The sequence below is a fragment of the Amycolatopsis pithecellobii genome, from assembly GCF_009707865.1.
Taxonomy (GTDB): domain Bacteria; phylum Actinomycetota; class Actinomycetes; order Mycobacteriales; family Pseudonocardiaceae; genus Amycolatopsis_E; species Amycolatopsis_E pithecellobii.
Genome location: NZ_WMBA01000047.1, coordinates 1 through 56530 on the forward strand (window position 1 = coordinate 1; position 56530 = coordinate 56530).

Sequence of the window (56530 nt, forward strand, 5' to 3'; positions counted from 1 at the left end):
GCCTCCCAGCGCGTGCCGGCCCACGCGGTCCGGCGAACCACCTCAGCCGACCCCCCAACCGGCTCGGCCGGCTGGCCCCAAAACGGTGTTATAGTCGATCCCGGTTATGACAACTGTCTTAGGAGCGTGCATGGCGGACACCCGGCAGAAGACCATCACCTGGCACGACCCACTCGCGGCGGCGGCGCTCGGGCGGACGATGAGTGGCCTGGACTACCTGACCGCGCTCGCCGAGGAGCGGATCCCGCAGCCCCCGATCGCTGCGCATCTCGGTATGTCGCTGGTGCGGGTGGCCGAGGGCGAGGTCGAGTTCGCCGCCACCCCGGACGAGTCGCTGTACAACCCGATCGGCCTCATCCACGGCGGTGTCGCCGCGACGATGCTCGACTCCGCGATCGGCTGCGCGGTGCACACGCTCCTCCCGGCGGGCGTCGGCTACTCGTCGATCGAGCTGAAGGTCAGCTACCTCAAGGCGATCCACCCGTCCGCCGGCGAACTGCGCGCCCACGGCCGCGTGGTCAAGGCCGGTTCACGGGTCGCCTTCGGTGAAGCCGAACTCCGTGACATGGCAGGCGTCCTGCTCGCGACCGGCTCCAGCAGCTGCCTGCTCATGCGCCCCTGACCCGCTCGCGCGCGACTGCCGGCGCCCGACCTGCGCGCCCCAGACCGACGCGCCCCTGATCGGCTTGCCCCGGATCCGCTCGCGACTCACCCGCGCGTCAAGACCCACGCGCGCAGGCCCCCGACCGCACCCCCCAATGCCCGTCACGAATCGTCAATAAGCTTCTCCCGCAGCTGCTGCAGTGTCTGCGCCAGCAACCGCGACACGTGCATCTGCGAGATGCCCACTCGCTCCGCGATCTGTGTCTGCGTCATGTTGCCGAAGAACCGCAGCATCAGGATCCGCCGCTCGCGCTCGGGCAGCTCACGCAACAACGGCCGCAGCGCCTCGTGGTTCTCCACCGACTCGAGCCCCGTGTCGTCTTCGCCGAGGGTGTCGGCCAATGACGTCGACTCGCCCTCGTCCCCGGTCGGCCGGTCGACGGAAACCGCGTAGTACGCGTTGCCCGCCTGCAGGCCTTCGCTTACCTCGTCGATGGAAACGTCGAGTGCGCGGGCCAGCTCGGACGGCGTCGGCGCCCGGCCGAGTTTCTGGCCCAGCTCACCGCTGACCTGCCCGATCCGCAGATGCAGTTCCTTGAGCCGCCGCGGGACCCGGACCGACCAGCTCGCGTCCCGGAAATGCCGGCGGACCTCGCCCATGATCGTCGGTACCGCGAACGACAGGAAATCGCTTCCCCGGTCCGGCTCGAAGCGGTCGACCGCGTTGACCAGGCCCAGGCGCGCCACCTGAACCAGGTCGTCATGCGCCTCGCCGCGTCCGGCGAATCGCCGCGCGATGTGCTCGGCTACCGCCAGGTATTCGGTGACCAGTGCCGTCCGTAGCTGCGTGCGGCGCGGATCGTCGGGACCGGCCGCCGCCAGCTGTTCGAACAACGCTTTCTTCTCGTCGTCGCTGAGTGTGCGGGACGGCCTCATGGTCCGGGATACCCCGTTCCCCCGGTGGCCCAATCCTCGCGCCACCGGTAGTCCATTGTGGACTCTCAGGGTCTCGCGACGAGCTGGAGGGCTGCGGGCACACTGGGCTGCAATGGCAACCGGGGCGCGAGCCCCGTCACCTCCAACGGCCTTGCCACGGCTCGCGTTGTGCCCACCAGGGCCCAGCGCAGCCGCCTGCTCAGTACAGCGCGGTCCGTATCCAGCAACACCTGGAGTCCGGCCGAGCTGAGGAAAGTGACCTCGTCGAGGTCGAGGACGAAGTCGCGCGCCGCGGCCAGCTGGTCGCCGACGAACTCGCGCAGGCGGGGTGCGCTGAGTGCGTCGATCTCGCCGGCCGTACGGGCCAGCGTGATTCCTTGCCGCTGCTCCGTGTCGATCCGGACGTCGTTCGGTGTGTGCACGGCGGCTCCCGATTCGTCGAAGGTGCTGCCGAGCGCGGATCACATCCGGCGCTGAACCCCAAAACGCCGGTCCGTGCGTTGATTCGCGCACCCGGCGCGGCTGGCTGTCCAGCCGCTCGTCTCCCCGACCGTACGGAGCGCCAAGGCGCCATGCAAGGGAGGTCGTTCGTTCGTGAAATATCTCAGGCGGCGAGTCGTGCCCACACTGTTTTTCCACCGGAGGACGACGGTGTGCAGCCCCATGTCCGCGCCGCGTCCGCGATCATTTTCATGCCGTACCCGCCACGCCCGCCGTCGTCGCGCACATAGGCACGGCGAGGATTGTCGTCGGACACCGCGATGGTCAGTTCACCGCGGCGCAGTTCCAGGCTCAGCCTGGGGGTGGATTCCGTGTGCTGGAGCGTGTTTTCCACGAGTTCGCTCGCCACGAGCTCGGCCTCGCCGGTCAGTGTGGGGACGTGCCAGCCTTCGCATATCCCGTCCACGAACCGACGTGCCCTGCGCGGCGCTTCGGGAGTCCTCACCAGCGTGATCTCCGCATGGTTTCGCATCTGCCTTCAGCTCCTACCTCTCAGGACGGCGGAGTAATACCCTCCGTCACCATCGGCGAAACAAGCCGGAACCAGGGGGTTGCCTGGCTTTTGGCGCGGGAGGACAGTGGGTAAGCCAGGTCAGCACTGAGTGCGACGAAGGCGAGGATGCGATGACCGAAATGCGCGCCCGGCCCATCGTCCTGGGTAACCGCTACGACCTCCCGGCCCGGCACCGGCGAGGGCGTGCCATTCTGCGCCTGGCCAGGACGACCGATCACAAGCAGATCGGGCTGCTGTACTTGTTCACCTCGCTCGGGTTTTTCGTGGTGGGCGGTGCGATGGCGCTGCTGATGCGGGCCGAGCTGGCGCGTCCCGGCCTGCAGTTCCTGTCGAACGAGCAGTACAACCAGTTGTTCACGATGCACGGCACGATCATGTTGCTGTTGTACGCGACGCCGAACCTCTTCGCCTTCGCCAACCTGGTGCTGCCGCTGCAGATCGGCTCGCCCGATGTCGCCTTTCCGCGACTGAACGCCTTTTCGTACTGGCTGTTCCTGTTCGGCGGACTGATCGTGTTGTCGTCGTTCGCGACACCCGGCGGTGCCGCCGATTTCGGCTGGACCGCGTACAACCCGCTGGCGGATTTCACGCATTCACCGGGTATCGGCGGAAATCTCTGGGCGGCGGGGCTCATCGTGTCCGGGCTCGGGACCATTCTCGGCGCGGTCAATATGGTGACCACCATCGTGACCCTGCGCTGTCCGGGGATGACGATGTGGCGGATGCCGATCTTCACCTGGAACATCCTGTTCACGTCGATTCTGGTGCTCGCGGTGTTCCCGATCCTGACGGCCGCCCTGTTCGCGCTGCTGGCCGACCGGATCATCGGGGCACACGCGCTCGACCCCGCCAATGGTGGCGCGATCCTGTGGCAGCACCTGTTCTGGTTCTTCGGTCATCCCGAGGTGTACATCGTCGCGTTGCCGTATTTCGGGATCGTCACCGAAATCATTCCGGTGTTCAGCCGGAAACCATTGTTCGGCTACCGCTTGATGGTGTTCGCCACCATCGGCATCACCGCGCTTTCGTTCGCGGTGTGGGCGCACCACATGTTCGCCACCGGTGCGGTGCTGCTGCCGTTCTTCTCGTTCCTGACATTCCTGATCGCGGTGCCGACCGGGATCAAGTTCTTCAACTGGATCGGCACGATGTGGAAGGGGCGGATCTCGTTCGAAAGTCCGATGCTGTGGGCGGTCGGCTTCCTGGTGACGTTCCTGCTCGGCGGGCTGACCGGGGTCATCCTCGCCGCACCGCCGCTGGACTTCCAAATCCACGACTCATATTTCGTGGTGGCGCATTTCCACTACGTGCTGTTCGGAACCATTGTGTTCGCCACCTTCGCCGGGGTCTATTTCTGGTTCCCGAAGATGACCGGAAGAATGCTCGACGAGAGTCTCGCGAAGCTGCATTTCTGGACCACGTTCATCGGTTTTCACGCCACGTTCCTGGTGCAGCACTGGCTCGGTGCCATGGGTATGCCACGCCGTTATGCGGACTACCTGCCGACGGACGGATTCACGTTGCTGAACACCGTTTCCACGATCGGAGCGTTCATCCTGGGTGCGTCGATGCTGCCGTTCATCTACAACGTGGTGCGCAGTTACCGGTTCGGCGATCCGGTCGAAGTGGACGATCCGTGGGGTTTCGGCAACTCGCTGGAGTGGGCCACGAGCTGCCCGCCGCCGCGGCACAATTTCACCGAATTGCCGAGGATCCGCAGTGAACGGCCCGCGTTCGAGCTGCACTATCCGCATATGGTGGAACGCTTGCACGAGGAAGGTCACATCACGCTGACCGGCAAACCGGTCTCGCATTCGGACGCCACCGAGACACCGTCGCAGAAGGCCGCCGGGGCCAGCGCTCCGCACGAATAGCCGCGCTCTCTCTGGGTAGCCGGGAACAGGAGCTACTTGGAGGAGACGATGACCGCAGAATCGCGTTCGATCCCGCAGCTGGTCAAGGACATGTCCGAGCAGACACGTCGTCTTGTGCGCGACGAGATGCGTATCGCGGAGGCCGAACTCAAAGAGGGCGGCAAGCGCGCCGGTATCGGCGCCGGGCTGGGTGGCTTCGCGGCCGTCATCGCGTTTCTCGGTGGCGGGGCGCTGGTCGCAGCCGCTGTGCTGGCGCTGGCACTGGTGCTGCCGGGCTGGGCCGCCGCGGTGATCGTCGGCGCGGTGCTCTTCGCGGCGGCGGGTCTTTTCGCGCTGGCCGGTAAGAAGCAGGTCCAGTCGGCGGCGCCCACGGAGACCGCGGACGAGATGCGCAAGGACGTCGACCTGATGCGGGGGCACAGTCATGCCTGAGGACTTTCCCATTGACAGCGAACAGGCCCGCCTCGACGCCGAACTGACCCGGCAGGAACTGGCGGAAACGGCGCGGGAGCTGACCCACAAGGCGTCGAAGGCCGCGATCGCGGCGGGCGCTTTGCTGGGCTTGGGTCTGGTCCTGATCATCGTCGGGAGGCGTTATGCAGCGAGGTAATGATAAGCACAACCCGCGTGAGGACGACCAGCTGAAGCACGAGCTTCGCGGAACACTGCAAGGCAACCGGCCGACGCGCGCGGAGGAATGGCGCGACCCCGAACCTCCCGCCGACGACGACCCGGAAACCCGGGAGTGGCGACGGTAGGTCAGTACCGCGGTGCACCGCTTGCGGTGGCAAGACAGGCAGGTGCGCCCCGCTAGCGTGACGTTCGGTCGTGTCGGCGGTGGGGGCGGTCGAGTATCCTGCGTGGGCGAAGGAGGGGAACGAACATGACGGCCCTGTCGCACGACTGGTTCATCCCACCCCCCGGTGGTTGGACTCTGGCCGACGTTCGTTCGCTGCCCGAGGACAGCCGGGTCGAAGTCCTCGACGGAGCCCTCATCGTGAACCCGCGCCCACTGCCCCTGCACCAGCGCATCACCCGCCGGCTCGCGGCAGTGCTCGAACCGCAGTTACCGGGCGGCTGGCAGCTGGAGACCGATGTGGATGTCCTGCTGGCCGAAGAGCCGCTGGACTACGTCGCGCCGGACCTCGTGGTGTTCGCCGCCGAGCTGCCGCTGACCACCCGGCCTATCCCGGGCGACCAGGTCCTGCTCGTGGTCGAGGTGGTGTCACGGGGGAGTAGGCGCGAAGACCGAGGCGCGAAACCGCTGGCGTATGCCGAGGCCGGGATCCGGCATTTCTGGCGTGTCGAGAGCCCGGTCAGCGGTGCGCTCGCGCTGAGCGTCCACACCCATGTCCTCGCCGATGGTGCCTACCGCGCCACCGGCGAGCACACCGGTCTGCTCCGCACGACCGTCGAGTATCCACTTGAGATCGACTTGGCCGGGCTCACGCATTGAGCCTGGCACCGACCGCAGCCGGTTTCTGACTGTCCAAAGTGGATGTAACCGCGGCACGTCCGGCCGACGTCAAGGTTGACCGAACTTGCTGGGAATACGGAAAGATCCCCCCGTCCCATCGCCAAACTCACAGGAAATTGCCAGCAAAACCCGGGATGATGGACGTAGCGGTTCGAGCGGTCGAGGGGAGGGGACTCATGCGCTGGAAGCCCGTCGCGTACACGGCGCTGGGCCTCACTTCCGCGCTCCTGCTCGGCATAACCGGTTACGCGTATTCCCAGCTCAACCGCCTCAACAACGGACTCGCCACGGCCGACGTCATCGAGCCGGCCGCCCAGCTGCCGAGCGTCGCCCCGAACGTGCCGGTGCCCGAGCAGAACATCCTGCTCGTCGGGATCGACTCGCGCACCGACGCCCAGGGCAACCCGATCCCACAGAACCTGCTCGACCAGTTGCATGCCGGGGACACCAGTTCCGGTGGCGACACCACGGACACGATGATCGTCGTGCACATCCCCGAAGGCGGCGGGACGGCGACCGCGATCTCGATCCCGCGCGATTCCTACGTGCAGATCGCCGGCGGCTACGGCAAGCACAAGATCAACTCCGCGTACACCTACGGCAAGCAGGCGGCACTCGGTGAGCTGGCGGGGCGAGGCATCACGGGTACGCAGGGTCAGCGGCAGGCCGACCAGGCGGGCGCGCGCACCGCGATCCAGACCGTCGAGCAGTTCACCGGGCTGACCATCAACCACTACGCCGCGGTCAACCTGCTTGGTTTCTACACGCTGAGCCAGGCCGTCGGCGGCGTCCCGGTCTGCCTGAACCAGCCCGCGCACGACAGCTACTCGGGCGCCGACTTCCCGGCCGGCCCGCAGGTGCTCTCCGGCGCGCAGGCGCTGGCGTTCGTGCGGCAACGCCACGGGCTGGCCACCGGCGACCTCGACCGCATCGCGCGCCAGCAGGCGTTCCTCGCCAGCGCCGCAAAGGTGGTGCTGGACGCAGGCACCCTGGCCAACCCCGTCAAGCTGGACGGGCTGATCAAGGCCGTGCAGCAGTCCGTGCTCATCGACTCGGGCTGGGACATCCTGACGTTCGCCCAGCAGCTGCGCGGGCTGTCCGCCGACGGGATCAAGTTCGAAACGATCCCGGTGCAGTCACTCAACCTCTCGACCCCGTCGGACGGTGACGCGGTCAAGGTCGACCCGGCGCAGGTGCGTTCGTTCGTCGGCGCCCTGTTCGGGCAGAACGCGCGCACGTCGTCGTTGCTGCGGCCCCCGGCCGGCGAGGCACAGGCAGCCGAGAGCAGCTCGCCGCCGACCGCCGAAATCCCGGTCTCGCCCAGTGCGAACAGCGTGGAGCTGGCCGGCTGCGTCAACTGAGCGGCTGCTTCCCTTGTCTGGGGGAGCGGCGGAGCTAGGTGGTGGCCGGGACCCAAGCGCGTTCGCGCGCGGCGAGCACGGCACGGCGCCGCAGGCCGGCGAGGCTGTGCTTGGCCGGGACGAGCAGGGCGGTCAGCCACGTGCGGTGGTACTCCTCCAGGGCGAGCGCGACCGTGCGGTGCTCGAGACAATGCACCAGCCCCGGTGTGCCGAGCCGGTGCCGGCCGGCGTGCTTCCCTGACATCGTTCCTCCGTGTGGGTGCCTTTCCGCCGCGGAGCGTACCCGGGCAGTGGCGAGCAAGCGTAATACCTGGTCGGCGTGTCACCCATATCGGTTCGATCACCGATTAGCAATCCGGCCGAAAGTAGGCGGACACGGTCCGCGGCCGACCTGCTTGTAGACACCTGTTTCCGCCGTGGCTGCCGCCGGATTGGTCACGAACGGCGCAGCGCCTGGTTGAATGCGGTCATGCTGCGTGTGGGGCTCACCGGCGGGATCGGTGCGGGCAAATCGACGGTCGCGGCCCGGCTCGCGGAGCATGGGGCGGTGCTGATCGACGCCGACAAGCTCGCTCGTGAGGTGGTCGAGCCGGGAACCGAGGGGCTCGCCGCGCTCGTCGAGGAGTTCGGCGCAGGCATACTCACCGTCGAAGGGGCGCTCGATCGGCCGGCGCTCGCCGCGAAGGCGTTCGCCGACGAGGGCTCGCGCCAGCGGCTCAACGGCATCCTGCATCCGCTCATCGGTGCGCGCACGGCCGAGCTGATGGCGGCCGCGGCACCCGACGCGATCGTCGTGCACGACGTCCCGCTGCTGGTCGAAGGTGGCATGGCGGCCAACTACCACCTGGTGCTGGTGGTCGATGCGCCGGTCGAGGTGCGGGTTCGCCGGCTTGTGGATGCCCGCGGCATGGCCGAGGCCGACGCGCGGGCACGCATCGCGGCACAGGCGACCGGCGAGCAACGACGCGCGGCCGCGGATGTCTGGCTCGACAACGGGAGCACCCCGGACATCGTGGTGGCCGAAGTGGACCGGCTGTGGGCGGACCGGCTCGTCCCGTACGAGGCGAACCTCCGGCTGCGCCGTCGGCGCCCGCAGATGTCTCCGAAAATCGTGCCCTACAACGAAGAATGGCCCGCGCAGGCGGCCCGCGCGCTCGCGCGGGTCCGGCGTGCGGCGGGTGAGCGGGCGCTGCGGGTCGATCACATCGGTTCGACCTCGGTGCCAGGGTTGCCCGCCAAGGACATTGTGGACCTCCAGCTGGTCGTGTCCACTTTGGAGGATGCCGACGCGCTCGCGGAAGCGTTGCTGGACGCGGGTTTCCCGCGCACGGAGGGGGAGTGGACGGACACTCCACAGGACGGCTCGAGGCCATGGCCCAAACGCGTGCACACCGGTGGTGATCCGGGCCGCGCGGTGAACCTGCACGTGCGCTCGACCGAAACTCCGGCCTGGCGCCTCGCCCTGCTGTTCGCCGGCTGGCTTCGCGGCAATCCCGGTGAGCGTGAGGCTTACGCCGAGGTGAAACGACAGCTCGCCGAAGCCCACGCGGGCGATGGCAGCATCGGTGCTTACGCCGCCGAAAAACAGGGCTGGGTCAACGAAGCCTTCCGCCGCGCCGAGACCTGGGCCGCCACGACAGGCTGGACTCCCTGAATCAGTGTCGCTGCCAGGAAAGCTCGATGTCCATTGTGGACAGCCAATCGTGGATCTTGTAGCCGTGCGCGGCCAGCCCGCCGACGGTGGCGTAGGCGATCTCCAGTGCGCGCCGCGCGTCGGCAGGGCTGATCAGCCCGGCCGCGGACGCGGCGAGCAGCTCATCGGTGTCGAGCACCTGCAGGCCGCGTCCTTCGCGTAGCACGATGTCGAGGTACCAGTCGGTGGAGCGCCACACGTCGCCGTCACGATCGATGTGCACGACGTCGAGGTAGAAGTCCTGGTCCCGCTCATGCCCTGGACTGAACCAGAAGTCGGTCAGCCGCAACCCGAGTCCGGGCAGCAGCCATGACTCCAGATAGTGGAACTGTGCGCGCCCGGGGGTGGGACGTGCGAGGTAGAGGCCGAACGGCTCCACCCGGTATTGCTCGACTTTCCGGAGGTGGCCCTTCGGATCCGTGTTCGTGCCCGCGGCGACGTCGAAGGTTTCGATCTTCGGCGGGTGGATCGTCCCCGCGTGCTCTGTCATGCGGACATCTTTGCCGGTTTACACGCCGAAAACGAGTGTCACGACGGTAGGGTGATCGCGTGGTGGACGAAGCGACGGTGACCGGCTGGGTTTCGCGCATCGCGGGAGATCTCAGTGGCCAGGCCAATCAGCTCACCGCCGACATGGTGCAGCTGTATGCGCGCGAGTTGCCGCATCTTGTCAATGACGACGAGAGCGTGGTCAGTCTCCTGTCGGCGAGCCTGTTCCAGAACATCGACACCGCACTGCGGATCTTCCAGCACGGGATCGACCCGACGCGTGTCGAGGCGCCCGCCGCGGCGATGGAATACGCGCGGCGCCTTGCCCAGCGCGGGACCCCGGTCGTCGACCTGATCCGCGCCTACTATCTGGGCCAGACCGCGATTCTCAACTACGCGCTCACCGAAGCCGCCGAGCAGATCCACGATTCGCAGGTGCTCGGCGCCATGATGAGCAAGGCGCTGACCGGCACGTTCGCCTTCATCGACCGGGTCACGCAACAGGTCGTGTCGGCGTACCAAGAGGAACGTGACCGCTGGCTGCTCAACCGCAACGCGGTGCGGGCGGCACGGGTGCGGGAATTGCTCGACGGCGACATGTTCGACATCGACACGCTCGAGACGGCGCTGGGCTACCGGTTACGTGGCACGCATCTGGCGATGATCGTGTGGCATGCGGTGGAACCCAAACAGGGCAACGCTCTCGCGTCGCTTCAGTCAGTCACCGCGGCGATCGCCGAGTGCCTGCAGACGGCCGGGGCGGCGCTGCTGGTGCCGGCGGACGAGCGGTGCGCGTGGGTGTGGTTCCCGCTGGAGAAGGTCGCACTGCCGGACGAGGATCATGTGCAGCGCGTGCTCGCGAAGGCGGAGCCGACGGTGCGGCTCGTGTTCGGCGACCCTGCTGACGGGATCGAAGGGTTCCGGCGCAGTCACCGGCAGGCCGAGCGGGTGCATGCGCTGTCCACCGCGGCGGGCGAACAGTGCGAGCGAGCGTTGACCTTCAGAGATGTCGGGGCGATCGCGCTGATGACCGCGGACCTTTCAGCGGCGCGCAGCTGGGTCGCCGACACCCTGGGCGCACTGGCCACCGACGATGAGCAGCACGAACGGTTGCGGGAGACGCTGCTGGTGTTCCTGGCGACGGGCAGCAGTTACACCGCGGCGGCGGCGAGGCTGACCATGCACAAGAACTCGGTGCAGTACCGAGTGCGCAAAGCTGAGGAGACGATCGGGAAGCCGGTCATCGATAATCGGCTTGACGTCGAACTCGCGCTCCGGCTGTGCCGGAGGCTGGGCACTGCGGTGCTGGCAAAGGCCTGATCAACACGGCTGTTTTCCTGGCTGAACAATCGCATGGCCGATACTTTCGGTCTATGACACCAGTCACCCGAGTGATCGTTGGGCCGTTAGCACGAAGCGGTCCGCGATTATTCCGGTTTACGATCCCCACATGGGGAACGTCATCCACGCAGAGCCGACAGATCTCTTGGCGGTGATCCGCCTGCGGCGCGGCGTGGTCGGCGAGTGCAGACGCGTCAGCCACCTTGTGCCGCTCCCCGCGGAGGGCCCCATCCCGATGCAGCTGACCGCCCTTTGCGGCGAGATCATCCTGCCCAGCGACGCCGAGGTACTGAACCGCATCGGCGGCATGCCCTGCGAAGCCTGCCTGGCCCGCCAGGCCCGGCGCGAGTACCGCGCCCTCCGGTAGCGGTCCTCGCTGCTGCCGGCCCGCCGGCCGGGGTCGGTTCGCAAGGGCCCGTTGTCTGCGCGCCGAGTGCTTGGGTTGGGGCGCCGGGGTTCGCTGCGGGCGCTTGTGTTGGCGAGGCCGGGTGGCCTGGCCGGGTCGGTTGGTGAGGGCCCGTTGCCTGCTTGCGCCGGGTGTTGGCGCGGCGGGGTTCGCTGACTGCGGTCGCGTGAGTGGGGTGGTCTGGCGAAGGGGTGGCGAGGGCCCGTTGTCTGGTTGCGCCGCGTGGTGATGTTGGCCGGCTGGGGTTCGCCGCCCGTGCTTGCGCTGCCGACCGCCCTGCTGAGGCCGATTCGCCTGCCCGCGTTGGTTTTCCGCGCCGCCCGTGAGGCCTCGTGCTGCGGGCTCGCCACCAGGGCAGGACTCGGCCGGCCAGCCCGGCCAAGTCCAGCCCCGCTACTTCAGGCCCGCCGCGTCCATGCCGCGCAGTTCCTTTTTCAGGTCGGCGATCTCGTCGCGGAGGCGGGCCGCCAGTTCGAACTGCAAGTCCCGGGCGGCCTGCATCATCTGCTCGGTCATCGACTGGATCAGGTCCGCCAGCTCGGCGCGCGGCATGGACGACACGTCGCGCTCCACGAGGACGCCCGACGAGCGGCCGCCTTGTACGGGTTTCTTGCCGCGCGAGGCGTTCCGGCCCGAGCCGCCGACCTCGACTTCGCGCTCGGAGTCCTCGGCCTCCGTGTATACCCGGTCCAGGATGTCGTTGATCTTCTTCCGCAGCGGCTGCGGATCCAGCCCGCGCTCCTCGTTGTACGCGATCTGCTTCGCGCGGCGCCGGTTCGTTTCCTCGATCGCGTAGCTCATCGAGTCGGTCACCTTGTCCGCGTACATGTGGACCTCGCCGGACACGTTCCGCGCGGCGCGGCCGATCGTCTGGATCAGCGACGTCCCGCTGCGCAGGAAGCCTTCCTTGTCCGCGTCGAGGATCGCCACCAGCGACACCTCCGGCAGGTCGAGCCCCTCCCGCAGCAGGTTGATCCCCACCAGCACATCGAAATCGCCCGACCGTAGCTGCCGCAGCAACTCGACGCGGCGCAGCGTGTCCACCTCCGAATGCAGGTACCGCACCCGGATGCCCAGCTCCAGCAGATAATCCGTCAGATCCTCGGCCATCTTCTTGGTGAGCGTGGTGACCAGCACGCGTCCCTCCTTGCCCGCCTTCGGCGAGGAGGGTCCCTGTGCGGTGCCAGATCCGTAGTCCGCTCGGCTTCCATCGGCCCGCTCCCGGATCTCGTGCACCAGATCGTCGATCTGGCCCTCGGTCGGCTTGACGACCACCTTCGGGTCCACCAGACCCGTCGGCCGGATCACCTGCTCGACGAACTCGCCGCCGGTCTGCCCCATCTCGTACGGGCCCGGCGTCGCCGACAGGTACACCGTCTGGCCGATCCGGTCGGAGAACTCCTCCCACGTCAGCGGCCGGTTGTCCACCGCGCTCGGCAACCGGAAGCCGTACTCCACCAGGTTCCGCTTGCGGGACATGTCGCCCTCGAACATCCCGCCGATCTGCGGCACCGTCTGGTGCGACTCGTCGATCACCAGCAGGAAATCGTCCGGGAAATAGTCCAGCAGTGTCGCCGGCGCGGACCCGGCGGGACGCCCGTCGATATGCCGCGAGTAGTTCTCGATACCGGAGCAGAACCCGACCTGCCGCATCATCTCGACGTCGTAGCTGGTGCGCATGCGCAACCGTTGCGCCTCCAGGAGTTTGCCCTGTTTCTCCAGCTTCGCGAGCTGCTCCTCCAGTTCCTTTTCGATACCCTGGATGGCCTTTTCCATCCGCTCCGGACCCGCGACGTAGTGGGTGGCCGGGAAGATCCGGACCTCGTCCACCTCGCGCACGATGTCCCCGGTCAGTGGGTGCAGGTAGTACAGCTTGTCGATCTCGTCACCGAAGAACTCGACCCGGATGGCCAGCTCCTCGTACGCCGGGATGATCTCCACCGTGTCCCCGCGTACTCGGAACGTGCCGCGCGCGAACGCGACATCGTTGCGGGTGTACTGCACATCCACCAGCGCGCGCAGGAACACGTCCCGGTCGACCTCGCCGCCGACCCGCAGCTTGCTCGAACGGTCCAAATAGGACTGTGGGGTGCCCAGGCCGTAGATGCACGACACCGACGCGACCACGATGACATCCCGGCGGGACAACAGGTTCATCGTCGCGGAGTGCCGCAGCCGCTCGACATCGTCGTTGATCGACGAGTCCTTCTCGATGTAGGTGTCCGTCTGCGCGATGTACGCCTCGGGCTGGTAGTAGTCGTAGTAGCTGACGAAGTACTCGACCGCGTTGTGCGGGAACAGTTCGCGCAGCTCGTTCGCCAGCTGGGCGGCCAGCGTCTTGTTCGGCGCCATCACCAGCGTGGGCCGCTGGACCCGCTCGATCAGCCACGCCGTGGTGGCCGACTTGCCGGTCCCGGTGGCACCCAGCAGCACGACGTCCTTCTCGCCCGCCTTGATCCGGCGTTCGAGCTCGTCGATGGCCGCCGGCTGGTCACCGGCGGGCTGATACTCGCTGACCACCTCGAACCGCCCGCCGGTCCGGGGGATCTCGGAGACCGGGCGGAACTCGGACTGCGCCAGTACGGGGTGTTCGGTTGCGAAAGCCACGGAAACCAGGGTAGGCCCACCCACCGACAATTTCCGTTCCGCCGGCTCCAGGGCTCATTCCGCGGAGGTGTCGTTCTCCAGCAACCCGAAGATGTTGCCCTCGGTGTCCGTGCAGTACACCAGCCAGCCCATCCCGGTCAGCGCCGTCTTCGGCACCACGACCGAGCCGCCGGCCTGCCCCACCCGCCGGACCGCGGCATCCACATCCGGCACTTCCATCGTGTTCGGATACGCGTTCACCGGGGCCCCCTCCGCGGGCGCCGGCCCCTGCCGCGGCACCAGGCCGCCGTCGATCCCCGGCCCGCAGCCGGTGCTGATAAGCCAGTACGGCTTGGTACCCCAGCGCTCGAAGGACCATTCGAAAACGGTGGTGTAGAACGTGATCGCACGCTCCGGGTCCGAGGCGTGGATCTCGAAGTGGACCGGACGGGGCATGCGTCGCCTCCTCGCGTACTGAAAGGGGCAAACTCCGAGCTTACCCGGCGTCCCGCGGCTTGAGCCAGATGATCGACAGATGCTCCCGTTCGACGTCGCTGGTCAGCTCCTCGACGGTCGGCAGGTGTGGCACCGTGATCTTGATGCCCAGCAGCCGCTGTGCCTGCTTCGGCCCCAGCTCGTCGATGCGCTGCCGGTACATCTCGGCCACCGTCCGCGCCTGCTCGACGAGCACTCCGCGCATCGGCGTCGTGCGGCCCTCGAACACGACGTCGAGGTCACGTCCGCCGCGGAAGTTGACCCGCCACGGTGCGCCGGTCAGCGACATCAGCGTGCCGTCCGCCCGGTGCGCCGTGACGGGCACGGCATAGCGACGCCCGCTCTTACGGCCCGTGAAACGCAGGACCATGATGGCTTTTCGCGCCGGGCCCCCGAGCGGAGTGGGCAGCGCGAACACGAGTACGCGATTGACCAGCCGGATCAGCGCGGCCGGCGGGTGTGAGACCTCGATGGCGGTCATCCGCGAATTATCAGCTCGTAATGTCCTTCGTGGCGAATCGGCGGGCGGCCAGCAACGTCAGCACGGTCGCGTAGATGACCGCCGACAGCACGCCGGCCGCGATGTTCGTCCAGTCGATGTCGGTCGAGAACAGGTCTATCCAGGCCGACGAGTAGTGCGTCGGCAGGTAGTTGCGCAGGCTGCCCAGAGCCGTGATCTGGTCCAGGATCTGCGACAGGATCGCCGCCAGCACCGCCCCGCCGACCGCGCCGAGCGGGGCGTCGGTGGACACACTCAGCAGCAGCGCGAGCCCCGCCACCCAGGCCAGTTGCACCACGAGGTACACCGTGCTCACCGCGAGCACCAGCAGGCTCTGGCCGAACCCGATCGCGTCACCGGTCGGGCTGATCGCATCGCCCGCGCCGTACCACAGCAGCCCCACCACCAGGGAGACCACCGGCAGCAGCACCAGCGCGAGGATCGACAGCAGGCCGGACACGATCGCCTTCTGCCGCAGCACCCGATGTCGTGGCACCGGGATCGCCAGCAGATACTTCAAGCTCGACCAGGACGCCTCGCTCGCGATCGTGTCCCCGAAGAACAGCGCGACGATCGTGGGCAGCAGGAACCCGCTCGCCACGAACAGGCCGAGCACGACGAAGTTCGGCGCGCTCGCGGTGGCCAGGTCGACGAACCCGCCGGAGCGCCGGTTCGGGCTGGACTGCCCGATCTCGAACGCGGCCACCAGGATGAACGGCAGCAGCACGACGAACCCGAGTACGAGCTGGGTGCGCCGGCGGCGGAACTGTCGGCGCAGTTCCACGCTCAGCCGGAGGGTGCGGCCCGGTTTGTACCCGGCGACTCCGCCGTTCTCGCCGACTTCGGTCTGCTCGTGCCGCGCCGCCTCGGCCAGCTCGTCGAGCGCGGCCGGGTCGGTGTGGACTCCGTTCTCGGTCACCGTGCCTCCTCCCCAACCAGACGCAGGAACGCGTCCTCCAGCCGGCGCCGCGGCCCGGCCTGCTCGACCCTGACCCCGGCGCCCACCAGCGCGGCCACCGCCTCGGCGCGTGGCAGCCCGTCGAGATCCGCGTGCACCAGCTCGCCTTCGATGTCCACTTCGGACACTCCGGGCGTCGAGCGCAGCACACCCGCCGCCGCTTCCGGGTCGTCGACCCGGAAGGTCGCTTCACCGCCCGCCGCGGCGAGATCGCTGACCTCGCCGGACGCGACGAGCGCGCCGCGGTGCATGACGACCACATGCGAACAGGTCTGCTCGACTTCGGCCAGCAGATGGCTCGACACGACCACGGTGCGCCCGGTCGCCGCGTAGCGCTGCAGGACCTCGCGCATCTGGTGGATCTGGGGCGGGTCGAGCCCGTTGGTGGGTTCGTCGAGCACGAGCAGCTCCGGCAGGCCGAGCATCGCCTGTGCGATGGCGAGTCGTTGCCGCATGCCCTGGCTGTAGGTGCGGACCTTGCGATGGACCGCGTTGCCGAGGCCGGCGATTTCCAGTGCCTCGGCGAAATGCGCCTTCTCCGCGGGGCGACCGGTGGCGTCCCAGTACAGCCGCAGGTTCAGCTCACCGGACAGGTGCGGCAGGAAACCCGAACCCTCCACAAAGGACCCGATCCGCGACAGCACCGGCGCGCCGGGATGCACCTCGTGGCCGAATACCCTGATCTGCCCGGCCGTCGGCGTGATCAGGCCCATCAGCATGCGCAGGGTCGTTGTTTTCCCGGCGCCGTTGGGTCCGAGCAGGCCCAGCACCTGGCCCGGCTCCACCCGGAACGACAGGTTCTTGACGGCGGTCACCCCACCCGGATAGGCCTTGGTCAGGCCTTCGATCACCAGCGGCACCTCGGCCAGTTCCGGATCCGCGCGGCCCGCCCGGCGCCGGCGCAGCCCGGCGATGACCGTCACCGCCAGCGCGGCGATCAGCACCCCCGCGATGCCCAGGAGGTTGCCCAGCGGCCAGCCGCCGCCGACGGCGTTGCCGGGGACGACGGGCACCGAAAGTCCGCCGTCGAGCGAGATTTGGTACCCCGCAGGGGAAACCGGCGTCGCGTAGGCCTGGTCGGTGGTGGTGACCACGACTTGCAGCGCGTGCCCGGACTCGATGGGTCGCACGACGCCGGCGAGCGCCACGGTCATCTCGGCCGCGCCGCCGGCCAGCGGAACCCGGATCGGCGCGACCGCATTGCCCGGTAGCGCACGGGTCCCGTCCGGGCTGACGTCGTACAGCTTCACGAACAACACCGCGTCCGGGGTGGTGCCCGCGACGCGCAGCCGGACCGTCGGTGAGCCGGCCACCAGCAGTTGTGAATCCAGCGGTGCACTGGTGAACCGCGCGGACTGGCCGGGCGGGTCGATGCCGAACAGACCGGACACCCGCGAGGACCCGGCGAGCCCGTTGAGCCCGGGTATCCCGCTGACCGCAGCCGGCGTCCCGCCCGGCGGGTTGGTCACCGTCTGCGGCCGGGAACCCAGCGTGACTTCCTTGCGCTGCACCGGATCCCCGCCCAGACCGGGGTAGTCCGGCGCGTTGAGGATGCGCACCGACGGCGTGCCCGAGGCCCGCAGCGATCCTTGTACGTCGTAGGCGAACCCGGTGACCGGGTTGCTGCCCTCCCCGGTGAGCTGGAACCACAACCAGTCCGCGACCTTCGCGCGCAGCTGTGGTCCCGGCCCGCCGCCGTCGTGCCCGCCCGCGTACCAGATCAGTTGTACTTTCCCGCCCGCCGCGGCGATCTGGCGCGCGTTCGCGTCGGCCTGCTCCAGCCCGAACAGCGTGTCGGCCTCGCCCTGCACCAGCAGCGTGGGCGCGGTGATCCGGTTCGTCACCGACGCCGGGGACAACCGCCGCAGCAGCTCCACGGTCGCCGCACTGGCGCGGCCGGTGGTCGCGAGTTCCGTGTAGGCCTGGCAGATCTGCGCGGTGAAGCGGCCGCACACGCTGCTCGCCGGCGGCAGTTGCGCCGGTGCACCCGCCGCTCCGGAACCGCCGCCGCCCCCGGTGGCGCTCTGCGCGTTGTCGGTGCCGGCCTGTCCCGGCTCGGGTGCCTCGCCGAGGGCGCCCGTGGAGGTGCCCGCGGCGAAGAGGATCCCGGCCCACGACCGCTTGAACACCCCGTCGGCGCCGAACACCCCGGTCGCCGGAGTGGTGGCCACCGGGGCGGTGCCCGCGGCGTTCGGGACGAGTGCCTGCCCGAGATCGTTGTAGGTGATTTCCGGGGAGATAGCGTCGATGCGCTTGTCCTGCCCCGCAAGCAGAAGCGCCAGCGCCCCACCGTAGGACGCGCCGACGACACCGACGCGCGGATCGTTCGGGCCGTCGAGCCGGACGTCCGGTCGCTTCGCGAGGAAGTCGACCAGATGCGCCGCGTCGGCGACTTCGAGATCAGGGTCGTTGAGCCCGATCTGACCCGTGCTGTGCCCGAACCCGCGCGCAGACCAGGTCAGCACGACGAACCCGCGTCGCGCCAGCTCCTGCGCCTCGTCCGCGACGCCGGTCTTGTCGGCGCCGAAACCGTGTGGCAGCAACAATGCCGGCGCCGGGGTGGTGGCAGGCAGGTAGAGGGTGGTGTCCAGGCGCACCTGGTCGGCCGAGCCGGGAGCGGCGGGCACATCGAGCACGGCGTCCTGGTGGGCGACCGGCGCGGGACCGCGGTTCGCAGTCACCCACACGGTGACGGCGGCGAGGAGCACCACCACCACACCGAGTGTCAGCAGCCGGCCGCGGCGGGTGTGCGGTAGTGGGTTACGGGGCACTCCGAAACCGTATGTGACGTTTCCTGAGAACGAGCGCGCGGTCCTCAGCAGTGATGAGGGCTACCTAAGCTGGCATCCGGATCTGAGATCGGACATGATGGACAACAAGTGGAGGGGAGTATTCCTTCGCGGCGGTGTCGTCAGCACGGTGATCCCTCGGGGTCCCCGGCACCGTCGGCCAGGTGTTTTCGCACCCGGCGGAAGAGACCTCCGGCTAGCTGCTGTACGCGCTAACCGGAGGTTGTACGTCAATGAATGTCCCCTTGTGGGTCTGGCTCACCACCGTCGCCGGCCTGCTCGTCCTGATCGCGATCGACCTGGTGATCGTCGACCGCAACCCGCATGCGGTGACCGCCGCCGAAGCGGCCAAATGGGTCGTGTTCTACGTGTCCTGTGCGGTGCTCTTCGGCGCCGGGGTGTGGATCTTCGCCGGGCATGATTCCGGCGTCGAGTTCTTCACCGGGTACATCACCGAGTACTCCCTGTCGGTGGACAACTTGTTCATCTTCATGGTGATCATGGCCTCGTTCAAGGTGCCGCTGATCCACCAGCACCGCGTGCTGCTCGTCGGAATCCTGCTGGCGCTGGCCATGCGCAGTGTGTTCATCGCGGTCGGTGCGGCGCTGATCGCCCAGTTCGTGTGGGTGTTCTTCCTCTTCGGTGCGATCCTGCTGTGGACGGCGATCAGTATGGTCCGCGGCAACGACGACACCGAGGAGTACCACGAGAACGTGGTGACCAGGTGGGCGCGCAAGCTCTATCCGGTCAGCGAATCGTTCGAGGGCCACAAGATGTTCGTCCGGCGGGACGGCAAGCGGATGATGACGCCGATGTTCCTGGTGATCATCGCGCTCGGCAGTGCCGACCTGCTGTTCGCCGTGGACTCCATCCCGGCGATCTTCGGCATCACCCAGGAGGCGTTCCTCGTCTTCACTGCCAACGCGTTCGCGCTGATGGGCTTGCGGCAGCTGTTCTTCTTGCTCGGCGGACTCGTCAAACGGCTGGTGTACCTCAATTACGGGCTCGCCGTGATCCTCGGCTTCATCGGGCTGAAACTGGTGCTGCACGCGCTGCACGAGTACCACCTGGCGCCGGACTGGCTCGACATCAGCAACTGGCTCTCGCTGGGCGTGATCGTCGGAGTGTTGACCATCACCACCACCGCCAGCCTGCTCAAGAGCAGGCGGGACGCTCGTGTCGAACCCGCTTCCGCGTCACAGTAACCTCGCCGGAGTGCACCCCACTGATATCGAACTGCTGTCCACGCCCGGAACGCCTGCCCTGCAGGGAGATCTCCTGCTGACCGCGGTTTCGGCGCCACACGCGGAAACCAACACCTACCGCGGTGCCGTGTGGCGGATCGGGCTCGACGGAACGGCCACACCGTGGACCCACGGCGAGTACGACTCGGCGCCCGCCATTTCCCCGGACGGGCGCTGGGTCGCGTTCCTGCGTGCGGGCGAGCCGAAGGCGCCGCCGCAGGTGCATGTCATGCCGACGACGGGTGGTGACGCGCGGAGGCTGACGGATCTGCCGCTCGGTGCCGGCGCCCCGGTGTGGGCGCCGGACTCGCGCCGGATTGCTTTCACCGCAAGGGTTTCCGAGCCCGGGCGGTACGGCGTCGCCACGGCGGACGGGGAAAAGCTCGAGCCGGCCGAAGAAGCGCCGCGGCGTATTACGCGGTTCGACTACCGCATCGACAACATCGGTTTCCTCCGTGACCGGCCGCAGCGGCTGTTCGTCGTCGACGCGACCGAGCCCGACGCGGACCTGGTTGCGCTCACCGACGAGCGGGTGGATGTGTCCGGGCCCGCGTGGACGCCGGACGGCGAGACGATCCTGGTCGCCGCGCCGCGCGACTGGGGCGCAAAGGAAACCGAGGAGGCGGACATCTACGCGGTGCCGGCGCACCGTCCTGGTGAGCCGCGTCTGCTGATCCGGAGCGCGGGCGGCGTGGAGCGGATCACGGTCGGCGACGGCGTGGTGTGGTTCGTCGGCGCCGAATTCGCCCGGCCGTACGAGGCGGCCCGCAACCCCGGGCTGTGGTCGGCACCGCTGTCCGGTGGGACGCCGCGCCGCCTGACCGACGTGGAGACGGTGCACGTCCACGCCGGGGCCGGCGCGCCGGCGGTGCTGGGTGACCGGCTGGTGGTCGCGGTGCTCAACCGAGGCGCGGTCGAACTGCGGGCGGTGCCGGACGACGCCGACGGGGTCCCGCTGGAGAAGCTCGCGCTGCTGGCCGGGGAGCGCGCCGCCGTGCGGTCGTTCACCGTCGACGGCGACCGGATCGCGGCGGTCGTGTCCGGCCCGGACAGCGCCGGTGACGTCGTGCTGATCTCCGGCGGCACCGGGAAAGTGCTCACCGACTGGTCAAAACCGTTGCGGAACAAGGGAATCCGCCCGCTACAGGAGCTGACGGCGACCGCGCCGGACGGGTATCCGGTGCACGGCTGGCTCGTCGAACCCGAGGGAGACGGCCCGCACCCGGTGCTGCTGGTCGTGCACGGCGGCCCGTTCGCCGCCTACGACTGGGGCCTGTTCGACGAGGCACAGGTGTATGCCGCGGCGGGGTACGCGGTGGTGCTGGCGAATCCGCGTGGTTCGGCCGGGTACGGGCAGAGCCATGGCCGCGCGATCGTGCGCGCGCTCGGCACGGTCGACGTCGACGATGTGCTGGCGCTCCTGGATTCCGCGCTGGAGCGGCCCGCGCTCGACTCGTCGCGGGTCGGCGTGATGGGCGGTTCCTATGGCGGGTTCATGACGGCTTGGCTCGCCGCGCACCACGGCGAGCGGTTCCGCGCGGCGTGGAGCGAGCGGGCTGTCACCGCATGGGACTCGATGGTCGGCAGCTCCGATATCGGCTGGTTGTTCGTCGACGCCTACCTCGGCAGTGAGCCCGAGGTGCAGCGGGAACGCAGCCCGCTCACCTACGCCGACCGCATCAGCATCCCGTTCCTGGTGGCGCATTCCGAACATGACTGGCGCTGCCCGGTCGAGCAGGCGCAACGGCTTTTCGTGGCGCTCAAACGGGCCGGCGCGGAGGTCGAGATGCTGCTGTTCCCCGGCGAAGGTCACGAGCTGACCCGCTCGGGCAAGCCGCGGCACCGGATCCAGCGATTCGAGGCGGTACTGGAATGGTGGTCGCGCCACCTTCCGGTGCGGCGGTGAACTGGACGGTGCGGCGCGCGGTTCCGGCGGACGCCGCCCGGATCGCCGAGATCAACGTCGACGGCTGGCGGGCGGCTTACCGTGGCCTGATCCCGGATTCGTATCTCGACGGGATGCGGTACGAGACGTTGCGCGAGCGATGGGCGACCGGGTTGCGTGGCCACACCGACGCGGCGTCGATGTTCGTCGCGACCGGTCCGGACGGCAGGATCGAGGCCTACGCGTTCGTGCGGTCGGTGCGCGACGAGGCGGACCGGCACCCGGTCCACGCGACGGGTGAGCTGTGCGCGATCTACGCCGATCCTCGTCGGCGCGGCACCGGTGCGGGACACGCGGTGCATCAGGCCGCGCTCGGACACCTTGCCGCATATGGGTTCCGGCACGTCGTGCTGTGGGTGCTGACCGGCAACGGGCCGGCGCGGCGGTTCTACGAGGCGCACGGCTGGAGCTGCGACGAGGTCGAAAAGGACGGCGGGATCGCGGGGGAGTGGACGCCGGAGATCCGCTACTCGCGGCCGATTCAGGAAAGCAAGATGTAGTTCAGCTGCTCGCACACCCGGCCGAGCGGGATGTCCAGACCAGGATGATCCAGCGGCAGCAACACATCCGGCTCGGCGGGCAGCGCGTCGCCGGCCGGCGGGTCCCACAGGCACACGGCGGGCCCGCCACCGTCCATTGAGGACCGGTACCACACCCCGTCGATGCCGGGGAAGGCCGCGCGGATCGCACGTGCCCAGGCTTGCGTGATTTTCTTGGGGCCGCTGGAAATCTCCTGGGAAGCACCCACCCTGGTCGGCCACAGTCCGGACAGGTCCAGCAACCGCAAGGTCCGGGTCGGGCGGACCACGACGAGCTGCGGGCCCTTGGTGCGACGGTCCACAACGGACGATTCCTGGAACACCTCGGCGACGCTGGTGCGCACGGAGAGTCCGAAGTAGACGACACCGTTGCCGGGATCGTGCACCGCGGCACCGCCGTGCCCCGGTTGCTGCTGATCGAACCGGCCATGCGGCAGCGGACCGGTGCGGCGGAAGGAATTCCACTGTTGCGGGTGGTGGCCGCGCGCGCTGAAAACGCGGACGAGCCGGGTGGCCGGGTGCACCGCGACGATGTCCTCGTCACGCAGCTCACCGACCAGCACGGCGCGATCAGGCGGCAGAGGTAGCCGGGCCATTGAGTACGTGAACCGCCTAGAGACTGTTCCGGAGTGGCTTGTGAAACTTCGGGCAGCGCATCAGACGGCCGTGCCGAGTGTGCTCGCCAGCGCGGCGACGGGCCGGGGGTCGCCGCCGGCCAGCAGCCACTCGCGGGGGGCGACGGCCTCGCCCGCGATGAGCAGGTCGTCCTGTCTGCTGCTCATGAACGCGGCGACCACGAGCGCGGGCTCATCGGCGGGCACGGCGGCCAGCACCGCGTCCAGACCCGGCAGTACGCCGCCGTCGGTGAACTGCCACGCGGGCAGCCGCCAGCCGCTCTGGTCTTTCCAGCCGGCCAGCCGTCGCGCGGCGAGCCGGTGCCGGACGCGGCTCGGGTCGATGCCGAGCCGCCGGGCCGCGGCCGTGACGGTGAGCGCCGATTCGGCCAGTACCGCTTGCGCCGCAACGGAACGCGCCCGGTAGTCGGGTTCATGCTCGTGATGCGGCGAGAGGTCGAGCCCGACGTCGGTGAGTGCCTCGCGCTGGGCGGCGGAAAAGAACTGCGCCGGTTCGGGATTCGGCGGCACGAGCCGGCGCGCCGCGTCCTCGACCAGGGTCAGGAAGTCCGCGGCGTCGATCCGGAGCCCCGCCTTCGCGAGTACGTTCTCCAGAGCCATCGTCACGCCACCTAGAATAGCACGGCCGTGCGCCTCCGTGCGTTCTCAGTGCCGGGTGCTGCCGCGCGGGATGAGGTGGGCGCCCAGAATCGTCACCACCGGCGGGTGGGCGGGTTCGGCGATGCGGGCCAGCAGCAGGCGCGCCGCCTCCGCGCCGATTTCGCGCGCGGGCTGTGCGACGACGGTCAGCGACGGGTTGATCAGCGTCGTCCACGGCGCGTCGTCGAAGGCAACCACGCCGACGTCTCGGCCCGGCCGCAGCCCCGCCTCGGCGAGCACTTCCAGTACCCCGATCGCCATCGAACTGTTGGCCACCAGCAACGCGTCCGGTGAGTCGGCGAGCAGGTCCCTCGCGGCCTGCCTGCCCCCGGTCGTGCGGTATTCGGCCCGCCGTTCCAGGCGCGGGCTGCGTCCGTGTAGCGCGTCGCGGTACCCGGCGACCCGGTCGTCGGCGGTGCGCACCCCGGGCGGACCGCCGATACAGCCGATGCGCGTGTACCCGGCGGCGATGAGATGCTCGGTCGCCTCCCGGGCGGCGCGCCGGGAATCCACCAGCACCTGGTCACACGCGATGAGCGGCCGGTCGACCGCGACCACCGGGGTGCCGCCGCGGCGAAGCCGTTCGATGCTCGGCGAGGCGCCGGTCGGCGACAGCACCACGCCGGCGACGCGTTCCTGCAGCGCGACATCGATGTAGCGCCGCTCCTTTTCCGGGTTCTCGTCGGAGTTGCACAGCACCACCGAGTAGCCCGCGGTCTGGGCGGTGTCCTCGACGCCACGGGCGATCGCGGTGAAGAAGGGGTTCTCCACGTCCGAGATGATCAGCGCGAACACGGCTGTCTCCCGGCGGCGCAGGTTCCTGGCCGGCCCGTTGGGCTGATAGCCCAGCTCATCGGCCGCCGACCGCACCCGTTCCGCCAGTGCGGGGTCCACTGTGGACTTTCCGTTGAGCGCCCGGGACACCGTCGCCGTGGAAACCCCGGCGAGGTGGGCCACGTCGTTGATCGTCGCCACCACGACCCCCTTCCGGATTCCCTTGACACCGCCCTCGGTCGAAGAATAGCTTCATTGGTAATCGTTTACTTGCCGCAGTTTCCCGTGTCGCGCCGGGAGGCCGGCCGATGTCGCTGCCGGCAGGCTGCTGGGGGGCTGGCCGTCGGCGGCATCGGCCGGGCACGGGCATGATGGACACTTTCCGGCCACGGGAAGGTGATGCGTCATGTCCCCATCGCTGGCGTTCGGCATCGGCGAACCGGGCGGCCAAGGCTGGACGCAAGTGTGGGAGCTGCTGCTCGCCCTCCTGCTGTGCTCCCTGATCGGGCTCGAACGTGAGCTCAAGCAGAAGAGCGCCGGGCTTCGCACGCACACCCTCGTCGGCGTCGGCGCGGCATTGTTCCTGCTGGTGAGTAAATACGGCTTCACCGATGTGCTGGCCGAAGGACGCGTCGTCCTCGATCCTCCCCTACTGTGGCGGAAAAGCATGCCACAGCGGGGGCCCAGCGAGTGGCGGCGCAGATTGTGTCCGGTATCGGTTTCATCGGCGGCGGCCTGATCTTCGTCCGCCGCGACATCGTGCGCGGCCTCACCACGGCGGCGGTCGTCTGGATGAGCGTCGCGGTCGGATGTGCGTGCGCGGCCGGTCTCCCGCTGCTCGCCGTCGTGGTGACGGGAGCGCATTTCCTTGTGGTGTATGGCTATCCGCCGCTGATCCGGTTCGCCACCGGCTCCCGTGCGACGACGTCGGCCGTCCGCGTGACCTACCGCGACGGCGAGGGCGTCTTGCGGACGGTGCTCGAGCTTGCCACCCGCTCGGGCTATTCGGTCGAGCACGCCGTCACCGAGCGGCAGGAAATCGAAGGCGGCGACACGCTGGTCCGTGCGCGCGGGCTCATCGACCTGCGGTTGCGGTTGGCCGGGCCGCGGAATGTGAACGAGTTGCTGACCGCGCTGGCCGGTCAGCCGGGCGTCATCGAGGTCGAGACGGGCGAACTCGACGACCGAAGTGAAAAACGTTCACCTTCCCCCATTCGAGTGAAAAGTTTCCTGATCGGGTCATAGTCGTAACAATTCGCACTCTTCTGGCGAGTACCAGTTGACGCGCTTGGCGGAAGCGCGACGAGCGGAGAGAAGACCCGGTCATGGGTGTTGTCGTTCCCGCGGGGGTCCCCACACGGCGGCGAAGGCCGCGGTCCGGCACGGTGGTGCTGCTGGCCGCGTTGAGTGTGCTGGCCGCCATCGGCGTGGTGTCGGCGGTCGTCGTCGGCCATCGCCAGGGTGAGCCCGCACCGGCGACACTCAACGGGGTCAACCCGCCGGCCGCCCCGGCGCCCGCTCCGCTGGTGACTCACGACGTCACGTACCTGCTCACCGGGGACACCGACGCCCTCACCATCACCTACGTCGGCCAGGGCGCCGCCATCGAGCAGGTCGGCGAGGCCGCCATGCCGTGGTCGCTTTCCATCCAGCACACCAGCCGGGCCGGCAGCGACCAGTACTTCACTTTGACCGCGCGCAACACGGGCCCTGGCAGTATCGGCTGCCGCATCGTCGTGGACGGCAGCACGGTCAGCGAATCCAGCGCCGGGCCACAGGACGTGGTGCGCTGCTCGAAATCCCTGAGCTGACGCGCACTGGCACGATCGGCCCGTGACGGGTTCGAACATCGTGCTCGGCCCCATGCTCGCCGTGGTGCTGGCGGTGCTGGTCGCGCTGGGCACGGTGATCGTATGGCTCGGCGAGCTCGGCAAGGGCAGGGCCGTGGTGCTGGCCGCGGTACGGGCGGTCGGGCAACTGGCCGCGGTTTCGCTGGTGATCACGGGAATCCTGAAATCGGGCTGGCTGACGGGTTTGTTCGTGGTGCTGATGTTCGGCGTCGCGGCGGTCACGTCGGCGCGGCGCATCGGGGTGCCACGGCAGGTGCCGCCAGTTGCGGTGGCGATCGCGGCAGGTGTGGTGCCCGTGCTCGCGGTCGTACTGGGAGCCGGGGTCGTGCCATGGCGCCCGATCGCGGTCGTGCCCATCGGCGGCATCGTGATCGGCGGGGCGATGACCGCGACGTCGCAGGCGGCCCGCCGCGCGCTCGACGAGCTCAAGATCCGGTACGGCGAGTACGAAGCGGCGCTCGCGCTCGGGTTCCTGCCGCGGGCCGCCGCGTTGGAGATCTGCCGCCCCTCCGCGGGGCAGGCGCTCATCCCGGCGTTGGACCAGACCCGCACGGTCGGCCTGGTGACCCTGCCGGGCGCGTACGTCGGGATGCTGCTCGGCGGGGCGAGCCCGGTGGCGGCCGGGGTGACCCAGCTGCTCGTGCTGGTCGGGTTGCTCGCCGCCGAGTCGATCGCCGTGCTGGTCGCGGTGCAGTTGGTCGCGGCGGGATTGATCGCCAAGCGATAGCGTGAGGAGCATGAGTGATGTCGCGGATCTCGTGATCGACGGCTTCGACCGGATCCAGCAGGTTGTGCACCGTGCGGTGCGGGGGCTGAGTGAGGACCAGCTCGCCGAGCGCCCCGGTGGTGCGACGAACACGGTCGCCTGGCTGATCTGGCATCTCACCCGGGTCCAGGATGATCATCTCGCGGACCTCGCGGAAACCCCGCAGGTGTGGACGGAACAAGGCTGGCACGAGCGGTTCGGGCTGCCGTTCGGTCCTGGTGAGACCGGCTACGGCCACAGCGCCGGCGAGGTCGCGGCGGTTCGCGTGCCGTCCGCGTTACTGACCGGGTATCACGACGCCGTGCACGATCAGACCGTGGCCTGGCTGGGCGACTTGAAGGAATCGCAGCTGGACCGGATCGTCGACCGCGCGTGGGACCCGCCGGTGACCCTCGGCGTGCGCCTGGTCAGTGTGCTGTCGGACGATCTGCAGCACGCCGGGCAGGCGGCTTACGCGCGGGGAATCCTGCTGGGCCAGTGATTCAGCGGCTGTGCCGCCGGATCCACTCGACGGTGCAGCACGCCTCGCACGGTTCGAGTTCGCCGGGAGCGACGCTGGCCCACGCGATCGGCACCACCTCGTGCGTCTGCTTGCCGAGGCGAGCGGCATAGCGCTGGCCCTTGCGGAGCCAGTCACAGTCGGGGTCGTTGTGGTAGGCGTCGCCGGCCACCCGGTAGCCGCGCGGCAGGACCCCCGGGGGCAGGGGTTTGCACAGCGCGCACCACGAGGCGGGCATCTCGTGCACGCATTCCGTGTCGTCGGGGCGGTAATCCGCTTTCGCCGGTTCGTTCAGCGGTAGCGCGCTTTGCGGGGTGGGGACGAGTTTTCGCGGCACCGGCGGCATCTTGGCCGCCTCCTTGACGCCGAGCACCGCGAGCCGGTCGGCGCGCTCGTTTTCCGGATGCCCGGCGTGCCCCTTGACCCAGTGCCACTCGATGTCATGCCGCTGCGCCGCGGTGTCGAGCCTGCGCCACAGATCCTCGTTCTTCACGGCGGTTTTGGCGGCGGTGCGCCAGCCGTTGCGTTTCCAGGTGGCGACCCATTTGAGCACGCCGTTACGTACGTAGCTGCTGTCGGTGTACAGGTGCACCACCGACGGCCGGGTGAGTGTCTCCAGCGCCTGGATGGCCGCCATCAACTCCATGCGATTGTTGGTGGTGGGACCGGGATCGCCGCCGTGGAGTTCGCGCTCGTGCTTGCCGTACCGCAGCACGGCACCCCAGCCGCCGGGGCCCGGATTACCACTGCAGGCGCCGTCGGTGTAGATCTCCACGGTCGGTTCCCCCATGCTGCGACTACACCCTCACCAGCCGCGCTCACGCCATTCGCCGAGTTTCGGCCGTTCCCTGCCGAGCGTCGAATCGTCCCCGTGGCCGGGGTAGAACCACGTCTCGTCCGGCAGCACGTCGAAGATCCGGGACTCGACATCGTTGATCAGCGACGTGAAACGTTCCGGGTCCTGCTGCGTGTTCCCGACGCCGCCGGGGAACAGGGAATCGCCCGTGAACAGGTGGGGCGATCCGGCGGGATCGCGGTACAGCAAGGCGATCGAACCCGGGGTGTGCCCGCGGAGATGGATCACCTCGAGCGTGCAGTCACCGACGGACAACGTGTCCCCGTGTTCGACGAGGAAGTCCGGGGGCACCGGCAGCGGCTCCGCGTCCAGCGGGTGCGCCGCGGTGTTCGCGCCGTTCGCCCCCGCGACCGCGCCCAGCGCCTGCCAGTGATCACCATGCTGGTGCGTCGTCACGATGGTGCGCAGCGCCGGCCGGTCAGGGCCGTGGCCGATCAGGTCCGAGATGCGGTCCGGGTCGGCCGCGGCGTCGATCAGCAGCCCCTCGTTCTGGGCGCGGCACACCAGCAGGTAGACGTTGTTGTTCATCGGCCCGACCGACAGTTTCGTAATGGTCAGCGCCCCGAGCGTGCGCCGTGCGGCGTCGCCGCCCGGCTCGACGTGCCCGGTGTAGTCATCCACGACGTTCACCGGTCACACGGTAGTCGCCCGTACCCGGCGTGTTCGCACCCGTTCAGGCTGGTCTCAGATTCGTAACGTAGCCTCCGGTCCCGTTGCCGTCGTCGATCTTCAGGAAGCCCGTGTCCCGCTCGAAACCGCGCAAGATCAGCTGGGATGTGGTCCGCGTGGTCGCCGTGTTCTCGGTGCTGCTGGGGCACATCACGCATCAGGGCCCGTTCGCTCATCCCGAGCTCGGCGACTACCCGTTCCGGGACACGGCGCAGTTCGGTGCCGCGGTACTGATGGTGATCTCCGGTTTCTTCGTCTGCCAGACGATCCGCCGCGGCGGCACCGCACGCTGGTGGTGGTGCAAGGTTGCCCGTTTGCTGCCGCCGTACGTCATCGCCGTGTTGATCACCTACGTCGTGATGCGGTTCGCGGGCGCGGCGTTCAACCACCAGACCTTCGACAGCGGCTGGTTCGGCACGCTCTTCGGCCCCACCTCCGACGGCCTGGCCTGGGTGTCGTCGTGGTACGTCCCGGTCGGCCACGACCTGCTGATCAACCTGTTCCTGCTGCAGGGCTGGAACCAGTACTTCATCTGGCTGGACGGCTCCTACTGGACGCTTCCCGTGCAGCTCATGGTGTTCAGCGGCGCCGCGATGCTGTGGGCGGGCACGCCGTGGTTGCGTGGCACCCGCCGGGCCCAGCTGCTCGCCTGGGGCCTGGTCGTCGTCCCGTTGTTCGTCCGGTTCGTGGTGATCGGCGTGCACAACCCGGCGCCATGGGCCTACAGCGTCGTGTTCGGCCTCGGCCTGCACCGGATGCACGCGTTCGCCGCCGGCATCGGAATCTGGCTGTGGTCACGGAACCGGCTCGGCGGCGGGCATCTCACGCTGCTGCTCATCGCCGTCATCGCGGCGCAGGATCTGCACCTGTATCCCGATCACGTCGCGCTGCCGAGCGACCCGGCCCGGCTCCCGTCGGATCTCGGGTTCGCGGTGATGCTGCTACTCGTCTGCGCCGCCGCGAAGGGACCCGACTGGTCGCTGTTGCGGCCACTGGCGCCCGTGTTCACCTGGCTGGCCGGCATTTCCTACGGGGTCTACCTCCTGCACCAGGAACTGGGTTACGTGCTGGCCCGCCTGCTGCTCGATGCCGGGGTGCCCGGCTGGGTCCGGTTGCCGATCCTGGTCGCCGCCGCGGTCATCGCCGGCTGGCTGCTCACTACACTGGTCGAGCGGCCGGCGTACAGTCGCCTGACCCGCCCGCGCCGGATGGTGCCATCGCCCCGGACCGCGCCGGACGACCTGCTCCCGGGTTCACCGAGCGGTCCGGCTCCCGTTTCTGTCGGTGGTCCGTCCTAGCATGGGTCGCGGCTGGTGTGAACGGCCGAAACTCTCCAGCGAAGGGACCTTGGCGTGGCTGATCGCCTCGTTGTTCGCGGCGCCCGCGAGCACAATCTCCGTGGCGTCGATCTCGACCTGCCCCGGGACAGCCTGATCGTGTTCACCGGGCTGTCCGGCTCGGGCAAGTCGAGCCTCGCCTTCGACACGATCTTCGCCGAGGGCCAGCGCCGTTACGTGGAATCGCTGTCGGCGTACGCCCGCCAGTTCCTCGGGCAGATGGACAAACCCGACGTGGACTTCATCGAGGGCCTGTCGCCCGCGGTGTCGATCGATCAGAAGTCCACGTCGCGCAACCCGCGGTCCACGGTGGGCACGATCACCGAGGTCTACGACTACCTGCGGTTGCTGTACGCGAGGGCGGGCAAGGCGCACTGCCCGCAGTGTGGCGAGCTGATCAGCAAGCAGACCCCGCAGCAGATCGTCGATCAGGTGCTCGAAATGGAGCCGGGCACCCGGTTTCAGGTCCTCGCGCCGGTGGTGCGCGGTCGCAAGGGGGAGTACGTCGATCTGTTCGCGAACCTGCAGCAGCAGGGGTATTCGCGCGCGCTCGTCGACGGGCAGGTGTATCAGCTCACCGATCCGCCGAAGCTGAAAAAGCAGGAGAAGCACAACATCGGCGTCGTGGTCGACCGGCTCTCGGTCAAGTCCTCGTCGAAGCAGCGCCTGACCGACTCGGTGGAGACCGCGCTGCGCCTCGCGGACGGGCTGCTGGAGCTGGAGTTCGTGGACCTGCCCGAACACGACCCGCACCGGATCCGCGGTTTTTCCGAGAATCTGGCCTGTCCCAACGGGCATCCGCTCGCGATCGAGGATCTCGAGCCGCGCTCGTTCTCGTTCAACTCGCCGTACGGCGCCTGCCTGGAATGCACCGGGCTCGGCATCCGCAAGGAGGTCGACCCGGAGCTCGTCGTCCCGGATGACGAGCTGTCCCTCGAGGAGGGCGCGATAGCGCCGTGGGCGGGTGGCCAGAGCGCCGACTACTTCCAGCGGCTGCTGGAGTCATTGGCGGAGACCATCGGGTTCCGGATGGACACGCCGTGGCGCACCTTGCCCGCGAAGGTGCAGAAGGCGGTGCTGCACGGGGTGAACGAGCAGGTGCACGTCCGCTACCGCAACCGGTACGGCCGTCAGCGTTCGTACTACGCGAACTTCGAGGGCGTGATCCCCTTCCTGGAACGGCGGCTCGAGCAGACCGACTCGGAACAGATGCGCGAGCGCTACGAGGGGTACATGCGCGAGGTGCCGTGCCCGGCCTGCCAGGGCGCCCGGCTGAAGCCGGAGATCCTCGCGGTCACCCTGGAACACGCCGAGCAGGGTGACCGTTCGATCGCCGAGGTGTGTGCGCTGTCGATCGAGGAGGCCTCGGGGTTCCTCGACGGGCTCCGGCTCGACAGCCGCCAGAGCATGATCGCGGGCGCGGTGCTCAAGGAGATCCAGGCGCGGCTGCGCTTCCTGCTGGATGTCGGGCTGAACTACCTCTCGCTCGACCGGGCCTCGGCCACCTTGTCCGGTGGTGAGGCGCAGCGCATCCGGCTCGCCACGCAGATCGGCTCCGGTCTGGTCGGGGTGCTCTACGTGCTGGACGAACCGTCGATCGGCTTGCACCAGCGGGACAACCACCGGCTGATCGAGACGCTGAGCAGGCTGCGGGATCTGGGCAACACGCTGATCGTCGTCGAGCATGACGAGGACACGATCCGTTCCAGCGACTGGGTGGTGGACATCGGTCCGGGCGCGGGGGAGCACGGTGGCCGGGTTGTCCACAGTGGACCGTACAAGAAACTGTTGCGTAGTAAGGAATCCCTCACCGGACAGTACCTGTCCGGGCGGCGCGCCATCGCGGTGCCGGGCATCCGCCGTCCGGTGGATCGCAAGCGCAGGCTGACGGTCGTCGGCGCACGCGAGCACAACCTGCGCGGCGTGGACGTGTCGTTCCCGCTGGGGTGCCTGGTCTCGGTCACGGGAGTGTCGGGCTCGGGCAAGTCCACGCTGGTGAACGACATCCTCGCGACGGTGCTGGCGAACAAGCTCAACGGCGCTCGTCAGGTGCCCGGCAGGCACACCCGGGTCCGCGGGCTCGATCTGGTGGACAAGCTCGTGCGGGTGGACCAGTCGCCGATCGGCCGCACCCCGCGGTCCAACCCGGCGACGTACACCGGCGTGTGGGACCACGTGCGCAAGCTGTTCGCGGCCACCACGGAAGCGAAGGTCCGCGGCTACCAGCCGGGCCGGTTCTCGTTCAACGTCAAGGGCGGCCGGTGCGAGGCGTGCGCCGGGGACGGCACGATCAAGATCGAGATGAACTTCCTGCCGGACGTGTATGTCCCGTGCGAGGTGTGCAAGGGCGCGCGGTACAACCGCGAGACGCTGGAGGTGCACTACAAGGGCAAGACGGTGTCGGACGTGCTCGACATGCCGATCGAGGAGGCGGCCGAGTTCTTCGAGCCGATCAAGGCGATTCACCGGCATCTGCAAACGCTGGTGGACGTCGGTCTCGGTTACGTCCGGCTCGGCCAGCCCGCGCCGACCCTGTCCGGCGGTGAGGCGCAGCGGGTGAAGCTGGCGAGCGAGTTGCAGAAGCGGTCCACCGGCAAGACGGTGTACGTGCTGGACGAGCCGACGACCGGGCTGCACTTCGAGGACATCAGCAAACTGCTCGGCGTGATCAACGGCCTGGTCGACAAGGGCAACACGGTGATCGTCATCGAGCACAACCTCGACGTGATCAAGACTTCCGACTGGATCGTCGACATGGGCCCGGAAGGCGGTTCAGGTGGCGGCACCGTCGTGGCGGAGGGCACGCCGGAAGAGATCGCCGGGATCGAGGAAAGCCACACGGGCCAATACCTGCGGACAGTGCTGACCCCGGCCTGAGCCGACCGCGAGTCGCGCGTTCCGTGCGCGCGAGTCGCGCGTTGCGTGCGTGCGAGTTGCGCGTTGCGTGTGGTCGAGTTGCGCGTTGGCGTGCGTGCGAGTTGCGCGTTGCGTGTCGCCGTGGGGTGCGCAGCCGCGGCCCGGGTCGCCTGGCGGCACTGCTGGCCTGCTGCCCCCGCCACGTGACGCGCCCCAACGAGGTCCCCCCACTGCCGCCACCCCCGGCGAAGCCACACCGTCCACTTCGGACTCCAGCGGCGCCGGCGACAGTCACGCATACTCACGTCGTGCGCCTCAACGACTACCGGTTCCGCGACACGTGGTTCCTGCCCGCGCCGCGGCGGGCGGTGTTCGACGCGGTCGTGGACGTGGAGAACTACCCCCGTTGGTGGCCGGATGTCCGTGCGGTGCGGCGGATCGACGACGACACCGCGGAGCTCGTGTGCCGGGCGACCCTGCCCTATGGTCTCGTCATCCGGATGCGCCGCGCGGAACAGAACGTGTCCACGGGCCGGCTGAGGGTGCACCTGGAAGGCGACCTCGAAGGGTCGCTCGCCGCCTCCGTGCTGCGGCATCCGGCGGGCACGACGCTCGAAATCACCCAGCGGGTTCAAGTGCGGAAACCGTTGCTGCGCAAGCTCGCGCCGGTGGCACGCCCGCTCTTCCTGGCCAACCACGCCGTGATGATGCGGCGTGGCCGGACCGGTCTGCGGGCGCGCCTCACGGCGTGAGCAACTCAGGTCAGCGCGTCCGCCGTCGGCCGTGAGTCTTCGGCCGGTTCCGGCGCGGGCGAGTCGTCCAGCAGCGTCGTCTCGTTGAAGGGTTCGCGCCCGGCCAGCACTTCCGTCGCCTTGGTGCGGTCGAACTCCTTCGTCCACGAGCTGATCAGCACCGTCGCCACCGCGTTCCCGGCGAAGTTCGTCACCGCCCGCGCTTCCGACATGAACCGGTCGATGCCGAGAATGAACCCGACACCGCCGACGAGGTCCGGCCGGTGCGACTGCAAGCCGCCGGCGAGGGTCGCGATACCGGCGCCGCTCACCCCGGCCGCCCCCTTCGACGCGATGATCATGAACACCAGCAGCGAGATCTGCTCCCCGATCGACAGCGGGCTGCCCTGCGCCGACGCGACGAACAGCGTCGCCATGGTCAGGTAGATCGCGGTGCCGTCGAGGTTGAACGAGTACCCGGTCGGCACGGTGATACCGGCGACCGACCGGCTCACCCCGAGGTGCTCCATCTTCGCGATCAGCCGCGGCAGCGCGGATTCCGACGAGGACGTCGACACGATCAGCAGGAACTCGCGGCCCAGATAGCGCAGCAGGCGGAGCACACTGACCCGCGCCCCGAACCACAACACCGCGCCCAGCACGACGAATACGAACACCAGGCAGGTCAGGTAGAACCCGACCATGACCACCAGCAGGCTCCGCAGCGCGGCCCACCCGGTGTTGCCGACCACCGCCGCGATCGCGCCGAACGCTCCGACCGGGGCCGCCCACATGATCATCGACAGGATCCGGAACACCAGCTTCTGCAGGTGCTCGATCCCGCGCAGGATCGGCTTTCCGGCATTGCCCATCTTCTGCAGGGCGAACCCGGCGAGCAGCGCCACCAACAACGTCTGCAGCACCGAACCTTCGGTGAACGCCGACAGCAGCGACTCCGGGATGATCCCGAGCAGGAAGTCTGTGCTGCCCTCGCCCCCGGTGGCCTGCTGGTGCGCCTTGGCCGCGGACGCCGGGTCGAGATGCAGCCCCGAGCCGGGATGCAGCAGGTTGCCCACGACGAGCCCGATGGCGAGCGCGATCGTGGACATCACCACGAAGTACCCGATCGCGATCAGGCCCACCTTGCCGACCTTGGCCGCCTTCGCGACCGAGCCGACGCCGAGCGTGATCGTGCAGAAAATGATCGGGGAGATCATCATTTTGATCAGGTTGACGAACCCGGTGCCCAGCGGCGCGAGTCCCTTCGCGAACCCGGGGGCGGCGAACCCGGCGATGATGCCCGCGGCCACCGCGGCGACCACCGCGAGATAGAGATAATGCATCCGGTCGCGCCGCGGTGGCGCGGATTCTGCTGTCGGCACCTTTGCCTCCAAGTGGGGGATTGGCGCGCCCTCACCTGGCGCGGCTGGCGAGGTGACTATGCGGTTCGCCGTGGCCGGCCGTCACGGTTGTGTTCATTGAGTTCGTGCTTCACGCCCTGGCTATCGTCTGGACCATGAGAAATCGGCGTTGGAGCCTGGCGCGGCAGTTGTTGCTGGTGCAGGTGGCCGGGTTCGCCGCGCTGGTCGCCGCGGGCGCAGGGTTCGCCTGGGCGGACTTCTCGCGCGCGACGGACGAGCGGGCGACCGAGGTGGTGGCCGGGGTGTCGCGCACCATCGCCGCCAGCCCGACCGTCCTGAATGCACTGTCCACATCGGATCCCAGTAGCATGCTGGAGCCCTACGCCGTGCGTGTGCAGGCCGATACCGGCGTCGACTTCGTCACCATCATGACGCCCGAGGGAATCCGTTACACACACCCGAATCCGGCGCTGATCGGGCTGCCGTTCCTCGGTAATATCGAGCAGGCACGGGAGGGGCACCTCTACACCGAGACCTACACCGGCACCCTCGGCCCGTCGATGCGTGCCGTGGTCCCGGTTTTCGACGGCAGCCGGGTCGTCGCGCTCGTATCGGTCGGCATCAAGATCGACGCGATCTCCGCGCAACTGGCCACAGAGCTGTTCCGCCTGCTGATGGTGGCGGCGGCCGTCCTCATGGTCGGCGTCGCGGGCAGTGTGCTGGTCAGCTCACGGCTGAAACGGCAGACCCGCGGTCTTGCACCTGCCGAGCTGAGCAGCGTTTTCGCCTACTACGAAGCGACTTTGCACGCCGTTCGCGAAGGGCTGGTGCTGCTGGACCCGGACGGCGAGGTGGTGTTGTGCAACGACGGCGCGCGTGAACTGCTCGGGCTCGAGGAAGATCCGGCCGGGGAACCGGTGGGGGAGATCGGGCTGCCGCCCGCACTCGTGGCCACTTTTTGCGCCGGGGAACCGAAAACGGACGAGATCCACGTGACCGACTCGCGCGTGCTCGTGGTCAGCACCGCGCCGGTGTACGAGGAGCAGCGCCTGCGCGGCGTCGTCGTGACCTTGCGCGACCACACGGATCTCCAGCGGCTGACCGGCGAGCTCAACACGACGCGCGGGCTCGCCGAGTCCTTGCACGCGCAGGCACATGAGGCCGCGAACCGGCTGCACACCGTGGTGTCGCTGGTCGAGATGGGCCGCGCGGCGGAGGCCGTCGAGTTCGCGACGGCGGAGCTGCGGATCGCGCAGCAGCTGACCGACCGGGTCGTCGGCGCGGTGGCGGAACCGGTGCTGGCCGCGCTGCTGCTCGGCAAGGCCGCGGAGGCGAACGAGCGCGGCGCCGAGCTGATCCTGACCGACGACACCGCGCTCGACGAGCTCGACATGGAACCGCGCGACCTGGTCACGGTGCTGGGCAATCTCATCGACAACGCCATCGACGCCGCGATCGAGAACGCCGCGTCGGCCCGGCCGCGGGTCATCGTGACCGTCCGGACCGATGGCGGCGATCTGCTGCTGCGGGTCGCGGACACCGGCAAGGGTGTCGCCGATGCCGCGAAGAGCGAGGTGTTCCAGCGTGGCTGGTCCACCAAACCGCAGGACGGCCCAGTCGGTCACGGGCTCGGGCTGGCGCTCGTGGGACAGGTCGTGCGCCGGCACGGCGGCGAGATTTCCCTCGGCAACGACAGTGGGGCGGTGTTCACGGTACGGTTGCCGTTGCGGCAGGGGGCGATGCCGATCCGACCGAAAGCAGGCCGACCGTGAGCAACCGGAAGCCGTCCCCCGAAAGCCAATTCGCCGTGACCGACGGCGGGACGGGGAACGAGCGGCCCAGTATGGTGCTGGTCGTCGAGGACGATCCGGTGGTGGCGGAGGCACATCGGCAGTACGTCGAGCGGGTCGCCGGATTCACGGTCGCCGGTGTGGTCCATTCCGGCGCGGAGGCCCTGCGGTTTTGCGAGCGGCACGCCGTCGATCTGATGCTGCTGGACTTCTATCTGCCCGATATCCACGGTCTCGCGGTGTGCCGGTCTTTGCGCGCGTCGGGCAGCGCGGTGGATGTCATCGCGGTGACGTCCGCGCGGGATCTGGCCGTGGTGAAGACCGCGGTGTCCGTCGGTGTGGTGCAGTACCTGCTCAAGCCGTTCACTTTCGCTTCCCTGCGAGAAAAGCTGGAAACCTACCTGCGTTTCCGGGCCAGTGATGGTGAAGCCGCCGATCAGACCGATGTGGACCGTACACTCGCGACATTGCGCACCCCGGTTCGTCGTGCGCTGCCGAAGGGAATGAGCGCCGAGACACTGGACGCGATCATCGCCGCGTTACGTGCCGAGCCGGCGGGAATGGCCGCCGGTACGGCCGGGGAGATGGTCGGTGTTTCGCGGGTGACCGCGCGCCGGTACCTCGAATACCTGGCCGACAACGGGCTCGCGAGACGAGAACCACACTACGGTCAGGTGGGCAGGCCCGAGGTTTGGTATGTGGCGCCCGGCTACCAGCTACGCTCCCAGCCATGACTCAGGGATATCCACAGCAGCAGTACCCGATCCTGTTGTCCACGATGAACGATTTGCCGGGCTACCAGGTCGTGCGGGTGTTCGGCGAGGTCTTCGGGCTCACCGTGCGCAGCCGGAACATGTTCTCCACCATGGGTGCCGGATTCAAGGCGATGGCGGGCGGTGAGCTGAAAGGTCTGTCCAAATTGCTCTCCGACTCCCGGCACGAGGCGCTGGGGCGGCTCGCTCAGGAGGCGATGAACTACGGCGCGAACGCGGTGCTGGCATTGCGCTTCGACTGTAACGAGATCGCGCAGACGGCCAGCGAGATCGCGGCCTACGGCACCGCCGTTTACGTCGTCCCGGAAGGAACTCAGCAACAGCCGCAGCAGCAACAACCCCAGCAATACCCACTGAAGGCCTACCCACAGCAATAACCGTGCTACGGCCGGGGGCGGCGTCGAGCCGGGGCAGCTGGTGCTCGCGCAGCCGCGTGAGGAACTCGGGAAATCACGTGGCTGCGCGCTCCAGGCCAGTTCAGTGCAGCGCGGGGGTCTGAACCACTAAAGCAACACGGTCGCCACTGACGGCACCGCAAGGGAACCGGCGGCGGCACCGAGCCGTCCGGTCGTCGGGTCGCGGGGGAGCCAGTTCACCGTGCCGGACCGCTGGTTCGACACATACATCCAGCGTTGCCCGGCGTCCAGCGTGAAATGTCGCGGCCACACCCCGCCGCTGGGCATGTTTTCGCCCAGCCGCACCAGTTCCCGGCCGCGGACGGCGAATGTGGCGATTGTGTTTTCTCCCCGCACGGACACGTAGACGAACCGGCCGTCCGCGGAAACCTCGATCTCGCCGGGATAGTTCGGCCCTGGTGAGCTCGCCGTGTCCACAACCTGTTCCGCGGTAACGGTTCCGCCGGCCGGATCCCAGCCGAGCACGGTCACCACCGGTGTCAGCTCACAGGCGAGGTAGGCGAGTCTTTCGTGGGGATGGAAGGCAAGATGCCGTGGACCGCTGCCGGCGGGCAGCACGAGTTGCTGGTGCGGCCTGAGTTTCCCGTTCGTCAGCTGATAGACGTACACCGAGTCGGTGCCCAGATCCACCGCGAGCACCCAGCGGCCACTGGGATCGGTCACCACTTGATGCGCGTGCGCACCGTCGCCGTGTTCGACGAGATCCGTTGCGGCGCCGAGCCCCCCGCCGGGCAGGATCGGGTGTACCACCACGGAACCGCTGGTGTAGTTGGCGGTCAGCAGGTACCGACCACTGGGATGCACCGAAAGATGCGTCGGAGCGGCGCCGAGTGCCGGTTGCGTGCCCAGAATCCGCGGTTTCCCGCTGATGTCGAGCGCGGTCACCGAGCCGGGGTCGCTTTCGTTGGTGACGTAGAGAACGTTGCCGCGACGCGCGAACCACGACGCGTCGGGCACCCCCGGCACGGTGAAGTCCGCGTCGAGCCCGGGCTTCCCAGCTTTCACCACGTCAAGTCCGTGACCGGCGGGGTCGGAATTGGTGTAACTCCCGACGAAGGCGCGGTGGCGCTGGCCTGCCCGCGCGGTCATCGCGGGTGTCGCGGCGAGTGCGAATGCCGTGATCCCGAGAAAAATGCGGCGAGGGAACATACCGAACCTCCTACACGAAGCCCATCACGATGGCGGCGACGGCGAAACCGGATACCGACAGCAGTGTTTCCAGCACAGTCCACGATTTCAGGGTTTCGGCCACCGTCAACCCGAAGTACCGGGACACGATCCAGAACCCGCCGTCGTTGACGTGCGAGGCGATGATCGACCCGGCCGAGATGGCGACCACGAGCAGCGCCAGCTGCACCTGCGAATAGCCGAGTTCGGAGACCGTGGGGGCGATGATGCCGCTCGTGGTCACGATGGCGACGGTCGCCGAGCCCTGCGCGACCCGCAGCCCGCAACTGATCACGTATGCCGCGAGGATCACCGGAAGACCGGCGTTGTGCAACGAGTCCGCGACGGCCTTGCCGATCCCGGTCGCGGCGAGCACGGCGCCGAAGAACGCGCCCGCGCCGACGACGAGCAGGATCATGGCGACCGGCCGAAGCGCCGACCCGGCCAGCTCGGACAGCTCCTTGCCGGTGAGCCCGCGGCGGTAGCCGAGCAACCACGAGGCGAGCAGCACGGTGATCGTCAGCGCCACCACGGGGGTACCGACGAACGTCGCGACGCCGGCGAGCCGGGATCCGGCGGGCAGCCAGATACTCCCGAAGGTGCCCGCGAGAATCAGCACCAGTGGCACCGCGATGATCCGGGCGACCAGTCCGAGTGACGGCGGGTCGGTGTCCTCCTCTTCGTCGTCGGCGACGATCATGTCCTGCGGCACCGGGATGTTCATCCGCTTGCCGATCCAGCTCGGGAACAGCACACCGCTGACGAACCACGCAGGGATGCCGCACACCGCACCCATCAGGATGATCCAGCCGAGGTCCACATGCAACAGTCCCGCCGCGGCGACCGGGCCGGGGTGTGGCGGGATGAACGCATGCGTCATGGACAGGCCCGCGAGCAGGGGCAGGCAGTACAACAGGATCGAACGTCCGCCCTGCCGTGCGGCCACGTACACCAGCGGCGCCAGTACGAAGATGCCGATGTCGAAGAACACCGGGATACCGAAGATCAGCCCCGCCAGGCCCATCGCCAATGGCGCGCGCTTCTCTCCGAACGCCCGCAGCAGCCCGCCGGTCAGCACCCGGGCGCCACCGGAACGCTCCAAAATGGACCCGAGCAGGGTACCGAGCCCGATGATCGCCGTGATGTGCCCGAGTATGCTGCCGAACCCCTTTTCCAGCAACGAATCCGAGGTTTTCTGTGCAGTACCGACGATCGTGCCGACCGGAAGACCGGCGGCGAGCGCGGTCAGCAAACCGACCACGATCAGCGCGATGAACGGCTCGACTTTCCAGCTGATGATCAGCAGGAGAAGGACGGCGATGGACGCGGCGGCGAGGACGAGCAACCCGCCCGTTGTGTGCTGCAACCAGTGGATCAAGCGGACCTCCGTCGGAGAGAGTGCCCGGCGAGCGTGCCGGTGGGGGACCCGTCGTCGAGCGCGGCGATGCCGTTCACGAAGACGTAGGGGATGCCCTCGGCCTGCTGCCTCGGGTCGTCGAAGGTGGCGGTGTCCCGGACGGTGTCCGGGTCGAACAGCACGAGATCGGCGGCGTAGCCCTCTTTGATGAGACCGCGATCGGCCAGCCGCAGCCGCCGCGCGGGCCGTCCGGTCAGATGTGCGATGCACTCGGCCAGTTCGAGCACACCCAGTTCGCGCACATAGCGCGCCAGGTAACGGGGAAAGGTGCCCCACGCGCGTGGATGCGGACGGTCGCCGACCAGCAGCCCGTCGCTGCCGCCGGTGTGCGTGCGATGCCGCATGATGGTCTGGACGTTATCTTCGTGCCCGACGTGCATCAGACACGAAGTGCCGAGCCGTTCGGAGACCAGCACGTCGAAATACAGCTGTGCGGCGGGAATCCCGGCGCGGCGGGCGGATTCGGCGACGCTGTGACCGACGAGATGCACGTTCTCCGCCTTGCGCACGCCGTTGATCTCGATGCTGTCCCAGTCGATCGGCACCCCGTGCGCGCCGTCCGAACCGATCTCCTCGATATCCGCCCGGATCCGCTCGCGGGTGTCCACATCAGACAGTCGCGCCAGTGTCGCCGCCAGGCCGCCGTCGGCCGCCCAGCTCGGGAGCAGGGCGGACAGGACGGTGGAACCCGGCAGATAGGGGTAGGTGTCGAGCGAGATATCGGCTCCGTCGTCGAGCGCCTCGTCGATCAGGCGCAGCAACTCGGGCGCCTTTCCTTTGTTCACCGAGAAGTTCATCGTCGCGTGCGCCAGGTGCAGCGGGCAGTTCGCGCGCCGGCAGACGTCGATCATTTCCGTGTACGCCGCCAGCGCGTCCTTGCCGTAGCTGCGGTGGTGGGGGCTGTAGTAGCCGCCGAGGGAACCGACGACCTCGCACAGCGCGACGAGTTCTTCGGTGCTCGCGTACATCCCGGGCGTGTAGGTCAGACCCGAGGACATACCCATTGCGCCTTCGCGCAGGCCGGTCGCGACCAGTTCGCACATCCGGTCCACTTCGGACTCCGTGGCGGGCCGGTCGCCGGAACCGACGGCGAGCATCCGCACGGTTCCTTGCGGCACAAGGTAAGCGGCGTTGACCGCGATACCTTCGTCGAGCCGGTCAAGGTACTCGCCGACCGATCTCCAGGTCCAGGCGAAGTTGTCCGGGTCGTCGTTCCAGCCGGCGATGTGTTCGCGTATCGCCGCGAGTGTCGTGTCGTCGACCGGGGCGTAGGACAGCCCGTCCTGGCCGAGTACCTCGGTGGTGACCCCCTGGGAAAGCTTCGCCAGATGGTCCGGCCGGGCGAGTAGCTGCAGGTCGGAGTGTGCGTGCATGTCGATGAATCCGGGTGCCAGCACGAGATCGCCGGCGTCCAGGACCCGGGTGCCGGTGAGCGCACCGCCGATCGCGGCGATGCGTCCGTCACGGATTCCGACATCGGTACGGACCAATGGCGCGCCCGTGCCGTCGGCGACGCGCGCGCCCCGGATGACAATGTCCATTGTGGACCCCTAGAAGTAGGTGTGGACGAAGTCGACGACCGTGTCCCCGTCGACGACGGGAATGAGCTGCCATTTGTCGAACACCGTGCATGGATGGGACAGGCCGAGCCCCACCCAGTCACCGACCTCCAGCGGCGAACCGGACGGCAGCTCGAGGAACGAGTGCTGGTCGTTCATCGCCGTCACGGTGTGCCCGTCGAGCCGCCTGGTGATGCCGTCACGGCGGAACAGGTGCGGTTCCGGCAATCCCTCGTCGAACGACGCGTCGCGCTTGCCGATCGTGAGCAGTGCGAGATCTGACGCCGGCTTCGAGGTCACCTGTGCCCAGGCGCGCAACGCCGGGCGCAACCGGTGGCGCAGCGGGGAAATCCCGCGGTAGAAGCCGTCGTCGTGGGTGACGTACGCGCCGCTGCGCAACACGGTCAGCACGTCGAACCCGTCCGGCCATCCGGTCAGTTCCGCGGCCACCTGGTCGAAGTAAGCGCTTCCACCGGCGGTGACGATGATCTGACCGGTGAAGAATCCGTGTTCTGCCAACGTGATCGTGAGTGCCCGCAGCCGCCGCAGGTAATCGCCGACGGCCTGCTCCGAATGCGCGGACCGGTCGTGTCCGAACGCACCTTCGTAGCCGCTGACGCCCACGAGCCGCAATGCCGGGCTCGCCCGCACGGCTTCCGCGATGGCGAGCGCGGTCGCCTCGTCACGAGCCCCGGTGCGCCCGCCGTCCCCGCCGAGTTCCACCAGGATGTCGACCTGCTTTGCCGCCCCGCGAAGGGTTTCCGTCATCAGCTCCACCGAGCGGACGGAGTCGGCCCAGCAGCTGAACTCGAACCCCGGATCGCGTTCGAGCTCGGCCGTGAGCCACCGCAGCGCCGCGGGATCGACGAGCTGGTTCGCCAGCATGACCCGGGAAATGCCGAAGGCGCGGAAAATCCGCAGCTGGCTCGCGTTCGCCGCGGTGAAGCCCCACGCGCCGTGCTCGATCTGGCGGGCGAACAGCTGTGGCGCCATGGTCGTCTTGCCGTGCGGGGCGAGCCGGACGCCGTGTTCGGCGCACCAGGCCGCCATTGTGACGAGATTGTGCTCCAGCGACTCCGCGTCGATCGTCACCACCGGGGCCAGAAATCCGCCGTCGAACAGACTGAGCCGTTGTTTTGCCGCATCCGCCAGCGAAACGCCCCACAGTGAGGAGGGAATCGCTTTGCACCGCCAGTCGAGCACCTCGCGGCGAAGCGCCGCGAGCGCTGCGGGGTCCACCGAGCAGTCCGAGGAGGTCATCGGCACTCCGTTGCGTTATGTGCAATGGCGATTGCACATGTTGAGTTCCGTAGATGTAGCATCACAGCTCGTGCGGGTCAATGGGAGTGGTGGCGGTTGAGTCAGAGTCTTGATCGTGGGTTGAGCGTGCTGGACGCGCTCGCGGAAGGTGCGGACACGCTGGACGCGCTCGCCGACCGGCTCGGCGTGCACAAGTCCACCGTGCTCCGGCTGCTGCGCACGCTCGAAGCGCATCACTTCGTGCGGCGCGAGGGTGTGCGCTACTACCGGCTCGGCAGTGCACTGTTCGACCTCGCCAGCCGGGCGCTCGAAAGTTCCGACGTCCGGCGCAGCGCCGCGCCCGCGCTGGCGGAGCTCAACGCGCGCACCGGGCACACCGTGCACCTGGCCACCTATGAAGACGGCGAGGTCGTCTACGTCGACAAGTACGAGGGCCGGCACAGCGTGCGGATGTACTCGCGGATCGGCAAGCGCGCGCCGGTGCACTGCACCGCGGTCGGAAAGGTGCTGGTTTCCGCGCTCGGTCCCGATCGTCGCGCGGAGGTTGCCCATGCGATCGACTATCCGGCGCTGACCGGGAACACGATCACCGATCCCGTGGCGTACCTGGCCGAGCTGGAACGGGTGGCGGAGCAGGGATACGCCGTCGACAACGCCGAGCACGAGGACTTCATCCACTGCCTCGCCGCGCCCGTGCGCGGCCCGGGCGGAACGGTGCTCGCCGCGGTGTCGCTTTCGGTGCCGAAGGTATTGCTGGACTACGAAGGACTGCTGGCGCTGCTGCCGGACCTGACGGCGGCGGCACGCAACGCGTCCGTCCACAGTGGATGGACGGGACAGTGAGAGAAGGAGAATCGATGGCGAAGGTCGCGATCAGCACCGAGAATGCGCCGAAACCCGCGGCGGCGTACTCCCCGGGCGCGCGCAAGGGCAACATCCTGCAGGTCGCCGGACAGGTCGCGGTCGATCCGAAGACGGGCGAGGTCGTCGGCGGCAGCGTCGGCGAGCAGGCACGGCAGGCGTTCGCGAACGTCGAGGCGGTTCTCGAAGCGGCCGGCTCGAGCTTCGCCGACGTGGTGATGGTGCGGGTCTACCTCACCGACACCGCCCACTTCGCGGAGTTCAACGAGGTCTACAACCAGCTGGTGAAGGAGCCCTACGCGGCCCGCACCACGGTCTACGTCGGCCTGCCCGCAGGGCTCCTCGTCGAGATCGACGCACTCGCCGTCCTGGACTGAGTCCTGGTCAGAGCACGGGGCCGGTGTACTTCTCGCCCGGCCCCTGGCCCGGTGCGTCGGGCACGGCGGAGGATTCCCGGAACGCCTTCTGCAGCGACTGCAGGCCGTCACGCAGGGGAGCGGCGTGCACGCCGAGGTACTCGACGGACGAGGTGACCAGCCCGGCCAGCGCGGTGATCAGCCGCCGCGCCTCGTCCAGGTCGCGGTGGGGGCTCGTGTCCGGGTCGTCATCGGCCAGCCCGAGCCGCTCCGCGGCGGCGGACATCAGCATCACCGCGGCCCTGCTGATGACCTCCACGCTGGGGATGTCCTCCAGTTCGCGCACGTCCGGGGAATTCTCGGGCTGGGAGGAAGCGTTGTAAGACACGTCTGCTACCCTTCCACGTGCGACCAGCCCTCGAGTGATCGGGGGCCGCAAGTGGAGCCCCGCTCCCACCCGTGTTGCCAGACTCAGGCGGCCGGGTCCGGTCTCGCCACCCGCGAGGTGGTGAAGCGTCTTCGGACGCGATCGGAACAGGGCCCCGCATACCAGCGTGAGAGAGGCTGGTGACGGGGCCCGTGGTATGTGGGCACCAGGTCGAGCAGGCTAGACATTTTCCTCGGACCAAGGAGGCCACATCAGCTCCGAGACACGCATCAACGACCGCATCCGCGTTCCCGAGGTCCGGCTCGTCGGACCCAACGGTGAGCAGGTCGGTATCGTCCGGATCGAGGATGCGCTCCGACTCGCGCAGGAGGCGGATCTAGACCTCGTCGAGGTCGCTCCGCAGGCGCGCCCGCCGGTCTGCAAGCTCATGGACTTCGGCAAGTTCAAGTACGAGAGTGCGCAGAAGGCCCGCGAGTCCCGCCGCAACCAGCAGCTGACCGTCATCAAGGAACAGAAGCTGCGTCCGAAGATCGACCAGCACGACTACGAGACGAAGAAGGGGCACGTGTCCCGCTTCCTCTCCGCAGGGAACAAAGTGAAGGTCACCATCATGTTCCGCGGGCGTGAGCAGTCCCGGCCGGAGCTTGGTTTCCGGCTGCTGCAGAAGCTCGCCGACGAGGTGGCCGAGCTCGGCTACGTGGAGTCGTCGCCGAAACAGGACGGCCGGAACATGATCATGGTTCTCGCGCCGCACAAGAACGCGAAGGCGAAGGCCAAGGCGGTCAGGGAACCGGTCGAACCCTGACGGGCCAGCCGTCTGACGCAGTCCGCAGCACACCGGCCGCCCGGTGTGCTGCACTTTGAAGGAGAGCAACGAATGCCCAAGATGAAGACGCACAGCGGGACCTCCAAGCGGGTCCGCGTGACCGGCACCGGCAAGCTGCGCCGGCAGAAGGCCGGTCGCCGTCACCTGATGGAGAAGAAGGCCAGCAAGGTCACCCGCCGCCTGGAGGGCACGACCGAAATCGCCAAGAACGACGTGGGCCGGGTCAAGCGGCTTCTCGGTCGCTGAGCTTTACCGGACTTGCCTTAACCCCGGGGCGCTCGCGCCCCCCGAGATCGACAGGATGGACCCGTGGCACGCGTCAAGCGGGCGGTGAACGCCCAGAAGAAGCGTCGCGCAACTCTCGAACTGGCCAGCGGCTACCGCGGTCAGCGTTCGCGGCTGTACCGCAAGGCCAAGGAGCAGACGCTCCACTCGCTCAACTACGCCTACCGGGACCGCCGTGCCCGCAAGGGTGACTTCCGCCAGCTGTGGATCACCCGCATCAACGCAGCAGCCAGGCAGAACGGCGTGACCTACAACCGGTTCATCCAGGGCCTCAAGGCCGCTGGTGTCGAGGTCGACCGCAAGGTGCTCGCCGACCTCGCCGTCACCGACGCCGCCGCGTTCGCCGCGCTCGCCGAGCTCGCGAAGCAGAACGTGACGACGGGGCCCGACACGACCGAGAAGAAGTCGGCCTGAGCGAGAACACCACCCGGCCCGGGGCGGAACCGTTCACACAGCGGTCCCCCCGGGTCGTTGCTGCGCGGCGCCTGACACGGCGCGCGGAACGGGAGAAGGCGGGGCGCTTCCTCGCGGAGGGCGCGAACGCCGTCGGCGCTGCGCTGGCTGGCGAGCGGGGTCTCGTGCACGAGTTGTTCGTGACAGCCGACGCGGCGGAGGCGAATCCCGAGCTGGTCTCGGCTGCCCGTGCGGCAGGCGCCCGGGTCTCACCGGTCACCGACCGCGCCGCGGCGGCTTTGTCGGAAACCGTGACCCCGCAAGGCATTGTCGCGGTCTGCGAGCTGCTCGGCCGGTCACTCGACGCAGTACTTCCGCCCGCCGCCCGGCTGGTCGCCGTGCTCGTGGACGTGGCTGATCCCGGTAACGCGGGCACCGTCATCCGCGTCGCCGACGCGGCCGGGGCCGACGCGGTGATCCTCGCGGGGGACAGCGTCGATCCGCACAACGGCAAGTGCGTGCGCGCCTCGGCGGGCAGCCTGTTCCACGTCCCGCTGGCCAGGACACGAGACGCGCACGCCGCACTCGAGGTCTGCCGCGCGGCCGGGTTACGGCTGTTCGGCGCCGATGGTTACGCGAAAACCGGGCTGGATTCGCTGGCGCTGGACGTGCCCGCGGCGTGGGTCTTCGGCAACGAGGCGCACGGTCTGCCGGGTCGGATCCTCGAATCGGTCGACGAAGGTGTCCGCATCCCCATCTACGGCCAGGCCGAAAGCCTCAACCTGGCCACCGCGGCCGCGGTCTGCCTGTACGGCAGCGCGATGGCACTCAGCCCCGCGGAGCGCAGGTCGAGCGGAGGGTGACCCGTCGTGACCGAACGCGGGTCGCCTAGAATCTCCCGGTAATCGCTTACGTGTGCTCGTGCCGAGCCGCGGACCGTCAAGCGGACGCTGAGGAGTTATGTCCGGACCCAACGACAAGCAGGACGCAGCGCCGGCCGACGCGCTGAAGCCGGAAACCCTGCAGGCCGCGATCGACAGCGCCCAGGCCGAGTTCGCCAAGGCGGCCGACCTCGACGCGCTGGCGGCCGTCAAGCCGGCCCACCTCGGTGATCACTCGCCGCTGTTGGTGGCCCGCCGTGCCATCGGCGCGCTGCCCAAGGCGGAGAAGGCCGAGGTCGGCAAGCGGGTCAACGAGGCCCGGCAGGCCATCCAGGGCGCCTTTGACTCCCGCCGCGCGCAGCTCCAGGCTGAACGCGACGAGCATGTGCTGCGCGAGGAAGCGGTCGACGTGACCCTGCCGTGGGACCGGGTTCCCCGCGGCGCCCGCCACCCGATCACCACCATCAGCGAGCGTGTCGCCGACGTTTTCGTCGGGATGGGCTGGGAGGTCGCGGAAGGTCCCGAGCTCGAAGCCGAGTGGTTCAATTTCGACGCGCTGAACTTCGGCAAGGACCACCCCGCCCGCCAGTTGCAGGACACTTTTTACGTCGGCGAACCGGACTCCGGTCTCGTGCTGCGCACGCACACCTCCCCCGTGCAGGCTCGTGCGCTGCTGCACCGCGACCTGCCGGTCTACGTCGTGTGCCCCGGCCGCACCTACCGCACCGATGAGCTGGACGCCACGCACACCCCCGTCTTCTCGCAGGTCGAGGGCCTCGCGGTGGACAAGGGCATCACCATGGCCCACCTCAAGGGCACCCTTGACGCGTTCGCGCGCGCCATGTTCGGGGAACAGTCGAAGACCAGGCTGCGCCCGCACTTCTTCCCGTTCACCGAGCCCTCGGCCGAGGTCGACGTGTGGTTCGAAGAGAAGAAGGGCGGCCCCGGCTGGGTGGAGTGGGGCGGCTGCGGCATGGTCAACCCCAACGTGCTGCGCGCCTGCGGCGTCGACCCGCAGGTGTACTCGGGTTTCGCGTTCGGCATGGGGCTGGAACGCACCCTGCAGTTCCGCAACGGCATCCCCGACATGCGTGACATGGTCGAGGGCGATGTCCGTTTCACTCTTCCCTTCGGAACGGAGGCCTGAATGATCGACGACGGCGGAGCCCTGATCATTCGGGCCGACCGGGTGTCCCGCAAGGTACAGGAGGCGTAGTGCGAGTTCCCGTGAGCTGGCTTCTCGAGCATCTCGACGCCGGCGAAGTCGGGCCGCAGGAGCTGGCCGACGCCTTCGTCCGGATCGGGATCGAGGTCGACGGCGTCCATCCGCTCGACGCGGTGACCGGCCCGGTCGTGATCGGCCGCGTCGCCGAGATCGAGGAGCTGACCGACTTCAAGAAGCCCATCCGCTACTGCCGCGTCGAGACCGGCGAAGAAGCGCCTGAGGACGAGGACTCCGACGAGGACGACCAGGGGCCGCACGGCATCCACACTCGCGGGATTGTGTGCGGCGCGACCAATTTCGTCGAAGGTGACCTCGTGGTCGTGGCGTTGCCGGGCAGTGTGCTGCCGGGTGGGTTCGCCATCGCGCAGCGCAAGACTTATGGCCGGGTCAGCGACGGCATGATCTGCTCGGCGCGCGAGCTGGGGCTCGGCGAGGACCATACCGGCATCCTGGTGCTGCCCTCGTCGACGGCTTCGCCCGGCGACGACGCGCGTGAGGTGCTCGGCCTCGGCGACACGGTGCTCGACCTCGTGCCCACTCCGGACCGCGGCTACGCGCTCTCGGTCCGGGGCCTGGCGCGTGAGCTCGCGTGCGCGCTCGACGTGCCCTTCGGAGACCCGGCGTCGCTGGACCTGCCCGAGCCGGAAGGAGAGGCCTGGCCGGTCCGAATCGAGGACGAGGACGGTTGCGGCCGGTTCGTGCTCCGGCGGATCACCGGGCTCGATGCCACCGCACCGACCCCATGGTGGATGCACCGGCGGCTGCTGCTGGCCGGTATCCGGTCGATCTCGCTGGCCGTGGACGTCACCAACTACGTGATGCTCCAGCTCGGCCATCCGCTGCACGCCTTCGACACCTCCTCGGTGAAGGGCGACCTGGTGGTCCGCCGCGCGACGGCGGGCGAGAAGCTGACGACTCTCGACGACGTCGAACGCGCCCTGGACCCGGACGACATCGTGATCGCCGACGACAGCGGGGTCATCTCGCTGGCGGGCACGATGGGCGGCGCGAGCACCGAGATCAGCCCGGAGAGTACCGACGTCCTGCTCGAAGCCGCGCACTGGGACCCGGCGTCGATCAGCCGCACCGCCCGCAGGCACAAGCTGTTCTCCGAGGCGGCCAAGCGGTTCGAGCGGTTCACCGACCCAGGACTGTGCGCCGCGGCGGTCGAAGTCGCCGCCCGCCTGCTGCGTCGCTACGGCGACGGCAGCATCCAGCCGGGCCGCACCGACGTCGGCCATGTCGCGCCGATGGCTCCCGTGACGATGCCGATCGACCTGCCAGACCGGGTGGCCGGAATCCGCTACGAGCGTGGCGTGACCGTCCGCCGACTGAGCCAGATCGGCTGCAAAGTTCAGATCGGCACGTCCGACCAGGGCGTCGCCCAGGTCACCGCCGTGCCCCCGAGCTGGCGCGGTGACCTGCTGCAGCCGGCCGATCTGGTGGAAGAGGTACTGCGGCTCGAGGGCTACGACAGCATCCCCTCGACCCTCCCGCTCGCACCGGCCGGCGCGGGGCTCACCGAGACGCAGCGCCGTCGCCGTACCGTCTCGCGCGCATTGGCCGAAGCCGGTTATGTCGAAGTGCTGCCCTTCCCGTTCATGTCGGCCGGCACGTGGGACGCGTTCGGCCTGGCCGAGGACGACGTGCGCCGGCACACCGTGAAGGTGCGCAACCCCCTGGAGGCCGACAAGGACCAGATGGCCAGCTCGCTGCTGCCCGGTCTGCTGGAAACCTTGCAGCGCAACGTTTCCCGCGGCTTCCGTGACCTGGCTCTGTTCCACATCGGGCAGGTTGTGCTGCCCAGGGCGACCCCGCTGCCGGTTCCCGACCTGGCGGTCGATCATCGGCCCGGCGACGAGGATCTGGCCCGGCTCGAGGCCGCGGTCCCACCGCAGCCACAGCACGTGGCGGTGGTGCTGGCCGGGCAGCGAGCGCGATCCGGCTGGTGGGGCGAGGGCGAACAGGCGAGCTGGGCCGATGCCGTGGAGGCCGCGCGCATCGTGGGCGCGGCCGCCGGGATCACGCTGCGGGTGCGCGCCGCTGATCTCGCGCCCTGGCACCCCGGCCGCTGCGCCGAGTTGCTTGTCGGAGACTGGCCCGTGGGCCACGCGGGCGAGCTGCATCCCAAGGTCGTGGAAGCGCTCGGCTTGCCCAAGCGGACCGTGGCGATGGAGCTCGATCTGGACGCGATCCCGCTGCCTGACGACCGTCCCGCGCCGGCTGTCTCGCCGTACCCGCCGGTGCTGCTGGACATCGCGCTCGTGGTGGATGCCAAGGTGCCCGCCGCGGACCTGGCCCAAGCCGTGGTGACCGGCGGTGGGGAGCTGCTGGAGGACGTCACGCTGTTCGACGCCTACAGCGGCGATCAGGTCGGCGACGGCAAGCGGTCCCTGGCCTACAAGCTGCGGTTCCGTGCCCCGGACCGGACACTGACCGTCGAAGAGGCGACCAAGGCTCGTGACGCGGCGGTCGCGGAAGCGGCCTCCCGGTTCGGCGCGGCGCTGCGCGGCTGACGTGGCGAGCATGGTGGGGAGCCGGAGCCTGGCGCCCCACCTGCTCAGCGCGGCACGTGCTTGAGTGCTTCGCGCACGGACAGTGGCGACAGCCCGGGATGCGCGTCGACGAACCGCTTGACCCAGTCCGGATCCCGCCGCGCATGCTGCCGCAACGCCCAGCCGATTCCTTTGCGGAGGAAGAAGTTGCTTTCTCCGATGCTCGCTTCGATCACGAAGGTGAGCAGATCCAGATCGACCTCCTCCTTCGCGCCGAGCTGGCAGATGATCGCCGTCCGCCGTCGCCAGTGGTCCTCGTCGACGGCCCACCGGCGCAATACCGGACCCATGATCGCGGGCTCGGTACGCAGGATCGGCCCGACCCGGCGCGCCGCGAGCTCGTCGACATAGTCCCACCACGCACCCGTCACGATCATCTCTTCGTAGAGCGGCAGCAGACTGCTGTCCTGCCAGCGCGCATAGGCGCGGTGACCGGTCAGGTCGATGGCGACATACCGTTCCTCGCGGAATTGCGCTTCGCGCCACAGTCTTTCGGCTGCCGCCACGAAGGAACCCTTGTCCGGTAAGGGAAACTCGGCGAACAGCCGCCGGGTCACCGCCTGCCGCCCCGGTTTCGGCACGCCGCGGAACGGCATCGTGGACTTCATGTACCGGCGCATCGCGGGCGCTTTCGCCGGATCTCCTGCCGCCGCGAGCGCCTTCCGGGCCGCGCTCACCAGATCGTCCACTTCGTCCACCTCCGCAGATTAGCCACGCCCGCTCGCCGAGACGGCGAAGTCCTTCGTGCCTGCTCAGAAGCGTTTTCATCCGGCCCCCAGATGGCTGGTAGTGATGATGCGAGGACCGTACGTCAGGGGTCCGACAATTTCGGAGCGCGATCGAGCGGGAGCGGTCGGTGACGAAAATTGTCGGAGGGTGCCGCTAGCCTCTCCGGCATGACGATTGTCGAAGAGCACCGGAGCAAGGTTCGGGCCGGCGAGAACACCTATTCCATCGAGGTCACCGCGCTGCCGGGTGGTGACCAGCCAGACCGGCTGATCGTGAGTGTCGGCGGTGCGGGGCCGCGTGGTGACGTCCTCGCGGAGGGCCATCTCGAGGTCAGCTCGGATGTCGCCGTCGCGCTGGGTTCCGTGCTGTCGGAGACGTTGCGCCATCACGTCGCGATCAGCTTGGCGGGTGGCCGCAGAACACGAGCGCGTCCCGCGAGCCAGGGACGGCCGTGGACGCCCGAGCTCGACGCGGAACTGGAGGAGTCCTGGATAAGAGGGGAGACGGTGGAGGACATCGCGGTTCGCTTCGGGCGCAGCCCCGGGGGTATCCGCGCACGGCTGCCGCGGGTGGGCTGCGATCCCGAACGGCCGGGGGAGTACCTGCCTGAACCGCCCAGCCAGCGTTCGACGATGGCCGAAGATCCGTAACGAGCCGGCGCCCGCTTCCGCCGTCCCGTGATTGATTGAATTTGCGTCGCCATGCATAATCATGCGTATGACGGTGAAGGTCGCGGTGGCCGGGGCAAGCGGGTACGCGGGCGGCGAAGCCCTGCGTCTGCTGCTGGTGCACCCGGAAGTGGAGATCGGCGAACTGACGGCTGCCAGCAGCGCGGGCACGCCACTCGGGCAGCATCAGCGACACCTGGCTCCGCTGGCGGACCGGATGCTGCGCGAGACCACGCCCGAGATTCTCGGCGGGCACGACGTCGTGTTCCTCGCGTTGCCGCATGGTCATTCGGGGGCGGTCGCCGCTGAACTCGGGCCCGACGTGCTCGTCGTCGACCTCGGCGCGGACCACCGGCTCGCCAACGCGGCCGACTGGCAGCGCTGGTACGGCGGTGAGCACGCGGGCACGTGGCCGTACGGGCTGCCGGAGCTGCCGGGCGCCCGCGAGAAGCTGGCCGGGACCAAGCGAATCGCCGTCCCGGGCTGCTTCCCGACGGGTGGCTCGCTCGCGCTCGCGCCGGCGCTGGCCGCCGGGCTGGTGCGGCCGGAGGTGTCGGTCGTGTCGGTCACCGGCACGTCCGGCGCGGGCAGGAGCCTGAAACCGCACCTGCTGGGTTCCGAGGTGATGGGTTCGGCGAGCGCGTACGGGGTGGGTGGCGTGCACCGGCACACCCCGGAGCTCGCGCAGAACCTGAGCGCGGTGGCGGGGGAGCGGGTCACGGTGTCGTTCACGCCGGTACTCGCGCCGATGCCGCGTGGCATTCTCACCACCGCGAGCGCGCCGCTCGCGTCCGAAGTGGACAGTGCCGCCGCCCGCGCGGTCTACGAGAAGGCCTACGCCGCCGAGCCCTTCGTGCAGCTGCTGCCCGAAGGCGCGTGGCCGGCCACGTCGGCGACGCTGGGCTCGAACAACGTGCAGCTCCAGGTGACTGTGGACGCCGACGCGCGCCGGCTGATCGTGGTCACCTCGATCGACAACTTGACCAAGGGCACCGCGGGAGGAGCGATCCAGTCCATGAACATCGCACTCGGCCTGCCCGAATCCACCGGACTTTCCACTGTAGGAGTCGCCCCGTGACCGTCACCGGACCGAAAGGATTCCGGGCCGCCGGCGTGGCTGCCGGGATCAAGGATTCCGGAGCCCTCGACCTCGCCCTGATCGTCAACGACGGGCCGGAACAGGCCGCCGCCGGCGTGTTCACCCGCAACACGATCAAGGCCGCGCCCGTGCTGTGGTCGCAGGAAGTGCTGCGGCACCGGCGACTGCGCGCGATCGTGCTCAACTCGGGCGGGGCCAACGCGGCCACCGGTCCGGCTGGTTTCCAGGACACGCATGCCACCGCCGAACAGGTCGCCAAGGTGCTCGACACCGGTGCCATCGAGGTCGCCGTCTGCTCGACCGGTCTCATCGGGGAACGGCTGCCGATGACTGCGGTACTGTCCGGAGTGGACACTGCGGCCGGTGCGCTCGCCGCCACGCCGGAGGCCGGTCTCGCGGCGGCGACCGCGATCATGACGACCGACACGAAACCCAAGCAGAGCTTCAAAACCCACGTCGCGGGCTGGGGTATCGGTGGCATCGCGAAGGGCGCGGGAATGCTCGCGCCCAACCTTGCGACCATGCTCTCGGTGCTCACCACCGACGCGATGCTCGAGCCGGACGCGCTCGACGCGGCCCTGCGCGCCGCCACGCGCGTGACGTTCGATCGGCTCGACGTCGACGGCGGTACTTCGACGAACGACACGGTACTGCTGCTGTCCTCGGGTGCCAGCGGCCTCGTGCCGAGCGTCGACGATTTCACCGAGCTGCTCACCGCCGTCTCCCTCGACCTGGTCCACCAGCTGCGTGCCGACTCCGAGGGAGCCACCAAGGACGTCGACATCGTCGTCCGCGGCGCCGCCAGCGAGCAGGACGCGATCAACATCGGCCGTACCGTCGCCGAGGACAACCTCGTCAAGACCGCGCTGTTCGGCTCCGACCCGAACTGGGGCCGGATCGCCATGGCGGTCGGTCGTGCGCAGGCCGAGGTCGACCCGGACACGCTGTCGATCACGATCAACGGGGTGACCCTGTTCGACAACGGCACCACCGCGGCCGACCGTTCGCAGGCCGACCTGTCCGGGCGTGCCATCGAGATCCTGCTCGACCTCCGGGTCGGCACCAGCACCGCCACGATCTACACCACGGATCTTTCCCACGGCTACGTCGAAGAGAACAGCGCCTACTCCTCATGACCCCATCCGAAGCCCTGGTCCCCGCCGACGACCGGCTCGCCTCCGCGGCGGAGAAAGCCGGCGTCCTGATCGAGGCCCTGCCCTGGCTGCAGCGGTTTCACGGTGCCACCGTCGTGATCAAGTACGGCGGCAACGCCATGGTCGACGACGAGCTCAAGCACGCCTTCGCCCAGGACATGGTCTTTCTGCGGATCGCCGGTCTGCGCCCGGTCGTGGTGCACGGCGGTGGCCCGCAGATCACCAGCATGCTCGGCCGCCTCGGCATCGAAGGCCAGTTCAAGGGCGGGCTGCGGGTCACCACCCCCGAGACGATGGACGTCGTGCGAATGGTGCTGGTCGGTCAGGTCAGCCGCGAACTGGTCGGCCTGATCAACGCGCACGGTCCGTATGCCGTCGGGATCTCCGGCGAGGACGCGCAGCTGTTCACCGCCGAGCGTAAGCACGCGACGGTCAACGGTGAGGCGGTCGACGTCGGCCTGGTCGGCGAGGTCGCCTCGGTCAACCCGGACGCGGTACTCGACATCGTCAACGCCGGTCGCATCCCGGTCGTCTCGACGGTGGCCCCGGACGTGGACGGCGTCGTGCACAACGTCAACGCGGACACGGCCGCGGGTGCGCTCGCGGCCGCGCTCGGCGCCGAGAAGCTCGTCGTGCTGACCGATGTCGAGGGGCTGTACGCGAACTGGCCGGACCGTTCGTCCCTGATCGACCGCATCCAGGTCGGCCGGCTCGAACAGCTCCTGCCGACCCTGGCCAGCGGCATGATCCCGAAGATGGAAGCCTGCGCGAAGGCCGTCCGCGGCGGGGTCCGGCGCGCGCACGTGATCGACGGCCGGATCGCGCATTCCGTACTGCTCGAAGTCTTCACGTCCCGTGGCATCGGCACCATGGTCATCCCCGAACAGGAGCCGTCATGAACCAGATAGTGTCCAATGTAGACGGACAGGCGCACTGGCAGTCCGCGCTGATGGACAACTACGGCACCCCGCAACTGACGCTGGTCCGTGGGGAAGGCGCGCAGGTCTGGGACGCCGACGGCAACGAGTACGTCGATCTTGTCGGCGGGATCGCGGTCAACGCGCTCGGGCACGCGCATCCCGAAATCGTCCGCGCCGTCACCGAACAGATCACGAAGCTCGGGCACACCTCGAACCTGTACGTCAACCCGGTCACCGTGGAGCTGGCCGAGAGGCTGCTGGACGTCGCGGGTCTGACCGGCAACGCGAAGGTCCTGTTCGTCAACTCCGGCGCAGAGGCCAACGAGGCGGCCATCAAGATCAGCAGGCTCACCGGCCGCACCAAGATCGTCGCGTGTGAGGGAGCCTTCCATGGCCGCACCATGGGTTCGCTGGCGCTCACCGGCCAGCCGCCCAAGCGGGCGCCGTTCGAGCCGTTGATGCCGGGTGTCACGCACATCCCGTTCGGCGACATCGACGCGCTCCGGGCCGCGGTCGACACCGAGACCGCCGCGGTCGTGCTCGAGCCGATCCTCGGGGAGGGCGGCGTGATCCCCGCGCCGGATG

55 protein-coding genes and 2 pseudogenes (1 of these 57 cut by a window edge) are annotated in these 56530 nt (G+C 68.7%); 35 read left to right on the top strand and 22 right to left on the bottom strand.

What is annotated here, in order from left to right; translation table 11 throughout:
* Positions 1–130 precede the first annotated feature (130 nt).
* Positions 131–622, top strand: a complete 492-nt coding sequence (locus GKO32_RS25705; protein WP_154759484.1) for a PaaI family thioesterase — start codon at positions 131–133, stop codon at positions 620–622.
* Between the two features lie 143 nt (positions 623–765).
* Here GKO32_RS25705 and GKO32_RS25710 read toward each other — a convergent pair whose 3' ends face one another.
* From GKO32_RS25710 to GKO32_RS25720, 3 genes are all read right to left on the bottom strand, one after another.
* Positions 766–1539, bottom strand: a complete 774-nt coding sequence (locus GKO32_RS25710) for a SigB/SigF/SigG family RNA polymerase sigma factor (protein WP_154759485.1) — start codon at positions 1537–1539, stop codon at positions 766–768.
* A 65-nt stretch (positions 1540–1604) separates the two neighbouring features.
* Positions 1605–1961, bottom strand: coding sequence for an anti-sigma factor antagonist (locus GKO32_RS25715; protein ID WP_154759486.1), 357 nt, complete (start codon positions 1959–1961; stop codon positions 1605–1607).
* A gap of 182 nt (positions 1962–2143) precedes the next feature.
* Complete coding sequence (locus GKO32_RS25720) at positions 2144–2512, bottom strand: ATP-binding protein (RefSeq protein WP_154759487.1); 369 nt, start codon at positions 2510–2512, stop codon at positions 2144–2146.
* A 152-nt stretch (positions 2513–2664) separates the two neighbouring features.
* Between GKO32_RS25720 and ctaD the strand changes: the two genes are divergently transcribed.
* The 5 genes from ctaD (at position 2665) to GKO32_RS25745 (ending at position 7266) form a co-directional block, all read left to right on the top strand.
* Positions 2665–4428 (top strand): aa3-type cytochrome oxidase subunit I, encoded by a 1764-nt coding sequence (gene ctaD / locus GKO32_RS25725; protein WP_154759488.1) that lies wholly within the window; start codon positions 2665–2667, stop codon positions 4426–4428.
* Between the two features lie 48 nt (positions 4429–4476).
* Positions 4477–4860, top strand: a complete 384-nt coding sequence (locus GKO32_RS25730; RefSeq protein WP_154759489.1) for a phage holin family protein — start codon at positions 4477–4479, stop codon at positions 4858–4860.
* Positions 4853–5038 (top strand): hypothetical protein, encoded by a 186-nt coding sequence (locus GKO32_RS25735; protein WP_154759490.1) that lies wholly within the window; start codon positions 4853–4855, stop codon positions 5036–5038. The genes GKO32_RS25730 and GKO32_RS25735 overlap by 8 nt, the downstream gene beginning before the upstream one ends.
* A 273-nt stretch (positions 5039–5311) precedes the next feature.
* On the top strand, positions 5312–5884 hold the full coding sequence (locus GKO32_RS25740) for a Uma2 family endonuclease (RefSeq protein ID WP_154759491.1): 573 nt from the start codon (positions 5312–5314) through the stop codon (positions 5882–5884).
* 197 nt (positions 5885–6081) lie between these two features.
* Positions 6082–7266, top strand: coding sequence for an LCP family protein (locus GKO32_RS25745; protein ID WP_154759492.1), 1185 nt, complete (start codon positions 6082–6084; stop codon positions 7264–7266).
* 34 nt (positions 7267–7300) lie between these two features.
* Here GKO32_RS25745 and GKO32_RS25750 read toward each other — a convergent pair whose 3' ends face one another.
* Positions 7301–7510 (bottom strand): hypothetical protein, encoded by a 210-nt coding sequence (locus GKO32_RS25750; RefSeq protein WP_154759493.1) that lies wholly within the window; start codon positions 7508–7510, stop codon positions 7301–7303.
* A gap of 225 nt (positions 7511–7735) precedes the next feature.
* Here GKO32_RS25750 and coaE point away from each other — a divergent pair, with 225 nt between their 5' ends.
* On the top strand, positions 7736–8920 hold the full coding sequence (coaE, locus tag GKO32_RS25755) for a dephospho-CoA kinase (RefSeq protein ID WP_154759494.1): 1185 nt from the start codon (positions 7736–7738) through the stop codon (positions 8918–8920).
* 1 nt (position 8921) lies between these two features.
* Here coaE and GKO32_RS25760 read toward each other — a convergent pair whose 3' ends face one another.
* Entirely contained in the window at positions 8922–9449 is a 528-nt protein-coding gene (locus GKO32_RS25760; protein ID WP_154759495.1) for a ribonuclease FAU-1 family protein, read from the bottom strand.
* Positions 9450–9508: 59 nt separating this feature from the next.
* Between GKO32_RS25760 and GKO32_RS25765 the strand changes: the two genes are divergently transcribed.
* Positions 9509–10768, top strand: a complete 1260-nt coding sequence (locus tag GKO32_RS25765; RefSeq protein WP_312868532.1) for a PucR family transcriptional regulator — start codon at positions 9509–9511, stop codon at positions 10766–10768.
* A gap of 130 nt (positions 10769–10898) precedes the next feature.
* Complete coding sequence (locus GKO32_RS25770) at positions 10899–11156, top strand: hypothetical protein (protein WP_154759496.1); 258 nt, start codon at positions 10899–10901, stop codon at positions 11154–11156.
* A 432-nt stretch (positions 11157–11588) separates the two neighbouring features.
* Here the strand turns inward: GKO32_RS25770 and uvrB are convergent, their stop codons facing one another.
* Genes uvrB through GKO32_RS25795 form a run of 5 tightly spaced genes read right to left on the bottom strand, consistent with a single transcriptional unit; the run spans position 11589 to position 18504 of the window.
* Complete coding sequence (uvrB, locus tag GKO32_RS25775) at positions 11589–13802, bottom strand: excinuclease ABC subunit UvrB (RefSeq protein ID WP_312868533.1); 2214 nt, start codon at positions 13800–13802, stop codon at positions 11589–11591.
* A 54-nt stretch (positions 13803–13856) separates the two neighbouring features.
* A complete protein-coding gene (locus tag GKO32_RS25780; RefSeq protein ID WP_154759498.1) occupies positions 13857–14237 on the bottom strand; it encodes a VOC family protein in 381 nt (126 codons plus the stop codon).
* Between the two features lie 40 nt (positions 14238–14277).
* Positions 14278–14757: a hypothetical protein gene (locus GKO32_RS25785; protein WP_154759499.1), complete on the bottom strand. Its 480-nt coding sequence runs from the start codon at positions 14755–14757 to the stop codon at positions 14278–14280.
* A 10-nt stretch (positions 14758–14767) separates the two neighbouring features.
* A complete protein-coding gene (locus tag GKO32_RS25790) occupies positions 14768–15694 on the bottom strand; it encodes a DUF2705 family protein (protein ID WP_312868534.1) in 927 nt (308 codons plus the stop codon).
* Positions 15691–18504, bottom strand: coding sequence for an alpha/beta fold hydrolase (locus GKO32_RS25795; RefSeq protein WP_312868535.1), 2814 nt, complete (start codon positions 18502–18504; stop codon positions 15691–15693). Before GKO32_RS25795 ends, GKO32_RS25790 begins: the two co-directional genes overlap by 4 nt.
* Before the next feature lie 251 nt (positions 18505–18755).
* Between GKO32_RS25795 and GKO32_RS25800 the strand changes: the two genes are divergently transcribed.
* From GKO32_RS25800 to GKO32_RS25810, 3 genes are read left to right on the top strand one after another with little or no spacing between them, the layout of a single operon-like run.
* The gene (locus GKO32_RS25800) at positions 18756–19727 is read left to right on the top strand and encodes a TerC family protein (RefSeq protein WP_154759500.1); all 972 of its coding nucleotides are present in this window, start codon (positions 18756–18758) and stop codon (positions 19725–19727) included.
* Positions 19728–19737: 10 nt separating this feature from the next.
* Positions 19738–21672: a S9 family peptidase gene (locus GKO32_RS25805; RefSeq protein ID WP_312868536.1), complete on the top strand. Its 1935-nt coding sequence runs from the start codon at positions 19738–19740 to the stop codon at positions 21670–21672.
* On the top strand, positions 21669–22211 hold the full coding sequence (locus GKO32_RS25810) for a GNAT family N-acetyltransferase (RefSeq protein WP_166459732.1): 543 nt from the start codon (positions 21669–21671) through the stop codon (positions 22209–22211). The genes GKO32_RS25805 and GKO32_RS25810 overlap by 4 nt, the downstream gene beginning before the upstream one ends.
* Here the strand turns inward: GKO32_RS25810 and GKO32_RS25815 are convergent.
* From GKO32_RS25815 to GKO32_RS25825, 3 genes are read right to left on the bottom strand one after another with little or no spacing between them, the layout of a single operon-like run.
* Positions 22193–22846: an RES family NAD+ phosphorylase gene (locus GKO32_RS25815; protein ID WP_154759502.1), complete on the bottom strand. Its 654-nt coding sequence runs from the start codon at positions 22844–22846 to the stop codon at positions 22193–22195. The genes GKO32_RS25810 and GKO32_RS25815 overlap by 19 nt on opposite strands.
* 60 nt (positions 22847–22906) lie before the next feature.
* A complete protein-coding gene (locus GKO32_RS25820) occupies positions 22907–23491 on the bottom strand; it encodes a DNA-binding protein (RefSeq protein WP_312868537.1) in 585 nt (194 codons plus the stop codon).
* Between the two features lie 39 nt (positions 23492–23530).
* Positions 23531–24499 carry a LacI family DNA-binding transcriptional regulator gene (locus GKO32_RS25825; protein WP_312868538.1) on the bottom strand — a complete coding sequence of 323 codons (969 nt, stop codon included), beginning with the start codon at positions 24497–24499 and terminating at the stop codon, positions 23531–23533.
* Between the two features lie 205 nt (positions 24500–24704).
* Between GKO32_RS25825 and GKO32_RS25830 the strand changes: the two are divergent.
* From GKO32_RS25830 to GKO32_RS25845, 4 genes and pseudogenes are all read left to right on the top strand, one after another.
* Positions 24705–25543: pseudogene (locus GKO32_RS25830) on the top strand (MgtC/SapB family protein).
* 80 nt (positions 25544–25623) lie between these two features.
* A complete protein-coding gene (locus tag GKO32_RS25835; protein ID WP_154759503.1) occupies positions 25624–26109 on the top strand; it encodes an MmpS family transport accessory protein in 486 nt (161 codons plus the stop codon).
* 52 nt (positions 26110–26161) lie between these two features.
* The gene (locus GKO32_RS25840; protein WP_154759531.1) at positions 26162–26875 is read left to right on the top strand and encodes an ABC transporter permease; all 714 of its coding nucleotides are present in this window, start codon (positions 26162–26164) and stop codon (positions 26873–26875) included.
* A gap of 10 nt (positions 26876–26885) precedes the next feature.
* Positions 26886–27395, top strand: a complete 510-nt coding sequence (locus GKO32_RS25845; protein WP_154759504.1) for a mycothiol transferase — start codon at positions 26886–26888, stop codon at positions 27393–27395.
* 367 nt (positions 27396–27762) lie between these two features.
* Here the strand turns inward: GKO32_RS25845 and rnhA are convergent.
* Both rnhA and GKO32_RS25855 read right to left on the bottom strand, forming a co-directional pair.
* A pseudogene (gene rnhA, locus GKO32_RS38165) lies at positions 27763–28203 on the bottom strand (ribonuclease HI); the annotation flags it as partial.
* Positions 28204–28218: 15 nt separating this feature from the next.
* Positions 28219–28899, bottom strand: coding sequence for an MBL fold metallo-hydrolase (locus GKO32_RS25855; protein ID WP_312868539.1), 681 nt, complete (start codon positions 28897–28899; stop codon positions 28219–28221).
* Between the two features lie 110 nt (positions 28900–29009).
* On the opposite strand from GKO32_RS25855, the gene GKO32_RS25860 reads away from it, so the two are divergent.
* From GKO32_RS25860 to GKO32_RS25870, 3 genes are all read left to right on the top strand, one after another.
* Complete coding sequence (locus tag GKO32_RS25860; protein ID WP_312868540.1) at positions 29010–30236, top strand: acyltransferase family protein; 1227 nt, start codon at positions 29010–29012, stop codon at positions 30234–30236.
* A gap of 54 nt (positions 30237–30290) precedes the next feature.
* Entirely contained in the window at positions 30291–33152 is a 2862-nt protein-coding gene (gene uvrA, locus GKO32_RS25865; RefSeq protein ID WP_312868541.1) for an excinuclease ABC subunit UvrA, read from the top strand.
* Between the two features lie 287 nt (positions 33153–33439).
* A complete protein-coding gene (locus tag GKO32_RS25870; protein ID WP_312868542.1) occupies positions 33440–33883 on the top strand; it encodes an SRPBCC family protein in 444 nt (147 codons plus the stop codon).
* Between the two features lie 5 nt (positions 33884–33888).
* On the opposite strand, the gene GKO32_RS25875 is transcribed toward GKO32_RS25870, so the two are convergent.
* A complete protein-coding gene (locus GKO32_RS25875) occupies positions 33889–35205 on the bottom strand; it encodes a cation:dicarboxylate symporter family transporter (RefSeq protein WP_154759533.1) in 1317 nt (438 codons plus the stop codon).
* Between the two features lie 173 nt (positions 35206–35378).
* On the opposite strand from GKO32_RS25875, the gene GKO32_RS25880 reads away from it, so the two are divergent.
* From GKO32_RS25880 to GKO32_RS25890, 3 genes are all read left to right on the top strand, one after another.
* Positions 35379–36995, top strand: a complete 1617-nt coding sequence (locus tag GKO32_RS25880; protein WP_154759507.1) for a sensor histidine kinase — start codon at positions 35379–35381, stop codon at positions 36993–36995.
* Between the two features lie 71 nt (positions 36996–37066).
* Entirely contained in the window at positions 37067–37747 is a 681-nt protein-coding gene (locus GKO32_RS25885; protein WP_154759534.1) for a response regulator, read from the top strand.
* Complete coding sequence (locus GKO32_RS25890) at positions 37744–38163, top strand: YbjQ family protein (RefSeq protein WP_154759508.1); 420 nt, start codon at positions 37744–37746, stop codon at positions 38161–38163. Before GKO32_RS25885 ends, GKO32_RS25890 begins: the two co-directional genes overlap by 4 nt.
* 126 nt (positions 38164–38289) lie before the next feature.
* On the opposite strand, the gene GKO32_RS25895 is transcribed toward GKO32_RS25890, so the two are convergent.
* From GKO32_RS25895 to GKO32_RS25910, 4 genes are read right to left on the bottom strand one after another with little or no spacing between them, the layout of a single operon-like run.
* On the bottom strand, positions 38290–39351 hold the full coding sequence (locus GKO32_RS25895) for a lactonase family protein (RefSeq protein ID WP_154759509.1): 1062 nt from the start codon (positions 39349–39351) through the stop codon (positions 38290–38292).
* A 10-nt stretch (positions 39352–39361) separates the two neighbouring features.
* Positions 39362–40747 carry a GntP family permease gene (locus GKO32_RS25900; protein WP_154759510.1) on the bottom strand — a complete coding sequence of 462 codons (1386 nt, stop codon included), beginning with the start codon at positions 40745–40747 and terminating at the stop codon, positions 39362–39364.
* Positions 40744–42327 (bottom strand): N-acyl-D-amino-acid deacylase family protein, encoded by a 1584-nt coding sequence (locus tag GKO32_RS25905; RefSeq protein WP_154759511.1) that lies wholly within the window; start codon positions 42325–42327, stop codon positions 40744–40746. The genes GKO32_RS25900 and GKO32_RS25905 overlap by 4 nt, the downstream gene beginning before the upstream one ends.
* A 9-nt stretch (positions 42328–42336) precedes the next feature.
* Positions 42337–43605, bottom strand: coding sequence for an amino acid deaminase (locus GKO32_RS25910; protein WP_154759512.1), 1269 nt, complete (start codon positions 43603–43605; stop codon positions 42337–42339).
* 96 nt (positions 43606–43701) lie between these two features.
* On the opposite strand from GKO32_RS25910, the gene GKO32_RS25915 reads away from it, so the two are divergent.
* Both GKO32_RS25915 and GKO32_RS25920 read left to right on the top strand, forming a co-directional pair.
* A complete protein-coding gene (locus GKO32_RS25915; protein ID WP_154759513.1) occupies positions 43702–44448 on the top strand; it encodes an IclR family transcriptional regulator in 747 nt (248 codons plus the stop codon).
* A gap of 14 nt (positions 44449–44462) precedes the next feature.
* Positions 44463–44843 carry a RidA family protein gene (locus GKO32_RS25920; protein ID WP_154759514.1) on the top strand — a complete coding sequence of 127 codons (381 nt, stop codon included), beginning with the start codon at positions 44463–44465 and terminating at the stop codon, positions 44841–44843.
* Between the two features lie 7 nt (positions 44844–44850).
* Here GKO32_RS25920 and GKO32_RS25925 read toward each other — a convergent pair whose 3' ends face one another.
* Positions 44851–45210 (bottom strand): DUF1844 domain-containing protein, encoded by a 360-nt coding sequence (locus tag GKO32_RS25925; RefSeq protein ID WP_312868545.1) that lies wholly within the window; start codon positions 45208–45210, stop codon positions 44851–44853.
* A gap of 250 nt (positions 45211–45460) precedes the next feature.
* Between GKO32_RS25925 and infC the strand changes: the two genes are divergently transcribed.
* From infC to pheT, 6 genes are all read left to right on the top strand, one after another.
* Complete coding sequence (gene infC / locus GKO32_RS25930) at positions 45461–46015, top strand: translation initiation factor IF-3 (protein ID WP_312868553.1); 555 nt, start codon at positions 45461–45463, stop codon at positions 46013–46015.
* Between the two features lie 72 nt (positions 46016–46087).
* Positions 46088–46282: a 50S ribosomal protein L35 gene (rpmI, locus tag GKO32_RS25935; protein ID WP_154759515.1), complete on the top strand. Its 195-nt coding sequence runs from the start codon at positions 46088–46090 to the stop codon at positions 46280–46282.
* Between the two features lie 63 nt (positions 46283–46345).
* Positions 46346–46735, top strand: coding sequence for a 50S ribosomal protein L20 (rplT, locus tag GKO32_RS25940; RefSeq protein WP_312868546.1), 390 nt, complete (start codon positions 46346–46348; stop codon positions 46733–46735).
* The gene (locus tag GKO32_RS25945) at positions 46732–47577 is read left to right on the top strand and encodes a TrmH family RNA methyltransferase (RefSeq protein WP_154759536.1); all 846 of its coding nucleotides are present in this window, start codon (positions 46732–46734) and stop codon (positions 47575–47577) included. Before rplT ends, GKO32_RS25945 begins: the two co-directional genes overlap by 4 nt.
* Before the next feature lie 97 nt (positions 47578–47674).
* Positions 47675–48742 carry a phenylalanine--tRNA ligase subunit alpha gene (gene pheS / locus GKO32_RS25950; protein ID WP_154759516.1) on the top strand — a complete coding sequence of 356 codons (1068 nt, stop codon included), beginning with the start codon at positions 47675–47677 and terminating at the stop codon, positions 48740–48742.
* 68 nt (positions 48743–48810) lie between these two features.
* Entirely contained in the window at positions 48811–51336 is a 2526-nt protein-coding gene (gene pheT, locus GKO32_RS25955) for a phenylalanine--tRNA ligase subunit beta (protein WP_312868548.1), read from the top strand.
* Between the two features lie 44 nt (positions 51337–51380).
* On the opposite strand, the gene GKO32_RS25960 is transcribed toward pheT, so the two are convergent.
* Positions 51381–52073, bottom strand: coding sequence for a DNA alkylation repair protein (locus GKO32_RS25960; protein WP_312868549.1), 693 nt, complete (start codon positions 52071–52073; stop codon positions 51381–51383).
* A 198-nt stretch (positions 52074–52271) separates the two neighbouring features.
* Here GKO32_RS25960 and GKO32_RS25965 point away from each other — a divergent pair, with 198 nt between their 5' ends.
* The 5 genes from GKO32_RS25965 to GKO32_RS25985 form a co-directional block, all read left to right on the top strand.
* Positions 52272–52754, top strand: coding sequence for a helix-turn-helix domain containing protein (locus GKO32_RS25965; RefSeq protein ID WP_154759518.1), 483 nt, complete (start codon positions 52272–52274; stop codon positions 52752–52754).
* 67 nt (positions 52755–52821) lie between these two features.
* Positions 52822–53850: an N-acetyl-gamma-glutamyl-phosphate reductase gene (gene argC / locus GKO32_RS25970; protein WP_154759519.1), complete on the top strand. Its 1029-nt coding sequence runs from the start codon at positions 52822–52824 to the stop codon at positions 53848–53850.
* Positions 53847–55007, top strand: a complete 1161-nt coding sequence (gene argJ, locus GKO32_RS25975; RefSeq protein WP_312868550.1) for a bifunctional glutamate N-acetyltransferase/amino-acid acetyltransferase ArgJ — start codon at positions 53847–53849, stop codon at positions 55005–55007. The genes argC and argJ overlap by 4 nt, the downstream gene beginning before the upstream one ends.
* Positions 55004–55924, top strand: a complete 921-nt coding sequence (gene argB / locus GKO32_RS25980) for an acetylglutamate kinase (RefSeq protein WP_154759520.1) — start codon at positions 55004–55006, stop codon at positions 55922–55924. Before argJ ends, argB begins: the two co-directional genes overlap by 4 nt.
* Positions 55921–56530 carry the 5' portion of an acetylornithine transaminase gene (locus tag GKO32_RS25985; protein WP_154759521.1) on the top strand. It continues 590 nt past the right edge of the window, so only the first 610 of its 1200 coding nucleotides appear in the window; the start codon lies at positions 55921–55923; its stop codon lies beyond the right edge, outside the window. Before argB ends, GKO32_RS25985 begins: the two co-directional genes overlap by 4 nt.

What these genes read in the sequence shown, in the direction of transcription:
- GKO32_RS25705 (WP_154759484.1), top strand. Translation starts at nt 131, where the DNA reads ATGGCGGACACCCGGCAGAAGACCATCACCTGGCACGACCCACTCGCG.
- GKO32_RS25710 (WP_154759485.1), bottom strand. Translation starts at nt 1,539, where the DNA reads ATGAGGCCGTCCCGCACACTCAGCGACGACGAGAAGAAAGCGTTGTTC.
- GKO32_RS25720 (WP_154759487.1), bottom strand. Translation starts at nt 2,512, where the DNA reads ATGCGAAACCATGCGGAGATCACGCTGGTGAGGACTCCCGAAGCGCCG.
- ctaD (WP_154759488.1), top strand. Translation starts at nt 2,665, where the DNA reads ATGACCGAAATGCGCGCCCGGCCCATCGTCCTGGGTAACCGCTACGAC.
- GKO32_RS25730 (WP_154759489.1), top strand. Translation starts at nt 4,477, where the DNA reads ATGACCGCAGAATCGCGTTCGATCCCGCAGCTGGTCAAGGACATGTCC.
- GKO32_RS25735 (WP_154759490.1), top strand. Translation starts at nt 4,853, where the DNA reads ATGCCTGAGGACTTTCCCATTGACAGCGAACAGGCCCGCCTCGACGCC.
- GKO32_RS25740 (WP_154759491.1), top strand. Translation starts at nt 5,312, where the DNA reads ATGACGGCCCTGTCGCACGACTGGTTCATCCCACCCCCCGGTGGTTGG.
- GKO32_RS25745 (WP_154759492.1), top strand. Translation starts at nt 6,082, where the DNA reads ATGCGCTGGAAGCCCGTCGCGTACACGGCGCTGGGCCTCACTTCCGCG.
- GKO32_RS25750 (WP_154759493.1), bottom strand. Translation starts at nt 7,510, where the DNA reads ATGTCAGGGAAGCACGCCGGCCGGCACCGGCTCGGCACACCGGGGCTG.
- coaE (WP_154759494.1), top strand. Translation starts at nt 7,736, where the DNA reads ATGCTGCGTGTGGGGCTCACCGGCGGGATCGGTGCGGGCAAATCGACG.
- GKO32_RS25760 (WP_154759495.1), bottom strand. Translation starts at nt 9,449, where the DNA reads ATGACAGAGCACGCGGGGACGATCCACCCGCCGAAGATCGAAACCTTC.
- GKO32_RS25770 (WP_154759496.1), top strand. Translation starts at nt 10,899, where the DNA reads ATGGGGAACGTCATCCACGCAGAGCCGACAGATCTCTTGGCGGTGATC.
- GKO32_RS25780 (WP_154759498.1), bottom strand. Translation starts at nt 14,237, where the DNA reads ATGCCCCGTCCGGTCCACTTCGAGATCCACGCCTCGGACCCGGAGCGT.
- GKO32_RS25785 (WP_154759499.1), bottom strand. Translation starts at nt 14,757, where the DNA reads ATGACCGCCATCGAGGTCTCACACCCGCCGGCCGCGCTGATCCGGCTG.
- GKO32_RS25800 (WP_154759500.1), top strand. Translation starts at nt 18,756, where the DNA reads ATGAATGTCCCCTTGTGGGTCTGGCTCACCACCGTCGCCGGCCTGCTC.
- GKO32_RS25815 (WP_154759502.1), bottom strand. Translation starts at nt 22,846, where the DNA reads ATGGCCCGGCTACCTCTGCCGCCTGATCGCGCCGTGCTGGTCGGTGAG.
- GKO32_RS25835 (WP_154759503.1), top strand. Translation starts at nt 25,624, where the DNA reads ATGGGTGTTGTCGTTCCCGCGGGGGTCCCCACACGGCGGCGAAGGCCG.
- GKO32_RS25840 (WP_154759531.1), top strand. Translation starts at nt 26,162, where the DNA reads ATGCTCGCCGTGGTGCTGGCGGTGCTGGTCGCGCTGGGCACGGTGATC.
- GKO32_RS25845 (WP_154759504.1), top strand. Translation starts at nt 26,886, where the DNA reads ATGAGTGATGTCGCGGATCTCGTGATCGACGGCTTCGACCGGATCCAG.
- GKO32_RS25875 (WP_154759533.1), bottom strand. Translation starts at nt 35,205, where the DNA reads ATGCATTATCTCTATCTCGCGGTGGTCGCCGCGGTGGCCGCGGGCATC.
- GKO32_RS25880 (WP_154759507.1), top strand. Translation starts at nt 35,379, where the DNA reads ATGAGAAATCGGCGTTGGAGCCTGGCGCGGCAGTTGTTGCTGGTGCAG.
- GKO32_RS25885 (WP_154759534.1), top strand. Translation starts at nt 37,067, where the DNA reads ATGGTGCTGGTCGTCGAGGACGATCCGGTGGTGGCGGAGGCACATCGG.
- GKO32_RS25890 (WP_154759508.1), top strand. Translation starts at nt 37,744, where the DNA reads ATGACTCAGGGATATCCACAGCAGCAGTACCCGATCCTGTTGTCCACG.
- GKO32_RS25895 (WP_154759509.1), bottom strand. Translation starts at nt 39,351, where the DNA reads ATGTTCCCTCGCCGCATTTTTCTCGGGATCACGGCATTCGCACTCGCC.
- GKO32_RS25905 (WP_154759511.1), bottom strand. Translation starts at nt 42,327, where the DNA reads ATGGACATTGTCATCCGGGGCGCGCGCGTCGCCGACGGCACGGGCGCG.
- GKO32_RS25910 (WP_154759512.1), bottom strand. Translation starts at nt 43,605, where the DNA reads ATGACCTCCTCGGACTGCTCGGTGGACCCCGCAGCGCTCGCGGCGCTT.
- GKO32_RS25920 (WP_154759514.1), top strand. Translation starts at nt 44,463, where the DNA reads ATGGCGAAGGTCGCGATCAGCACCGAGAATGCGCCGAAACCCGCGGCG.
- rpmI (WP_154759515.1), top strand. Translation starts at nt 46,088, where the DNA reads ATGCCCAAGATGAAGACGCACAGCGGGACCTCCAAGCGGGTCCGCGTG.
- pheS (WP_154759516.1), top strand. Translation starts at nt 47,675, where the DNA reads ATGTCCGGACCCAACGACAAGCAGGACGCAGCGCCGGCCGACGCGCTG.
- GKO32_RS25965 (WP_154759518.1), top strand. Translation starts at nt 52,272, where the DNA reads ATGACGATTGTCGAAGAGCACCGGAGCAAGGTTCGGGCCGGCGAGAAC.
- argC (WP_154759519.1), top strand. Translation starts at nt 52,822, where the DNA reads ATGACGGTGAAGGTCGCGGTGGCCGGGGCAAGCGGGTACGCGGGCGGC.
- argB (WP_154759520.1), top strand. Translation starts at nt 55,004, where the DNA reads ATGACCCCATCCGAAGCCCTGGTCCCCGCCGACGACCGGCTCGCCTCC.